This window comes from Methylobacterium sp. A52T, assembly GCF_053346095.1.
Window position 1 is genome coordinate 55,949 of sequence record NZ_JBKFBI010000001.1, and the last position, 56,816, is coordinate 112,764.

Here is a 56,816-nt window from a genome sequence, read left to right on the forward strand (position 1 = left end):
CCAACGTGCGCGGGCGGGACATCGGCTCGCTCGTGGCGGAGGCGCAGGCCAAGGTCGGGAGCCAGGTGCAGATGCCGCCGGGCTACTACGTGACCTGGGGCGGGCAGTTCGAGAACCTCGCCTCGGCCAAGCGGCGGCTGATGGTCGTGGTGCCGGTCTGCTTCTTCCTGATCTTCCTGCTGCTGTACTCGGCGCTGGGCTCGCCGCGGGACGCGCTCCTGGTGTTCAGCGCGGTGCCGCTCGCCCTCACCGGGGGCATCTTCGCCCTGTGGCTGCGCGGCATGCCGGTCTCGGTGCCGGCGGCCGTCGGGTTCATCGCGCTGTCCGGCGTGGCGGTGCTCAACGGCCTCGTGATGCTGACCTTCATCAAGCAGCTCGTGGCCGAGGGTCGACCGAAGCGGGAGGCGATCCTGGAGGGGGCCATGACCCGGCTGCGGCCGGTGGCCATGACGGCGCTCGTCGCCTCGTTGGGCTTCGTGCCCATGGCCATCGCCACCGAGACGGGTGCCGAGATCCAGCGCCCGCTCGCCACCGTGGTGATCGGCGGCCTTATCAGCGCGACCCTGCTCACCCTGATCGTGCTGCCGGCACTCTACGCCCGGTTCGGCAAGACGGTCGCGCCGAAGAACGTCGACCGGATCCCGGAGGCGGCGGAACAGACCCTCAGGGCGGCGGAGTAAGGCGGCGTGCGATGCATCCCGACATGGGCGGCGATCCCATTCGCCGCCCTCGCCCTCACCGGTGCCGCCACGGGGGCGGAGGGGGTCGGCGGCGAGGCCCCGTTCGGCCTCGCCTGGGGGCCCGTCGCGGAGGTTCCGCGGCCGCTCAAGGTCGACCGGGAGGCGAACCTGACCGCGCTGTACTACCCGCACGGCTGGCGGCCGGCCGTCGGCCCGGGAACGGCCGAGATCGTGCTGGTGGTCTGCCGTGACGAGGGGCTGCAGCAGGTGGTCTGGTTGGGCCTGCCGCTGTCCGGGGAGGAGTTCGTGCGGGTGCGCCGGGCCATCCACGAGGAGGGCGTGCGCCGCTACGGCGAGCCCGGACCGGGGCCGACGGCCGATTCCGAGCTCTGGCCCGGCGGCCGGGCCCTCCTGGCCAGCCGGCAAGCCCCGGACGGGCGGCGCGAGCTCGTCATGACGGCGTTCGGCCCCGGCTACGCGGCCTGCTCGGCCGCCCACCGCGCCGCCACCGGGCACCCGGCCGGCGCGCACGTGGCTGACCTCATCGGTTTCGACGGCCCCTGAACCCGCCCGCCGGCGACGGCAACGAAGATCTGGGAGCGACATGGGACACGGACATTCTCACGGAGGCGGCATCCCTGCGGGGTCGGCCGCGAGCCGGAACAAGGAACGGCTGGCTTGGGCCCTGGGGTTGACGCTCACGTACATGCTGGCCGAGGTGGTGGGCGGTCTGCTCACCGGCAGCCTCGCGCTGCTGGCCGACGCCGCCCACATGGTCACGGATGCCGGCGGCCTGGCCCTTTCGCTGCTGGCCATCCACTACGCGGGCAAGGCGCCGACGCCGGGCAAGAGCTTCGGCTACCTGCGCTTCGAGATCCTGGCGGCGCTCGCGAACGCCGTCGTCCTGCTCGGGGTGACGGCCTACATCCTCTACGAGGCCTACCGGCGCTTCGTGGAGCCGACCGAGATCCTGGGCTGGCCGATGATGCTGGTGGCCGTCGTCGGCCTGGGGGTGAACCTCGCCAGCATGAGGCTGCTGTCGGGCGGCTCCTCCGAGAGCCTGAACGTCAAGGGCGCCTACTTCGAGGTGTTCTCCGACATGCTCGGCTCGCTCGGCGTCATCGTCGCGGCCCTCGTGGTGATGGCGACGGGGTGGCGTTGGGTCGACCCCCTCGTGGGCGCCGGCATCGGCCTTTTCATCGTGCCCCGCACATGGCGCCTGCTGAGCGAAGCCCTGCACATCCTGCTGGAGGGCACGCCCCCGGGCGTCGATCTCGACGAGCTCAAGGCAGCGTTCGAGGCGATGCCGGGCGTGCGGCGCGCCTACGACCTGCACGCATGGACGCTGACCTCCGGGTTCGACGCGATGAGCGGCCACGTGGTCGTGGAGGACGTGACCGCCGGACCCGAAGTGGTCCGGGCGATCCAACGTCTGGTGAAAGAGCGGCACGGCATCGAGCACGTCACCGTCCAGGTCGAGGATGAGGCCCTCGCGGCCCAAGCCGCCCGCCTCCCGGTCTAGGAGGGGGCGGTGGTAGGGAAGAAGCTCGGCCGTGAGCAGCTCCACTGGGGGCCGCGTTCGCGCAACAAACGACGTGTCCGCCGCGATGTCCGAAAGGCCGCAAACCAGACAATGGTGTTTGTATTATTTGGTTTGTTTCTTGTCTTGTTGATGATGACTTACTTCAGATATCGATAGGATAGATTTTCTCATATACGCATCGAATTTACCCATTACGGAAGCGCCTTACCTCTTGTTGCACGAGATCAAATCTTTGACATACCATGATGCGGGGCTGAAATGAACGACAAACAGATGTTTCAGTTCGCGGTCACGACAACGGCAATGCTTGCGGTGCTGAGAACGTCGACGATTGCGATGATGACCCTCACGATGCAGAGGCTTACGCCTGACGAGCGCGAGGAAGTATTGGCCGAGATCGTGCGTACGGTCGGGGATTTGCCGCCGGACTACTCGCAGGTGAGCCCCATCGGGACGAAGTTCTATGAGGAGGTGGTGGCGGAGGCGCCGGACCTTGCGAAGGGATTTGCCCGGGATCTCCGCAGGGCGCTTGGTTGAGGTTTGAGGGGACGGCATGACCGGTCCCCCTTTTTTCCGACGCGACCAAGGCGGACCGTCTTCCAGAAAGCATCGCCGACACGCCGAGCGTGTCCGAGCGAGCGGGGTTCGGAAGCACGGTCAGGTCTTGGGCCGAAGGCTGTAAGGTGCGGCATTCCCGACGCCGCTCGGCGCTCGCTTCCGAATGGCGTCATCGTCGTGACCGGGACTTTCGACCGGCGTCGGCATGAGCTGCCCCGGCGGCGTGGATGCCCGCGCCGGACCCATCATGGTCCGGGCGGTTCGAGAAGTTGCGAAGCACCCCACGGCATCGGGCACGCCATCGTCCAGGCTCGAAGAGCCGCCTCGACCTACGAGGGCGGCGCGGTAAGCACAGCGCCGCCCCGGACCGGGCCTTACTGCTTCTCGAAGCGGGCCTGGACGTTGTGGCCGTGAATTTTCGTGGACAGCAGGACCTTAGCGCCCGCCGCGAGGGGGGCCTTGAGGTCGCCGACGAGCTTGTTCGGCGCGGCCGGCTTCAGGGCCAGCGTCTCCGTCTTGCCGCCGGCCTGGACGAAGGCCTTGGCCGACAGGCCGGCCGTTTCGGCAGGCTTGCCGTCCTCGCCGGTGACGAAGAACGTGACGCCCGTGTCGGTCGCGACGAACTCGACGGGATGGCCCTCGGCGACCGTCGTCTGCCCGCCGTTCGGACCGGCGGCGAGGCAGGGCGACGCGAGGACGAGGGCAACGGCCAGGAAGGCGGGACGAAGGGGGTGGCGCATGACGGTATCCTTTCTCGGGTGGGTGGGACTCAGAACGCCTCGACGGGCGCGCTTCCCGGCGCCTCGCGGACGCTATCGGGCCGGCGGCGGGCGTCATCCCGCAACCGCTCCAGGGGCTTGCGTCCGAAGGTCAGGAACAGGACCGGCGTCAGCACCGTGTCGAGGAGGGTGGCGCTGATCAGCCCGCCGAAGATCGTCACCGCCACAGGGTGGAGGATCTCCTTGCCCGGCGCGTCGGCTCCGACCAGCAGCGGCACCAGCGCGACGCCGGCCGACAGCGCGGTCATGAGCACCGGCGCCAGCCGCTCCAGGCTGCCGCGGATCACGAGCTCCCGGCCGAACGGCATGCCCTCGTGGATGGCGAGGTTCAGGTAGTGGCTGATCTTGAGGATGCCGTTGCGGGTGGCGATGCCGGTGAGCGTGATGAAGCCGATCATCGAGGCCACCGACAGGGGCTGCCCGGCGATCCAGAGCGCGGCGACCGAGCCGATCAAGGCGAGCGGGATGCTGCCGAGGATGATCAGGGTGAACACCACCGAGCGGTAGCGGCTGTAGAGCAGCGCGAAGACGAGGGCGAGGGAGAGGAGCGAGAGCAGGCCGATGGTCCGGCTCGCCTCGGCCTGGGCCTGGAACGAGCCCTCCAGGCTGGTGACGTAGCCGTTGGGCAGGTTCACCGCCGCGACCTTGTCCCGGATGGCCTGGACGATCTTGCCCATGTCTGAGCCGGGCTGGGTGTTGGCCTGCACGACGATGCGGCGGCGGGCGTTCTCGCGCAGGATCTGGTTCGGACCGTCGGTCTCGCGGATGTCGGCGATCTGCCGGGCCGGCACCCAGCCGGACGGCGTCTCGATCAGGAGGTCGCCGAGACGCTGGGTGGTGCGCATGGCGTCGGATAGGCGCATCACCACGTCGAAGCGGCGGTAGCCGTCAACGACCCGGGAGACGACCTGCCCGTTCGAAAGGCGGCTGAGCTGCTCCACCAACGCGGCGGGCTGGACCCCGTAGAGGGCGGCCCATGCGTAGTCGACGCGGATCTCCAGTTGCGGGATGAGCACCTGCTTCTCGACCTGGAGGTCGGCGATGCCGGGGATGTCGGCCATGCGCCCGCGCAGGTCCTCGGCGAGCGCCCGCAGGGTGTCGAGGTCCTCGCCGAAGATCTTCAGCGCGATCTCGGCGCGCACGCCCGAGAGCATGTGGTCGAGCCGGTGCGAGATCGGCTGGCCGACGTTGACGTTGACCGGCAGGACCGCGAGGCGCCCGCGGATGTCGGCGACGAGCTCGGGCTTGGGCCGGGCCCCGGGCTTGAGGTCGATCTCCAGGTCGGACGAGTGCACGCCCTCGGCGTGCTCGTCGAGCTCGGCCCGGCCGGTGCGGCGGCCGATGGATTTCACGTCCGGCATATCGAGGAGCAGGCGCTCGGCCACGAGGCCGATCCGGTTGCTCTCGGCGAGCGAGATGCCGGGGTTGAAGGCCATGTTGACCGTGAACGAGCCCTCGTTGAAGGGCGGCAGGAAGGCGCGCGGCAGGTAGGCCGCCGCGAGCCCGGCCACCGCCACCGCCAGTCCGGCGACCAGCATGACGGGCCGGGCATGCCCGAGCACGCCCCGCAGCAGGGCGGCGTTGCCGCGCTTGAGCAGCCTGAGGAAACGGCTGTCGTGCTCCTCCAGGCGCTTCAGGCCCGGCAGCAGGTAATAGGCGAGCACCGGTGTCAGGGTGATCGAGACGAGGAGGCTCGCCAGGATCGAGACGATGTAGGCCTGTCCCAGCGGCGCGAAGAGCCGACCCTCGATGCCGGACAGTGCGAAGAGCGGCACGAAGACCAGCACGATCACCATCGTGGCGTAGACGATGCCGGAACGCACCTCGTTGGAGGCGGCGACCACGACCTCGAAGATGGAGCGCGGGTTGCCCGCCCGCCGGTTCTCGCCGAGCCGTCGGAAGATGTTCTCGACGTCGACCACCGCGTCGTCGACGAGCTCGCCGATGGCGATGGCGAGCCCGCCGAGCGTCATCGTGTTGATGGACAGCCCGGCGAGATGGAAGACGACCGCGGTCGCGAGGATCGAGACCGGAATCGCCGTGAGCGAGATCGCGGTGGTGCGGACGTTCAGCAGGAAGGCGAACAGGACGACGGCGACGACGACGACCGCCTCCATCAGCACGGTCTCGACGTTGCGGATCGAGGTCTCGATGAAGTTCGCCTGCCGGAAGATCAGCTGGTCGGCCCGCACGCCCTTGAAGGCGCAGGCATCCCCGGCGGGCTCGGCCATCGACGGGCCCGCCCCGCCCTTGCCCGCCCCGCAGGCGTCCAGGCTCGCGGTGATGTCCTTGAGCGCCGCCTCGACCTCGCGGGTGAGCCGGACCGTGTCGACGCCCGGCTGCTTCTCCACCGACACGACGACGGCCGGCGCGCCCATGTAGCCGCTGTCGCCGCGCTTGACCCGGGCCGCGAAGGAAACCTCGGCCACCTGCCGCAGGTAGATCGGCCGGTTGTTGACGGTGGCCACGACCATGTTGCGCAGGTCGTCGAGGCTCATGGTCCGGCCGAGGTTCCGGATCAGGTACTCGCGGGCGTACTGGTCAGTGAAGCCGCCGCCGGTGTTGGTGCCGAACTGCGCGAGGGCCGTCTCCAATTGGGCGTGGGTGACGCCGAGCGCCCGCAACGCCGTCGGCTGGGGCGCCACGCGGAACTGGCGCACCTCGCCGCCCATCGGGATGACCTGGGCGACACCCGGGATCGCGAGGAGGCGCGGGCGGATGGTGAAGTCGGCCAACTCCCGTAGTTGCATCGGCGAGACCGTGCCGCCGCTGAGCGCCACCATCACGATCTGGCCCATGATCGATGAGACCGGGCCCATCATCGGGTTGACCGTGGGGGGCAGTTGCGGCCGGACCATCGCGAGCCGCTCCGACACCTGCTGCCGGTTGCGGTAGATGTCGGTGCCCCAGTCGAACTCGACGTAGATCACCGACAGGCCGACGCCCGAGACCGAGCGGACGCGGGTGACGCCCGGCAGGCCGTTCATCTGCGTTTCGACCGGGAAGGTGACGAGTTGCTCGACCTCCTGGGGGGCAAGGCCCTCCGCTTCGGTCATGATCGTGACGGTCGGCCGGTTCAGGTCGGGGAAGACGTCGACGGGCAGCTTGGTCGCCGTGAAGGCGCCGTAGACGACCAGCACGGCGGCCAGCGCCAGCACCAGCAGGCGGTTGCGCAGGGATTGCGTGACGAGGAGCGTGAACATGGGCGTGGCTCCTCAGCGGACCTGGTTGAGGAGCTCGGCGCCCTGGGTCACGATCCGCTTGCCCGGAACGACCCCCGACACCACCAGGACATGCCCCGCGTCGAGCGGCTCCACCCGGACCTCGCGCGGCTCGAAGCGCTCCGGCTCGGTGTGCTCGTAGACGATGCTCTGCCCGTTGCCGCCGCGGACCACGCTCATGCGCGGAAGGGCCAAGCCCTTCTGCTGCGCGTCGGTCGCGGCCAGAACGGTCACGAACTGCCCGGTTCGGAGCTCCGACGGCGCGCCCTCGACCGCGAAGTGCATCGGGACCGCTTGGCTGCGGTCGGCGAGCCCCGCGCCCATGTAGGCGAGCCGCAGCATCCGCCCGTCGGCCATGCGGGCCGTGGCGTCCTGCCCCCCGGCCATGGCGTCGAAGCTCAGGGCCTCGACCCAGAGCCGGTTCGGGTCGACGATCTGGAAGACCTGCACGCCGGGGCTCGCCATCTGCCCGGCAACCGCGTTCGCCTCCGCGATGACCCCGTCGACGGGGGCCTTCAGGGCCTCAGACTGCTGGCGGATGTTGTCGAGGGCCGCGCGGCGGTCGAGCAGACCCTTGAGTTCGGCCTGGGCGTCCTCAAGCTGGACCTGCGAGACGGAGCCGCCCGGAGCGAGCTTGCGGTAGCGCTCGACCCGGCGCTCGGTGATGGCGATCTGCTGGTCGAGCTCGCCCTGGCGCTGGCGCATGTCGGAGGCGTCCACCGCCTGCACCGGCGGGGTCACGTAGGCGAGCACCTCGCCCTTTCGCACCCGCGTGCCGAGGCGCGGAAAGATCCCCGATTCCGGCGGCGAGAGCCGGCCGCCGACCGAGGACTGGACCACTCCGCTGGCGCTCGGGTCGGGGACGATGCGGCCCGGAAGCTCGACGGTTCGGCGGAGGGTGTCGGCGGCGGTCACGAGGGTCCGGACCGCGAGGACGCGCTGGGTCGGCTTCGGCACGAAGATCGAGCCGTCCGGCTGGCGCCGGGCCAGGTCCTGCCCGCCCGCGGCCGGCGCCGCCATCCGGAAGGTCTGGGGCGTGTCGGCATCCTTTCCGCCATGGTCGTGGCCATCGGCCGCGAAGGCGCGCGGAGCGAAGGCAAGGGCGACGACGAGCACGACGAGGGCGGTGGCGGGCAGGTAGCGGCGTCCACGCATCAAAAGCGTGACCGCGATGCCCAGGAGGAAGCCGATGCCCCCGATGGCCAGCGGCAGCGGGTCGGCCTCCTTGAGGTGGCGCTGAAAGTCGTGGGCTGCCGCGAGGCCGGTCGCCCAGGCGGAGGCGCTTGCGGACGGCGGGGCCGGCGGTGCCTCCAGGACGGCCAGCGTGACGGGGAACATGTCGGTCGCGCCGTCCGCGGTCACGGTGAACAGCACCTCGTGCTCGCCGGGATGCAGGCTCCAGTGGGCGTCGACCGCGTAGCTGCCGTCAGGCATCGGTGAGACGGTGGCGGTACCGTCCGGGGTTTCGGCCTGCACGACGGCGCCCGTCACCGGTTCGTTGGTGCCGACGCGGTCGAGGAACACCGACAGGCGACCGTTGCGGGCGACGGCCACCAACTCCAGCGCGTCCGTGCTCGACGTGCCGCGCGGCGCGGTCGCCGTCGGCGGGGCCTGTGCCTCGTTGCCGTGGTCATGCCCCTCGTGGGCGACGGACATCGGCGGCGCGGCAGCCCACAGGGACAGCGCAAGAAAAGCCGCCCGCAGGGCGGGGGCGGAGGGAACACGCATGGGAAAACCGAGCCTTCGCGAAAGGGAGGCAGGCGGCAGCCCTCACGGGCGGCCGCTCGGAGCGCGCCGAAGCGCGGACCTCAGGCGAAGGTTCGAGGGGGCTCGGGCAGCGTCTCCGGGACCACGCTGTCGAAAGCGACCGTCCGGATGCCGGCCAGCGCCGGCCCGGGCTTCCAAGCGACGGTCGCAGCGAACGCATCCAAGCGCGCGAACGAAGCGTGGCAACAGCACAGGCCGCAATCGCCCGTCGCCTTGTCGCCGCCGCGGTCGGCGTGATCGGCCAAGTCGCCGGCTTGGTCCGCATTTGTCGGGCCGGGATGCCCGGCCGCGTAGACCATGGCGTGGCCGTCATGCGTCGCACCCGCGTGCGAGTGTCCCGCACCCGCCACCGACAGGGCGACGAGGATCACGGTCAGGAAGACCGTGAGGAGCGAGCGCCAGAGGGTGCGGGTGGCCGACATGCGGCGACACCCTTACCACGGCCGGGCACTTCCGGCCACGCAATTTCCGATGCCTCGGCGCGTGACGGGCGGCCGTTCGGAGTCATCACCGCGAGCGCCAGCCCGGTGCCGATGGCGAGTGCAGCCCAAAGCAGGAGGGACGACCCGTCCGGCAGCAGGCGTGTCACGAGCGAGGCTGCGAGCGCCAGGAACACGAAGCCGAAAGCCTGCTTCGCCCGCACCAGCCATGGGCCCGATCGCGGTAGGATGCCGGCGCCGAACGCACCGACGAGCACCAGCGGCGCGCCCATCCCAAGGCCGAGGGCGAAAAGGGCCAGCGCCCCGCGTAGGACATCCCCCGTCTGGGCGACGTAGAGCAGGGCGGCGGCCAGCGGCGGCGTCACGCAGGGCCCGACGACGAGGGCCGAGCTGAAGCCGAGGAACGCGGCCCCGGCGACCGACCCACCTTCCGCCGCCGGGGCGCCGAAGCGGTCCCGCCACCAGCGCGGCGCCTGCAGGTCGAACAGGCCGAACATCGACAGGGCCAGCGCGACGAAGGCGGCGGCCATCAGGCCGAGGGCGAGCGGGGTCTGAAGGGCGACCTGCAGGTTGCGGCCGAGCCACGCCGCCGCGACCCCGAGGCTGGCATAGGCCGCCGCCATGGCGAGGGCGTAGCTTCCGGACAGCGCGAGGCCCCGCCCCGGCGTGAGGCCCTGGCCCGAGCGGACGATCATGCCCGACAGGATCGGCACCATCGGCAGCACGCAGGGGGTGAACGCCAGGAGGAGGCCGAGCCCGAACATGCCCGCCAGGACACCGAGGAGGTTGCCGACGAGGAGGGCGGCCGGTCCGGCGGGGAAGACATCCTGGCGGGTGAGCGCGGAGGCCGTCCCGCCTGCGGGCGTGGCTGCGGGGGTGGCCTCGCCGCCTTGGGATGCGCCGGCGTTCGCCAGGGAGGCGAGGTCCAGCCGCTTCGTGGCCGGCGGGTAGCAGATGCCCCGCTCGGCGCAGCCCTGGTAGGTCACCCGGACCTCCCGCAGGCTGGCCAGCGCCGCACCGGGCACGATGGCCTCCACGGCGTCGTGGCAGACCCTCGGTCGGACCGAAGTTCGGGTCGTCCTTGGTCTGCGCAGGCGGCGTGCTGACGGGAAGCTCCGCGCCGGTACCGGCTTCGGCGCGGATCCTGTCACGGTAAAGGTAGGTACCCGGCGCGATGTTCCAGCGCAGGTGCAGTGACAGGTTCGCGTCGCGGGTCGCGACCAGGGTGAAAGGCGTCTGCCGCACGGGGGCGTCCTGGGACCATCCCGGCGACCACGGCGCTGCGCCCGCCCAGACCAGGATGGCGAGGATGAGGTGGGCGAACACGTTCGGCATGACGGGATCCGGATCGGCCCGCCGCGGGTCGGAAACGCAGCTTAAGCCAGGCTTAAGCCAGGCCCGGAGGATGGGGGACGGTCAGGGGGAGACACGCATGCGCATCCTCGTCGTCGAGGACGATCCCATCCTCTCGGACGGGCTCAGGGCGGGACTCGGCCTCGGCGGGGCGACGGTCGACTGCGTCGCGACCTGCGCCGACGCCGAGGCGGCGCTGGCCGCCAGCGCGTTCTCGGCCATCGTGCTCGACCTGATGCTCCCCGACGGCTCCGGCCTCGACGTGCTGCGCGGCCTGCGCCGCCGGAAGGACCAGACGCCCGTCGTCCTGCTCACGGCCCTCGACGCGGTGGCCGACCGGATCGCCGGGCTCGACGGCGGCGCCGACGACTATCTCGGCAAGCCCTTCGACCTCGACGAACTCTCGGCCCGCATCCGCGCCGTCGTCCGCCGGGCCTCGGGGCGGGCCGCCGCGTTCCTGGAGCACGGCGGCATCCGGCTCGACCCCGGGAGCCTCGCCGTCACGGTGGACGGCGTGCCGGTCGGCCTGTCCCGGCGCGAGGTCATGGTGCTGGCGGCGCTGATGGAACGCCCGGACGTGCTCCGTTCCAAGGCCGAGCTGGAAGAGCGGCTGTACGGCTGGCAGGAGGAAGTCGAGAGCAACGCCGTCGAGGTCCACGTGCACAACCTGCGCGCCAAGATCGGCAAGCACACCATCGAGACGGTGCGCGGCCTCGGCTACCGGATGAGGGCGCCGGCATGACATCCCTGCGCGTCAGGCTGTTCGCGATCCTGCTCCTCGCGACCGGGCTGATCTGGCTCAGCGCGGTCGCCTGGATCTATCTCGGGTCAAAGCGCGAGGTGGAACAGGTGCTCGACACCCGCCTGCAGGAAGCCGCGCGCATGGTCGGCTCCCTAGTGGGCGCGGTCGGCGGTTCGGCTCCTGACGGAACGCCATCCACCTTCCCGGCGCCGACGGCCTACGAGCGGCAGCTGTCCTGTCAGATCTGGTCTCTCGACGGGCGGATGGTCGCGCGGTCGAGCGGAGCCCCGGAGCGGCGCCTGACCGACGCGCCGGCCGGTTTCTCCGAGCGCGAGGTCGACGGCGAGACGTGGCGGGTCTTTACCGTCGAGGACGCCGGGAAGGGTGTGCGCGTCATGGTCGGCGACCGCCTGGGCCTGCGCGAGCGCCTCGTCACCGACCTCATCATGGGCCTCGTCACCCCCGCGCTTCTCGTCGTGCCGTTCCTCGGGATGCTGATCTGGGCGAGCCTCGGGCGGGGCCTGCTCCCCCTGCGCCGGATGGCCCGCGACCTCGCGAGCCGCGACGCCGACGACATGAGCGCCCTCGATGCCGGCAGAGCCCCCGCCGAGGTCCGGCCGCTGGCCGACGCCCTCAACGGCCTGTTCCTCAAGGTCGAGGCGGCGCGCCGGCACGAGCGGGAGGTGACGGCGTTCGCCGCGCACGAGCTGCGCACGCCATTGGCCGGGCTGAAGACCCAGGCCCAGGTCGCCATGGCCACCACCGACCCGGACGTGGCGAAGGCGGCGCTGCGCCAGATCCTGGCGGCCGTGGACCGCACCACCCGCCTCGTCCGGCAACTGCTCGACGCGGCCCGGCTCGACGCCGCCGGGGAGGCGCCGGCCCTGGCGGAGGTCGACGTGGGCGCGCTGGTGGCCGAGACCGTCAACGGGATGCGGGTGCCGCCGGGGGTTCGCACCCTGATCGACCCGGGGCTGCGCGGCTACACGCTGCGGGCCGATCCCGAGAGCTTGCGCCTGGCCGTGCGAAATCTGCAAGAGAACGCTGTGCAGCACATGCAGGCCGGCACGGTGGAATGGCTGGCCCGTCCCAGTGGGGAGGGCGTCCTCGTGCGCGACGAGGGGCCGGGGATTCCCGCCGAGGAACTGCCGCACGTCACGACGCGCTTCTTCCGCGGCCGCCACAAGAGCGCCACCGGGAGCGGGCTTGGGCTCGCCATCGCCGAGATGGCGTCCCGCCGGAGCGGTCTGAGCCTGCGGCTGCGCAACCGGCCGGATCGCCCGGGGCTTGAGGCGGAGATCCTTCGCGCCTGATGCGGTCAGCAGAGTTCCGGGCAGAAGATGTCCTTGAGCGTCGCCAGCACGCGGGCGGCGCGGGGATCCTCTAGCCTGTAGTGGAGCGTTTGGCTCTCGCGGCGATAGGCGACGAGCCCGTCCTCGCGGAGCTTGGCGAGGTGTTGCGACAGGGCCGACTGGCTGAGCTCGACCGCCTCGGCGAGGCTCGTCACGTCCATCTCGCCACGGGCCATCAACAGACACAGGATAAGCAGGCGCTTCTCGTTGGCGAGGAGACGGAGCAGGCGCGCAGCATCTCCGGCCTTGTCTTGAAGCCGCGTCAGTTCGTTCGGCGTGATGGCGTCCATCGGCCCCGCTTCAGAAACGGTCGTCCCAGCTTGTTTAGCTAACCCTAATATAGCTTCTGCGTTCCGTATCACCAGATCGGCACCTGCCGGTGAGATTACCCGTCCGACTAGGGTCTCGATATGAGATGAAAGTCCTCCCTCGGGCATAGCAAGGCCCTTCCTAGTATGCTGCCAAAGAGCGGCTTTTCGGGACTACGAATTGCGCTTTTAGGGCAGCCATCAGTGGGCGTGCTAACCATGGTGCGCGCATCGCATCCGTTGAAGCAAAGCTCCATACACACTGGCAGATTGCCCCATCCACAAGCATGTTTCCGTAAATGCGCTTTTGTCGCACCCGGCTGGATGGCACCTGAGAGCCGATCTCTTTGGATCGGACGACCTGAATGATGCCGAGGTCGCCTTTTTGAATTGAGGTGCCCTGGCGGGCTTCCCTGGTGCCATCTGGCTGCGAGCTTTCCGCTCGCGCCAGGATCGGGAAGCGCGTTCTTGAAACGCCATTAAGTCACTCTGGATATTAGCGAAAGCGCGGCGAACGATATGGGTTCGCCGCGTCTTCGGGTCAGAGGTGCCCCGGGGTAGCGGTCCACCGCGAGAGCCCCATGCGAGAGCAGGACCATGAATCGGCGCAGGCACGCGCCCTTTCTTTCGTTTTCAAAGTGCCAGACGACGTCATCGCCGCCGTCGGTCTGCCCAAGGCCCACACCAAGAAACACGGTCGCGCCACGGAGAGCATGCTCGCCGCGCTCGCCATCGCGGCGGACTGCGACAACCACTGGATCAGCTACTCGCGGTCCAAGGACTTCTACGCCGCCGCCGGCCGCTACGAGGGCACCGACTACACTTACGCCAGCGTGCTTGGCGCAGTGAAGACCCTCAACGAGATGGGCCTGATCGAGGAGCGGCGCTCCAAGCCCGGCGCGCACCTGTCCCACGGGCTCCAGTCCCGCATCTGTCCGTCTGACCGTCTTATCGAACTCATCGGGCACGCCCCGGTGGCGTACCTCGGCCGGCGCTCGCCCATCATCATGAAAGGCGAGGACGGCAAGCTGATCAACTTCCAGGACACGGCCGAGACTGAGGGCCTCGTTGCGGACGTCGCCGAGATCAACGCGTACCTCGCCGGCGTGCAGGTCGAGGTCTCGCCCGACGCCTCCGATTCCGACTGGCGGCACACCCGGCACCACATCCACGCCCGCAAGGTCCGCGATGGCAAGTCGACGTGGACCTGCGTCCGGCCGACGCCGGTGCCCGAGGTCTACCGGGTCTACGGAAGAGAATCCTGGGATATGCACGGCCGCTGGTACGGCTGGTGGCAAAACCTTCCTGCGGATCGGCGAGCAGAACTCCTCATCAACGGCGAGCTGAGCATCGAGCCCGATTTCGCGGCCCTCCATCCCACGCTGCTCTACGCCATGCGCGGCCACGTGCTCCAGCACGACCCCTACACCCTACGCGGCTACGACCGCTCCGTCGGCAAGGCCGTACTGAACAGGGCCATCAACGCCAAGACCATCCACAAGGCCATCGGCTCGCTCATGGAGAAGGGAAACGTCCTGCAGGCCGACGGCTCGCCGGAGTGGGTCTACGGGTACGAGGAGACCGTGCGCATCGTCGAGCAGGTCCTGGATGCGAATCCCATCATCCGCGACGACATAGGCTCGGACGCCGGGGTGCGGCTAATGAACATCGACTCCGGGATGATGCACCGGGTCATGAAGGCCTGTTCCAAGGCTGGCATCGCCGCCCTGCCTATCCACGACTCGGTGAGGGTCCCGGCATCCAAGGAAGCGGAGGTCACCGCCATCATGTCGGAGGTTCTGTTCATGACGGTGTCGGAGCTCTCGAAGAGGTCTTCAGATGAGGTGTCGATCAAAAACGTCCGATATAGGGGGGGCTTGGGTCGGTTGGTGGTCTCCGTGGGGACCTTGGTGACCTCGAAGGCGGAGCCGGTGGCGCTATCCTCCGGAGCCGGGGTCTCCTCTTCCGAACCGGGTGACCTTCCCGCTGAGCCCGTGGTGTACTCTCCTGAACCGGTGGTCTCCTCTGAAACCTTGGTCCCCTTCCGTCCTGTGTTGAGGCCTCTCCCTCACCGCCCGGGCTCTCCCCGTCCCCGCGTCGTCACGCCTCCTCCGGAGCCTGAGGCCCTTCCTCCTGGCCTTGAAACACCCCCTCCGGTGCCTGATGTTGCCGTCCCCGTGTTTCCCGTTCCTGCCTTCCTCCTGGCCCTCAGGACCCCGCCTGTGCCCGAGCCCGTCCCCTCTCCTGAAGAGCCGCCGCCCGTCCTCGCTGCCCCTCGCCCACGCCCGTCACTAGCGGCTCTTGTCCCCTCCCTGCCGCCCGCCGACGTCCCCTTCGATGTCGTCCCTCAGAAGCACGCCGTCGCCCCTCCAAGACCGCCCCATGTATTCCTGGCCTCGCCACGTGATGGATGCCCAGAGGACGCCTCCGAGGTGCCCGCTGCGCCTGTCGAGCGGGTGGGACTGCTCGGGAGGCTGGCTGCTCAAGCCAGGGCCATGCGAGACCCAGCCAGCGCCGCAGCTTCGGATGCGCGCATGGCGGAGCTCAAGGCGCTCGCCTCACGTCAGCGTGCTCATGCCCATGCACGATAGGTGTTGTCTATTGCCGGGAGGCCTGGCAATATACGAGTAGGCTCTCGCGGGCCCGGATGCACCTCATCCTGAAAGCCCTCCGCCCCCCAGGTCGGGGGGCTTTCTTCGTTCAGGCGCCATGTCCCTGGGGGGTTGTCCGTTGCAGGGACCGGCGGCCCGCTACAGGGCATGCGACCCGCCCTCGCCTTAGCCTCCCTCGATGCCCGGCTGGACGCCATCACCTCGTGGCGCCCGACCATCATCGTCTCCATCGCAGCCCATTGCGCGCCCATGGCCGGGACCATGGCTGCCCATGACCTTCCATGATCGCGAGGCCATGAGGACCATGGGGACCGCCATGGGGAAGGACATGGTCCGCATGGGCCTTCCACGCTCCGCCATGGGCCATGGGCGTCCCATCTCCTTACCGATGCCAGCCCATGTCCGCCCCATGGTGGGGGCCATGCTGGCCCATGCCATGGGCCATGGGGATTCCATGGGACCTCATGGGGCAGGCCATGGGGAAGGCATGGGCAGCCATGGGGCGCGCATCCTCATTCACTGCCATGCGGGCCTGGGGCGTAGCCCTGCCATGGCCATCGTCGCCCTCATGGCGTGGGGCATGGACGCCATGGCCGCCGTCGAGGCCGTGGCCATGGCCGTCCCCGAGGCGTCACCGAACAGGCTGGTGCTCCGCCATGCCGAGGCGCTGTTCGGTGAGGCCATCGTGCTCCATGCGCATTGGGCATGGCTCTACAGGCGCGGGCCCGCCGGGTCACAGGGTGAGGCGGTCGGGCTGCGGGAGGTCCCCACCCCCCCGTCGCGGGTCCTCCCCCGGGGATGCAAGCCCATCAGGCAGCACGGGGCGCGGGCCCGTTTTCCTCGGAGCCTGAAAATGGGGTCCCCACCCCCTCGCGGGCGGCCGCTGGCAGGCGAAACGTGGCCTCGACGTACCCGATTTCACCGGCGGACCCACACCGCTCAGCGAGCCTCTCTGGGCTTGGGTTCGCCCCGTTTCCGGACAGCGAGCGCGACGCGGGGACCGGTGTTTTCCCCTTCAACGCCATCGGCTTGCCTGAATCGGACGCGGTGATTCATGAACCCGGCGTATGAGCTCAGTTTTGTGCCGGGGACCCGGCCTCCGGAAATCCCGCGGGGGGTGGGGACCCGGGTACCCGGGGGGTGCGGTCGTGAAGTTCGAGATCGGCATCTCGCAGCGGGCCTACGCCAACCGCCGCGGCGTGACCCCGAAGGCGGTACGGAAGGCCATCGCCTCCCCGGTGCGGCGTACGCCGCCCTCCACGTGGACGTCGACGTAGGACGCCGTCCGGTCCTTGATGTAGATGAGCACGCTCGGGTCGCCGCCGTCCGTCCGGACCTTGGCCTTGTAGAAATTTACGCCCGCCAGCGTGAACGGGTTGGGCCGGTCGAAAACCGTGAGCATCCCCTTCCGGACGGCGTCCACCGAGGCCTCGCCGGCCGCGTTCAGGGCGTCCACCACGGTGGGCTGGAATGCCCTCAGCATGTGGTCGTCGACCTGGCGCTCGAATCTCGGAAGGTCGATTTCGAGGTTGATCTTCAGCATCGGGACAGCGTGCGGATGGCGTCCGCAACGGCCAACCCCCGCCCGGATGGTGTCCGCCTGGACACCATCCGGATTGTCGATTGCCAAGCCGTGGAGGAGCATAGCTCGACAGGAGATCTCCGCATGTTCGAGCTCGAAGCCTTCCCCGTTCCGAACGACGACTTCTTCCCGGCCGCCATCGCCATGGCGCCCAGCGAGGTAGAGGATGCGGTCGTACCGGAGACGCCATCCGCCAAGGCCGCGGCTGCCAAACGCGCCGAAGCCGAGCGCAAGCGCGAGGAGCGGGCCCGGCGCCGGGCGGATGGCGTCCCGGACCCGCGGGCGGTAGACGCCGCGGTCATCGGGGCCATCGTCGCGGCCGCCGCCCGGCGCGGTCACGGGCGCACCATCTCCCAGACGAAGTCCCTCGCCGGGCTGGCCATCAGCCTGCAGGACATCATCGGGGGCGCCATGCAGGAGCTCGTCGAGAACCGCGGCATCGGCCAGCCGCAGGCCAAGCGGGCGCTCCTTATCCGCCTCGGACTGGCTCGGTAGCCGGACGGCGTACTTCAGACTTTTCGTTACAGAGACAGGAAGTAACGGGTCGCTAACCCTTCGACAGGTCAGCGGCCCGTTTTCGCGTCCGGGCCAGGGACAACGGTTGACTCCTACTCGACAGCGAGTCTCGGGGCCCCGATCGTAAGGTCAGCACCGAGACTCGGAGAGCCCCATGCGCGCCCACGACATCACCTCCGACCTCGACCGGGTGGGCATGGGCCTCGTCGGCGTCCTCGCCACGAGCCTCGCGGATGCCCGGCAGCGGAAGGCCGACCTCGACTACGAGCAGGGCCTCCGGAACGCCTCGGCCGCCGGCCGCGCGATGGCTGCCGTCAGCCGTCAGCGCGCTCACCATCAGGCCGCCGTGGACGAGGCGGCCGCCCTCCGCGAACAGGTCGCCGCACTGCAGCAGGCGCTCGCCGCCTCGCGCGCCGAGGCCGCCACCGCCCGGGCCGAGACCGCGAGCATGCACCGGCGCGCCCTCCGCGCTGAGGGTCTCGTCCTGCGGGCTGCCCGGACGGCCTGACGTCAGCATCTGTGCGCACACTGTCATGCTACCGTGTGCGCACAGAGCAAGTATCAAGCGCCTACGACCAGTGAGCAGACAAAAAGAAAGGCCCGCCCTTGCATCGGGGCGGGCCTTTCTCTGTTCGGGGGGCTTCGTTAGATGCCGCACTTCAGTTTAAAGGCGGGGTCGTCGATCATGTCGGCGAAGGCGGCGTCCATCGTCTCCACCCACTCCCAGATCTCCTCGCGCTGACGAGGGGTGATCCTCGCCGCGTTCCCCAGGGCGTGCTTGTACTCGGCCATCGTCGGGCAGAGCGGGAGGCCTTCATGCGGCCGGATGCCCGCCATGTGAGCGCCGACCTGCAGGGGGCTGGCACGCCAGATGTGCATGAGCTCGCTGGAGTTCAGGCTGAGCAGCCAGGCGGCGGCGGCCTCGTCCAGGCCTTCCGTCGAGGGCTCGCCGTCGAGCGTCCCCATAGCGTGGGCGTATTGGTGAGCGATGCGGCCGCGGGCCAGGACGGGATCGAGCTCAACGACCTGAGCGGTCGCGGTCGGCTTCGGGGTGGCCTCTGTCTTGGGGGCCGGCGCCGGGGCGGGCGTGACGGTGTCACGGGCCGGCTGTGACGGCGTCACGGGCGCGGCGGCCTTCGCGGCGACGGCATCCATGGCATCCTCCACCTCGACACCGGCGGGCGTCGGGATTCCGGAGAAGGCCTTCGCGACCCAGCGCGTGCCGTCCCAGATTTTCTGGGCCATGGCGGCCATGACGAGCAGGATCAAGTTGGCGAGTTGGCTGAGCTTGCGCATGACGTGGGGATTCCTGACTGAGCTACGGTGATGATTGTCGGCGGGGGGACGAAAGCGAGAAGGGGAGCGGGCTAGGCCTCGGGGGGGCCGAACACGGCCTCGCGGAGGGCTGAGGGGATCTGCTTCCGGTGCGCCCAGACAGCCCTCAAGGCGTGGCTCGCCTCGGGCTGACCGAGCTCGGGGAGGCTCGCTAGGACGTGCCCGGCGTGCGAGTGCGCGGCCGACCAACCCCTGTCGTTCCGGACGGTCGCCCAGTCGCTGTCCATGTCGCTGAGGACGCGGCAGGCCTCGTGCGCCGCGGCGCGGACATCCGGTAGGCCGGCCCGCTCCCACCACTCCATCACCTTTTCCTCGCCGAGGCGGGCCGTGATGGTCTCGACGAGGTACTCGACCTCGCTGACGAACTCGCGGGCGAGGCGGGCGTCCCGGTCCGATGGGCGGTCGCCGAGGAGGGACTGAGCGAGCTCCCTCTTCCGCTTGTTCCAGGCCCAGGCCCGGTCGCGCAGGCAGGCCCGCAGCGCCTCGATGGCCGCAGCCCGGTCGGTGCCGGTAGCGGCCCACTCGGCTTCCGCAGCGGCGAGCTTCTCGCGCTGGCGGGCGCGGTCGGCCGAATCGGCGCGGGCCTCTGCGGCGGCGCAGGCCTCCTCAACGGTGTAGGGGACCGGCGCCGGAACAGGCTCCCAGCAGACCGGGGTCGAGCCGTCCCAGGAAAACCCGACCGCGCGCATACCCTCGCGGTCAGCGGCGTAGGCCCGGCTGTAGCGCGTCAGGTCGCCCTCAGCCTTCCACAGGGTGCGCGGGCCATTGCGGGTCTGCCGCTGCCCGGCGCTGCGCCAAGCAAGGCCCAGCGCGCCGACGGGGAGAGCGACGTCGAGGGGGAGCGGTCGGTGGGCAGCCGAGGCGGCCGCGACGGCGACGAGGCCGACCGAGACGAGGAAGAAGAAGAGGGTGAACACGGCTAGGTGCCTCCTGGCATGAAGCTGATTAGCTGATTCAAGCACTCGGACGAGCGAGCCGCAAGAGATCACGAAGCATCCAGCGTCGATTTAATAAGTGGTATCATTTATCTACCTGCTGGTAGACTCGATACTTCGACTTTAGATAATTTCCTGAGCCTTGCAATAAAGCGTAAATGCGGTATCATTCATGCAGTTTTACTGTATTGGAGCGGGCGGGATGGCCAGGAGATCGCAACTGGAAAGCGCGGAGGTCCTCGACCGTCTCTGCGCGGCATGCACCGGTGCCGGTGGCGTGGCCGCCTGGGCCCGGCGGCACGGGCTCTCGCACCAGTACGTCGGTGACGTGCTCCACGGACGCCGGGGTATCGGGGATGGCGTCCTTCGCCCACTCGGCCTCCAGCGCGCTGAGCCGATCTTCGTGCCGCGCGAGCCGGAGACCATCACCCTGTACGACAGGGACGAACTCGCGCTCCTAGACGCGGAGGTCCTGCCGTGACCGACCATTCGCGATTCGTCGACGAGCTCGCCTAGCTCGACGCCCGGGAGACCCGGGCCCGCTACGCCGCCGTACTGGCAGCCGCCAAGGCGCGCGCCGGGACGGGCCGATGGGCGGACGAGCGCCTGCAGCGGCGCGTCGCCAGCGAGGAGGCTCTCGTCCTGTCGCAGGTGCGCGTCTCTATCCGCTCCATCGAACAGGCGATGGCATGGGTCGACCCGAACGAAGGGGAGAAGCGTCCATGAGCAACGAGGCATACCCTGACCTCACCGGCCTCGACGGAACCGACGTGATGGTCGAGGCGCCGGCGGTGCTCGCGGCCGAGCCGTGGTTCGCGAGCGAAATCGCCGGCTTGCAGTTCTACGACTACGGAAAGCTCGACGAGCTCACGGGCGAGCGCGTCCTGCCGCTGCCGGGCGACCGCCTCCACCTAGTCCGCGAGCCCGCGAACCCGCACGACGAGAACGCTGTACAGGTCTGGTGGCGCAACTCGCGGATGCTCGGGCACCTGCCGCGCTACACCGCCCTGCGCATCGCGCCGCTGCTGGATGCCGGCGTGGCCGCCCGGGCTTACGTGCATCATCCCGGTGACGGCGAGGCATGGAGCCTGCGGGCCCTCGTCGTCGGGCCGGCGGCCGCGGAGATCCACGGGCGCTTCATCCAGCACCTCGCCGACGCGGCAATGTGCCGGTCGGATGCGGAGGTCGAGCGCGACCGGCTCCTCTATGCCCGCGCCGAGCGGAACAGGCTGACGCTCAGGCAGCACCGCCGGCGCCGGCTGCGGGACGCCGTCGAGGTGCTCCGTCATGTGCCGTGCGAGCCGGTGTTGCCGGAGCCGAACGCCAGCGGCCGAACCGATGTCGACGACCTAGCGGACGTCCTCCGTTGCTCACGTTCGACCGTCGTGCGAATCGCGGCGGGCGTCGGCATCACCCTCGGGCGCTGGGACTTCACCGTCGAGGTAACGCCGGCCTTCCGGAAGGCGCTCTTGGAGTGGGACCGGAAGCCGAAGCGCGGGGCGAAGCTGCCCAAGCTCAAGGGCAAGCTCGGCTTCAGGGAGTTTTACGCCGAGCCCGATACCGGAGGGTCCTATGCCCGCAGTTGGTAAGCCCCACCGGCAGCGCCCACCCGCGACGCACGTCATCGTGCACCGGCAAACCGGCGCCGTCGTGAGCCAGCACCCGTCGCTTGCCGACGCCCGGGATGCCTGGCGCCGGCGAGCCTTCCCCAAGCTGGGCATGATCAAGAGCACCCTCGGGACGTGGGCCGCCGCCCAACTCATCCAGACCGTAACCGCCGCGGCGAATGCTGCCAGCCGCCGGGCCATCGAAGCGGAGACGAGGAACCGCGCATGACCGGCGATAGCATGTGGTCGAAGTGGGTGAGCGGGGAGGTCCCCATCGACCGCCCATACATTCCCGCTACCGCGCGACAGGCCGGTAGCGACGAATCTGCTCGCGAGGTCCCATTCACGCCCTGCCTACCGCCGGTCGCCTGCGGGGCGTGCCGGGCTCGCCACGCGGCTCCTCCGGCGCTCCCGGAATCCCCGCCCGCGCCGGCCGAGGACGCCCCGGTCGCGGAGGTCCTGGCCGATCAGGCCGCAGCGCCCGCTAAGGCCGTGGAGGAGGCCGACCCCGTACTGATGCGGGCGGCGCGGGATGCGGCGCGCGTCCGCGCGGCGATGAGGCGATTCGCGCCGCCGAGCAGGATCTCGCCCGGCCGCGGACGCTGACGCGGTGGGGCTACGGCGTCGAGCCGACGGCCCCGGACGAGCGTGCGCACATCGCCCTGCTGCGGACGGCCCAATGCGCCGGAGGCGCTGCGAGGCTTCGCCCCTACCTGACGGACGCCCATCGCGCCGGCGCGACCCGCGCCCGGCATGACGAGCTCGTCGCCGCCGAAGCCGAGTGGAAGGCCCGGGCATAGAGGGAGCGAAACCCGTCGCGGGGGTGATCGCACTCGGCTGTGGACGATTAACTACCCTGTTAACCTTGGACCATCTCTCGACTCCAGCGGCATCAGCAAGGTTGGCAGGGTCTCCTCGACGGCCGCATGGGCGGCTCGACGTTGAGGACCAAGATGACGAAGCGAAACGCGAAGCAAAAGCGGCAACAGGAGCGCGAGCTCACGGCCGAACAGGTCCAAGACCTCATCGACATGGCACAAAAGACAAGTACAAGCTTGCTCGCCGCGGACGAGATCAACCAAGCGTACATGCTGTTGGCCGTCTTCAACGCGGCTGACCGCGTCTATGGCCTCTGGCCGGACTCATCCCAGCCCAGCGGGTACGCGTACAGCATCATGAAGGGGGAGCCCGGCAGTGCCGCCATGCGGCGGGTCGCAGGCGGTCCGGACATGCTCGTGGGCGGCGTTTTCCAGCAGGACGAGATGCACGTCGACCTGACCCGCCAGCTGTACAAGATGCTCGACGGCTGTGGCGTCAACGAACAAGCATACAGGCTGGCATGGAGCATGTGGCTCGGGACCGTCCCCGCGAACATCGAGGCAACGAAGGCTCGCGTGCGGGGCTACCTCTCCGAGTGAGATCATGTTGTAGCGACGTGATGCGAAGGGCCCCGGCATCGCCGCCGGGGGCCTTCGCATTTAGGTGACGTGCTCACAGATGACGGTGTTGATGGTGGCCCCGAGGGGACAGTCCGCCGGCAGTGCCTTGCGGTAGGGCCCCCAGGTCCCACAGCCGAGGCAGCGGTACCCGTCGAGTGTCGCCGGGGTGGGCCACCACCGGAGGTTCTCAGGGGAGGATTCGCGCAGCCGGTTGTGGCGCTCGATGTGCGCCTCGGCGGCGGCCCGCGTCACAGCCACGGACACGCGCCCGCAGCGGAGGCACGTCACCGCGTCGTCCGGGATCTCGGTTTCAAGCGACATCGTCGGCCTCCTGTTCCTGCCCGAGCCGGATCTCCTCCGGGATGGCCGGTGTCGCAGCAAGGCGCACGCGGATCTGCTCCAGGGTGACCGGGGCGTACGACCACCTGTCGACGCCGACGTCGCAGGACTGCGAGGTGTCCGGAAGCGAGCCGTGGGTGTGGCCGAAAAGATGGATGCTCCCCCGCCAGACGCCCGGCCATGCCCTCATCGGGTAGTGCGAGAGAACCACGCGCTGGTCCTCGATGCGGCGGCTCAGCAGGTCGTGCTGCTCGTGCCACGGGAGGTTGAAAACGCGCCGTCGGTCGTGGTTGCCCCGGACGAGACACTTGCGTCCCCGGAGCCGGCGGAACAGGGCGGCGCACCGCTCCGGGCTCGCCCCGAGGACGAAGTCGCCGAGGTGCCAGACCTCGTCCTTCGGGCCGACGACGCCGTTCCAGGCCGCGATGAGAGACTCGTCGTGCTCCTCGATGGAGGCGAACGGGCGCCTCGACATCTGCAGAACGGACGCGTGGCCGAAGTGAGAATCGGCAGTGAAGTAGGTCGTCATAGGGCAGCCTCCGCGAAGGGGGCTGCGCACGCGCGTCACGCCCCGGGTGGTCGTCTCGTCTGGCGGGGGGCGCGTATTCGTTTCACGGCGGCCTCGATGGCTGGTGAGGGGGCGATGATCGGTGCGCGGACTCAGCCGGTCAACGGCGGCAGCGGGGTTATCCCTGGGCGTCGTGGTCGTGACGACCCTTTAGATAACGAGCCAAATTCGGGCCTTTCTCGAACGTGATCAGCACCTTGGACCCTTAAGGTAACGGGCGGTCCGGCGGCCCACCGGTCCGCAGGTCCTCGTAGGCTGCCCGGCACCAGGGCACGTATAGGGAAGGCCCTCTCTTGCCCCACGGTTTCGGACGCGGGCAGGTCCTGGTGATCCACCCTAGGACCGTATCGAGGTCGGCTCCCGGCCCGAGGCGGGCGGACAGCCGCTCCGTGTCCTAGTCACCACGGCGCCGGGGGCACCAGCAGCACGTCACCCGCACCCGACTTTAGGAAAAATCGCCAAGCCCACGAGGTTCGCGCATCCCGTCCTTCGACCCCGTTGAAGCCGCTGTCTCGTTCCCTATCTGTTCTCAAAGACGGAGGGGGCAATGCTTAGCTTTCAGGACATCGTGGATGCTGGACCCGAGGATCGCGACGCCTTGATGCGCGCCATGGCCGAGGACCTGATGGAGGCCTCCGGCCATCAGCGAGGTGGCCGGGGATTCGTCTCGGCCGAGCGCCCGCGAGATCTTGCCCGGGCTCTCGGAGCTCGGGGTTCCGGGAGGACCGGGACGGCCGGCTCCCGTGCGTCGAAGGTGGCCTTCTCGCGGGCGTAAGTCTGAAGGACGGCGGAGACCCATGCCTCCATGCCGAGCGCCTTCAACTCGATGCGCTGGGAGTGGATGTAATGCTTGAGAGTGATGGCGGCCGGGAGCTCGCGTTCCGCATCCTGGTCTCCGTTCGCCTTGGCCTTCGAATGCGCGAGGATAGCCGATCCTGAGCCGCCGAGCCGCTCCATGTCCAGGAAGGCCGGTAGCGTGCGGCGGACATCGTGCGCAGTCCAATGACGGATGCCGTGGCGCTCCATCAGGTCGCCCTCGGGTCTGACGGTCAGTCCGCCCTTTCGCGCCCCCTTTTCCTTGCCCTTAAGCCTGTCGAAAAGGCCGGTCATCGCCGAGGCCGTAACCGAACGCCGCGGGTTTCGCCCTGGGAACAGGAACGTGCTGGCACGGTCGATGTCGAATCGAGCCAGGGCCGCGAGCGCAGCTGGCGGGACCGGGATACCGTGGGGCTTGGGACGCGCCTTCTTCCGTCCACCGCCGCCCGGCCCCTTCATCTCGGCGGCGGTCCACGTCCAAACTTTCCAGCCGGGGCGCTCATCCCAATCCCGCGTTGTCGTCCGTCGCGTGCCGACGAGGGCGGACAGGCGCTGGCCGGTCAGCACGAGCGCCCACAGGGCTGCGAGCGCCGCATCGGATGTTTCCTTGGCGGTGCCGCCGAGGGCGCGGTAGTGCTCGGCGATGACGAGCGTGCGCGCGAGCTCGTCCAGCGTCGGGGTGTGGTCGCGCGTCCCGGACTGGTACTCAACCTGCACGCCCTCCCGCCACCAGGGGAACGCCGCGCTGTCGAGCCCGGATAGGACCGGCTCCTGGGCCTTGGCCCAGTCCATAGACGCCTTGATCGCCTCTACGGTATCTGCGGCCGCGCTCGCGGGGCGGCTCTTGAGAATGCGGTTTCGCAACGCGAGCAGGTCGGCCTGCGTGACGTCGCGGACCAGCTTGCGGCCGAGGTGGTCGTCAACCGACCGGCGCAGGTGCCGCTCGTACTGGGCAGGCCAGCGCCCTGGCTTCAGCGTCGGAAGCTTCTTCGCCAGGTAGATGTCCACCAAGTCGTGCCATTCCCAGGGACCGTCCCGGCGCCGTTCGTCCTGTGTGGGCTCGTGGAGGGTCTTCGGGAAAGCGACGGCCTTGGCCTTGCGGATGTCGAGCCCGCTCTTGGTCGCGTCCTCCCAAACCCGCAGGTCATCCCGGCTGGGGTTCTTCCCGGCCTTGAGGTCGGCCTTGCTCCGCTTGGCAGCCTCGCGCGCGGCGGCGACTGACATACTCATGTCGCCGAGCCGGATCGTGCGCGCCTCCGTCTTAAGGTGCCACGCGCCGCCCTGGCGCCCGACGCGCAGGATGAGCCCCGGGAACGTCGTGTCCGCCCATTCGTGACCGCGCCCCTCGAACGCCCCGCTCGCCACCAATGCGTTCGCCCGGTCGATCTGCGCCTTGCCGATGCGCACCCGCTCCCGCGTCCACCGGTTCGCCACCGCCATCAGACCATCCCCCCTGATACCAGCCCGATACCAGCCGTATCCGGGCCTCCCGGCGCAAGGGGGTGCATCGTTGGCAAGGGCGATTTCCCCTGCGATAACAATATCGTTGGGTCTACAGTTAACCGTCAGTTGGGATGGTCCAAAGTAATCGAGTCAGCTTCCCAAGCTGAATGTCGTCGGTTCGATCCCGATCGCCCGCTCCAACTTACCTTTCGGGCACCTCGCGCGCTCTTCCACCTTGGACGGCTGCCGTGCCCCAGGCCTCTCGAAGGCCGACCGCGCTCGCTCGATCGACCCTGCACGAACGCTGAACTAGGACCGCCTCGTGGGGCAGATCACCGGGCAGGCGATCCGCGACGTGACCGCAGCGGCTCCATCCCGACCTGTCTCATCGCGGCTTCGGCCTTGTCGGACTGTAGGAACCCGATCAGCCGTTCCGCCAGATCCGGGTTCTTGGCCGCCGCCACCGTCGCTGCGTTGAACGTCTGGACGAGTTGGACCGCGTCGGGAAGAACCCCGACCGGCTCGACGCCCGGAATGTTGACGAGCTCGCTGATCGGCCCCAACGCGAGATCGGCCTCGCCGGCTGCCAGCGCGGCGGCCGAGTCGGTTCCTCGTGGGTAGACTTTCAAACGAACCTTGTCGGCGACGCCGAGCGCGGGAAGGACCTCCCTCTGGATGAAGAGGCCGCTGGTGCTGCCCGGCATCACGACGAGGCGGGCATCCAGCAAGGTCCGGGTGAGGGCCGCGACTGAACTGACGTCGGATTTCGGCGCGCCCGTCCGAACGGCAGCCGCGAGGGGCGCGGTCGCAAGCTCGGCAATCGAGCCCTCGGCGATCAGCCCCGCGTCGACGAGTTCATGCAGTCCTTCGTTGGACAGGATGACGACGTCGACCTCGGCACCGTGGTCAAGCTGGTAGCGGATCGTCTTCGGGCCACGTCCTTGCGACGCGCCCGACCGGGTCTCGATCCTGATGCCTGTTTCCTGCTCGAAGCTCGGGATCGCCATGCGATAGGCGAGCTCGAAGCCTCCGGAGATCAGAACGGTGACCGTCGGTCCGCTATCGCGTGTCGATGTCATGGCTCGGGCGTCGTGATGCACGAGGCGGAACGGCCGCCATCTGCATTCTCCGTAGCGGTCAACGGATCTGCTCGCCATCCCGATCGGGACCGATGCGCAGCCGGCGCGGGGCCGGTCTCGATGACGGGGACGCTTGGTCTGCGCGTCCCGGTTCGGCTCGCGAGCCGCGCGGCGCTCCGGCGGAAAGGCGACCCGGACCGACCTTCGCGATGCTGCAACCTCCGAAGGTCGAGTGGACCGATCACGAGGCTGCGCGCCGCCGCGCGCTCCGTCCGGACGATCCTCACGCCCATGGCGTCCGCGAAGGCGCGCGGATCAACGCCCTTGAGGCTTGTGCCTCACCGGCGGCGCCCGCGGCTGATCTGAAACCGCGCCTTGACATAAAACCGATTGGTTTTTCATAATACCGTATGGTTGCTTTACCCGACGCGACGCTGAACGCCCTGTTCCACGCTCTCGCCGATCCGACGCGTCGGACGATCGTGCGGATGCTGGCCGACAGGCCGCTCAAGCTCGCCGAGATCGCCCCGGCCTTTCCGATGTCGAGCGTCGCCGTCTCGAAGCATGTGAGGACCCTGGAGGCCGCCGGGCTCGTGACGCGGCAGGTGCGCGGGCGCTCGCATTTCTGCCGCCTCGAGCCGATGGCCTTGATGGAGGCTCACCGGTGGCTCCAGGCCTACGAAGTCTTCTGGACCGAGCGCCTCGATGCCCTGGAGGACCTGCTCGCGGAGATGAAGCGGGAGGCGAAACCGCCCTGAGCCCGCACTCCGCCCGCTGACGACTCGAAGACATGGGGAGGACCATCATGGCTCAGGACATCGCCGTCCCTCGTCCCTCCGCGCGCACCGGACAGGCGCCCCGCGCGATCGCGTCGGGGCGCGTCCCGGAGGAGCGGACCCGCATCCGGCGGGTGATCCTGGCCTCGTCCCTCGGTGCGGTGTTCGAGGCCTACGACCTCGTCCTGTTCGGGCCGATGGCCGCCATCATCGCCCGGCAGTTCTTCTCGGGCCTCGACGAGGCCTACGCCTATATCTTCACCCTGCTCTCCGCGGCCGTGACCTTCCTCGCCCGGCCCTTCGGCGGATTGATCTTCGGCCCCTTGGGGGACCGCGTCGGGCGAAAATACGCCTTCCTCCTGACCATCGTGATCATGGGCGGCGCGACGGTGGCCATCGGCCTGCTGCCGACCTACGCGGCCATCGGCGTCGCCTCGCCGGCGCTGCTCGTGAGCCTGCGCATCGTGCAGGGCCTCGCCTTCGGGGGCGAGTTCGGCGGTGCCGTGACCTACATCGCCGAGCACGCCTCCGCGGACCGGCGCGGCTTGGCGACGAGCGCGGTGGGCATCACCATGGCCTGCGGCCTCGTTCTGGCGATCGTCGTCGTGATCGCCTGCGAGTCCGTGCTGGGCAAGGCCGCCTTCGAGGCGTGGGGCTGGCGGATCCCCTTCCTGCTCTCGGCCGTGCTGATGCTGGTTTCGGTCTACATGCGGCTGAAACTGCAGGAATCCCCGGTTTTCCTGCGGATGCGCCGGGGCGGGGGCGGCTCGCGCCGGCCTGTCCGCGAGGCCCTCGGGCGATGGGCGAACCTGCGGATCGTGCTCCTCGTCCTGTTCGGTCTCGTCGCCGGGCAATCGGTGGCCAGCGCGACGGGATCCTACCCGATCTACCTGCTGATGCTGAACCTGAAGATCGATCCGTTCCTCCTGCACTACACGATCCTCGGCTCAAGCCTTGCCCTCGTCGCCTGCATGGTCGCGGCGGGCTGGCTCTCGGACCGGATCGGCCGCAAGCCCGTCATGCTCGCAGGCTTCCTCGGCACGGCGCTGCTGGCCTGGCCGGTCTACGCCGGCGTGACGCGCTTCGCCCATCCCGACCTCGCGTCGGCGGTCGCGGCCAAGCCCGTCGTGGTCGCCGCCGATCCGGCCGGGTGCAGCCGCCAGTTCGACCCGTTCGGCATCGCCCGGTTCGAGAGCCCCTGCGACCTCGCCCGGCGGGCGGTGGCCAAGCTCGGCATCCCCTATGCGACGCGCGATCTGCCGGTCGGCAGCCCGGTGCGGATCGAGATCGGCGCGGCGAGTCTTGCCTCCTTCGATGGGACCGGGCTCGACAAGGCGGCGCTCGGGGCACGGACAACTGATCTCGGCAAGGCCCTGTCGAGCGCCGTCGCGGCCGCGGGCTACCCGGCCAGGGCCGAGCCTGCCAAGACGAACCTGCCGGCACTGATCGCCCTCCTCAGCCTCCTCAACGTGTTCGTGGCCCTGGCCTCGGCCCCGCTCGCCGCCTGGATGATCGAGCTGTTTCCGACGCGCATCCGAACCACGGCGCTGTCCGTGCCCTATGCCGTCGGCGGCTGGTTCGGAGGCTTCCTGCCGGCCATCGCCTTCTCGGCCTTCACGGCGACGGGGAACATCTATGCCGGCCTCTGGTACGCGCTGACCGTCCTCGCCGTCGCCTTCCTCGTCGCGGCGCTGTGCCTGCACGAGACGCGGGGCCGTGCCCTCGACGCAATCGCCTGACGGATCGCCCACGCCATGTCCGACACCGCGCCCGACACCGCGCCCGACGCCGCGTCCGGCCCGCCGCGGATCGCCATCGCCCTGGTCCGGCAGCTCGATGCCGCCGCGTCCCTGGTGTTCGAGGCCTGCACCGACCCGCGTCGCCTCGCCCGCTGGCTCACGCCGGGGGCCGGCGAGGTCCGCGACGCGAGCTGCGACCTGCGGGTCGGCGGCCGCTTCAGCCTCGAAGGCTGTAATCCGGACGGGCGCGCCTACGCGGTGTCCGGCGAGTACCTGGAGATCATGCCGCCGCGGCGCCTCGCGATGACGTGGCACTACGCCGGCGACGGACCGCTCGCCGGTCCGCCGTCGCGCGTCGAGATCGACCTGCGCCCCCTCGGGGTCGACGTGACCGAGCTGACGCTCTCTCATACGCGGCTCGACCGCCAGGACACCGCCGACCGGTACAGGGCGGCCTGGGCGATCTGCCTGGAGCGCCTGCGCTGGAGCACCGCGCCGAAATCCGACGCGGCCGTGTTCGCGCCGCCTCTGGGCGCGATCAGCAACCTCTACGGTCCCCGTCACCGCGTCTTCCAAGAGGCGTTCGAGACGGGCGACCTCGCGAACCGGCTGCGCAGCCTGTCGGTGACGAGCGAACTCACCGCGACCCAGCAGGCCTTCGTCGCGCGACAGGATCTGGTCTTCATCACCTCCGTCGACCATCGGGGATTTCCGACCTGCTCGTACAAGGGCGGTGCGCGGGGCTTCGTGCGCGTGGCGGGCCCGCGCGTCATCGAGGTGCCGAGCTACGACGGCAACGGCATGTACCTCACGGCCGGGAATCTCGCGGCCAACCCGAAGCTCGGCCTGCTGTTCATCGACTTCGAGACGCCGCACCGCCTGCGCCTCCACGGCACGGCGCGGATCGCCCGCGACGCGAGGGACTTGGAGCGTCATCCTGGCGCCGAGCTGGTGCTCAAGATCGACATCGCCGAAGTGTTCGTGAACTGCCCGCGCTACATCCACCGGTACCGTCGGGAGGCCGCGTCAGGCTTCGTGCCGGGGCAGGCGCGAGCGGGCGAGGTTCCGGCCTGGAAGAGGATCGATCTGTTCGCGGATGTCCTGCCCGACCGCGATCGGCGAGCGATCGACCCGCGCGATACCGGGACTATGACCCTGGCCGATTACCGGCTGCTGCTGGAGCGCGGGGAAACCTGACCCTGTACGGCCGCGGCCCGCTGTCAGGCCCTACACGTCTCGGCGCTCTGCGACGGGTCGCCAGCCCATCCTCTCGATCGGCCCCGTCCGGAGCCGGCCGGTCAGCCCTGACCCATCGTTCACCCCATCGACTCGCAGGATGCGCGATCCGCTGGATCGGCCTCCGCTATGGCGTGAGGCGCACACGGCCTTACCAGGTCCTCGGCTCGTGGCCTCTTCACCGGCGGCACTCCGAAAGAGTCACCGGCCGGTCAAACCCCGACCCGGAACCCAACTGCACGGCAGTGGCAAGGGGCGAAAGATCCGAGCCTCACCACGCCTCCTCGAGGACAAAGCGTCCGTGATCCTGCTCGCGCCGGGATGACTCCTGGTCGTTCCGACCATCATCGATGCTGACGACCACGGTCCCCCGGCGATCTCTGCCAAGCCAGAGCTTCCCCGAGGGGCCTCGGAAGCCCGCATAACCGTTCGCACACGATACGGTCCCTGCCCTCTCCGTACACAGCTGAGCCACGGCGGTCGGTCCCGCCGAGAACAGCGCGGGGGCGAAGGCGACGGCGGACCCCGCTGAGAGCAACACGGAGGCGAGGCCAATGGCGGATGTGACGCGCATAGCCGCAGGTTATGCATCCTGTGGTTGAGTCTCAAGTCAACTACGCAACCTGACCCCGGAGCTTCACAGGGCATCGGACGGCTTGGTAAATATCGGTCGGATGTCGAGTGGACCGAGGGACCGGCACAAGGCGGCCTCGATTCTGGAGCCGCTCCGGATTTCTCGAGACAGTTTGGTTCAGGTCGCGAGCCGCGACACGGCTCCGTGCGGCCTGGACGTCGGCCCGACCGAGCTGGGCAGATGGCGACCGCGGCCATCTCCGAGATCCCGGAAGATCGGGGTGCCTGCGGAACGGAGACATCCGCTCCGACGCCCCTCCACTCGGAAACGGAACGGCAGAGATTCACCCGTCGGAGACGCTCGCGCAGGCGGTCTGCGGCGACCGATGCTGGCGGAAGCCGGGTGATCTGCTCGGAAGGCCGGTTGCCGGAAGAGAGGACGGACGCCTCGCGCCCCGACCCGGCCATTCCGGCCTGTTCAGCGGCACCCCCGAACCGGACATTCGGATGCAAGCGGCCGTGTCGCCGTCTCATATGCCCGGTGAGGTGCACGACGAGAAATGCGGGTTTAATCGCGGTGGAGATGGGTCTTCGCCGGGGACCCTTGATCAAGCAAGCAATTCGCCTCGAATGCCAAATATTACAATTTTTGACTCGCCGCTGAATGTGTATCTGTCATAGCAGGCCACTGTGGAAGATCCGACTTCTATCCTTCTGCACTATGATCCGTGATTGCATCGATCAAGACAGAACGCTGTCGATGAACCACCCGGAGAAAGACGGCATCGTCCTCCAAGGCTCGCGCCAACACGATCGCGCCCTGTATCCCCGAAACCACCTCCTCAGCGACTTGCGAGGCTCGCGGTTCGTGAACGCCGCCGGCTCCCAGGCACTGGGCCAGAGCGGCGATCCAGCGCGCGAAGTAGCGCCTTATCCGCTCCGCGAAAACGGCTCCGGAGGCATTCAGGCCGATGCAGCCGACGAGACAGACTCTCCTGCCGGATCGGAAGTATTCCGTCACATCCTCGATCATGGACGTGACGGCCGCTGCCGGATCGCGCGCATGTTCCAACGTCGAGAAGATGACCTTCTCGAACCAAGCGTCAATGTCGGCGAGAACCGCCTCCATCATCTCTTCCTTCCCGCCGGGAAAGAAGTTGTAGAGGCTGCCCTTCCCGAGGCCGGTCGCCTTCGACAGCACCGACAGGCTCGCGCCCTCGAACCCGTGCTCGCGGAACGCTTCCGCGAGTGCCGGCACGGCGCCGGCGCGTTCGGTGAGGACGCGCTTCGCGCTCAAAGGCCCAGGTCGCTGAGCGAGGGGTGATCGTCGGGTCTGCGCCCGAGCGGCCAACGGAACTTCCGTTCCGCCTCGGTGATCTGCATCTCGTTGATGCTGGCATGACGGTGCGCCATCAATCCGTCTTCGGCGAACTCCCAGTTCTCATTGCCGTAGGCGCGGAACCAGTGCCCGCCGTCGTCGCGATACTCGTAGGCATAGCGCACCGCGATACGGTTGCCCGTGAAGGCCCACAACTGCTTGATCAGCCTGTATTCGTGCTCCTTGTTCCACTTCCGAGTGAGGAAGGCTTGGGCCTCCTCGCGATTGGTCGCGAACTCGACGCGGTTCCGCCAGCGCGTGTCGAGCGTATAGGCCTGCGCGACCTTGGCCGCATCGCGCGTGTTCCAGCCATCTTCGGCAAGACGCACCTTCTGGATCGCGGATTCCTCGGTGAACGGGGGAAGCGGGGGACGAGACATCGGGATCACCTCTCAGGACCATGTTGTACCGTTCGGTACAACATGGGCGCCGAGAGATCAAGCGCCCCGAAAGCCCTCCGGCTCTCGGTCGAGAGATCGGCACGCGGCGATGGGCATCTTTCCGGAGTGCCGTTCCCGAAACAGACCCGCGGAAATCCACTCGACCCCTTCGGTCACCTGCGGCTGCGCGTCTCTCGCGTCAGCGGAGGGTGTCCAGCCGCGCCTCTGGCACGGATGAGCACCCTCAGGGCACCGGGACGCCGCGCCGGACGGGACCGATCTCCGGCTGGCCGGCCGCCACGGAACCGAAGGCCCGCGCGATCAGGACGTAGAAGAGCGGCGTGACGAAGACGGCGAGCACCGTCGCGGTGACCATGCCGCCGAGAACGCCCGTGCCGATGGCCCGCTGGCTGTTCATGCTGGCCCCCGTCGCGACGGCGAGCGGCACGACGCCGAGGATGAAGGCGAACGAGGTCATGACGATGGGCCGGAAGCGCAGCTCGCACGCCTCCAGCGCCGCTTCCCGGACGGGCACGCCCCTGGCCACGAAGTCCTTGGCCACCTCTATAATCAGGATGGCATTCTTCGCGGTCAGGCCGATCACCGTGATCAGGCCGACCTTGAAGTAGACGTCGTTCGGCATGTCCCGCATCAGCATCGCGAAGACCGCGCCGACCACGCCGGTCGGCACCACGAGCAGCACGGCGAGGGGGATCGACCAGCTCTCGTAGAGCGCGGCGAGGCAGAGGAAGACGCAGAACAGCGCCAGCGCCAGCAGATAGACCGCCTGGGAGCCCGACAGCTTCTGCTGCAGCGATTGCCCGGTCCAGGCGAAGTCGAAGCCCGGCGGCAGCTGCCCCGCCAGCCGCTCCATCTCGGCCATGGCGTCGCCGCTGGCGTAGCCGGAGGCGGCGCTGCCGGAGATCTTGATGCTCGGGTAGCCGTTGAAGCCCACGACCTGCGACGGGCCCATCGTCCATTGCACCCGGGCGAAGGACTGGAACGGCACCATCTGCCCTTTGGCGTTGCGGACGTTCAGGTCGAGCAGATCCTCCGCCTTCATGCGCCGGACCGCCTCGGCCTGGACGATCACCCGCTGCATCCGCGCCTGGTTCGGGAAGTCGTTGACGTAGGCCGAGCCCAGGCTCGTGGAGAGGGCGTCGTTGATGTCGGCGAAGGTGACACCCAGCGCGCTGGCCTTCTGCCGGTCGAGGACGAGCTCGATCTGCGGCGCGGTCGGCAGGCCCTCGACGTAGACGCCCTGCAGGATCGGGCTCTGGGACGCCGCCTTGACGAGCTGGTCGCGCGCGGCCGCCAGCGCCGCGTGGCCCTGCTGCGCCTTGTCCTGGAGGCGGAAGGCGAAGCCGCTCGAGTTGCCGAGCGAGTCGATGGCCGGCGGCGAGAGCGACATGGCGATGGCGTCGGGCAGGCCGCCGAGGGCGGCGTTGGCGCGGGCCGTGATGGCGTCGGCGCTGTCCTGCGGTCCGCGCTCGCCCCAGGGCTTCAGCCCGACGAAGTTGATGGCCGCGTTCTGCCCCTGGCCCGAGAAGCCGAACCCGAGGAGCAGCGTCTGGCTGTCGATGCCGGGCTCCTTGGCGAAGTGCTCCTCGATGCGCTTGGCCACGTCGAGCGTGCGGCCGGTGGCGGATTCCGGCGGGGTCTGCGCGTCGACGATGACGTAGCCCTGGTCCTCGATGGGCAGGAAGCTCGACGGCATGCGCCAGTAGCCCCAGCCGAGCGCGGCCACGAGGAGGCCGTACACCAGGAGCGCCCGAACGGGCCGGCGCAGCAGGCCCGCCACGCCGGACCGGTAGGCCGCCGTGCCGGCGTGGAAGCGGCGGTTGAACCAGCCGAAGAAGCCGCCCTTGGCGTGATGGTGGCCCTTCTCGACCGGCTTCAGCAGCGTGGCGCAGAGTGCGGGCGTCAGCGAGAGCGCCAGGAAGGCCGAGAAGGCGATGGAGGTCGCCATGCTCACGGCGAACTGCCGGTAGATGACCCCGACCGAGCCGGGGAAGAAGGCGAGCGGCACGAACACCGCGACCAGCACCGAGGTGATGCCGACGATGGCGCCGGTGATCTGGCCCATCGCCTTGGCGGTGGCCTCCCTCGGCGGCAGCCCCTCCTCGCCCATGATGCGCTCGACGTTCTCGACCACCACGATGGCGTCGTCGACGAGGATGCCGATGGCCAGCACCATGCCGAACATGGTCAGCACGTTGATCGAGAAGCCGGCGAGCAGCAGCGCGCCGCAGGTGCCGAGCAGCGCCACCGGCACCACGATGGTCGGGATGAGGGTGTAGCGGACGTTCTGCAGGAACAGGAACATCACCGCGAAGACGAGGGCCATCGCCTCGGCGAGCGTCATCAGCACCTTCCGGATCGACACCTCGACGAAGGGCGTGGTGTCGTAGGGCACCGTCACCCGGATGTTGGCGGGCAGCGTGCGCTGGAGCTGGGCGAGCTTCGCCTTGACGCCGCCGGCGGCCGCGAGCGCGTTCGCGCCCGGGGCGAGCTGGATGCCGATGCCGGCGGCCGGGCGCCCGTCGAGGCGGGTCTGCATCGTGTAGGACTGGCCGCCGAGCTCGACCTCGGCCACGTCGCGCAGGCGCACGAGCGACCCGTCGGGGTTGGCGCGCAGCACGATCTCCGCGAACTCGGCGGGCGTGGTCAGCTGCCCCTTCACCAGCACGTTCGCCGCGATGCGCTGGCCCTCGGCCGCGGGCTGCGCGCCGACGGCCCCTGAAGCGACCTGCGCGTTCTGCGCACCCACCGCGGCCGTGACGTCGCCCGGCGTCATCCCGAACCCGACGAGCTTGACCGGGTCGATCCAGATGCGCAGCGCCTTCTCGGACGAGAACAGGGTGGCCCGGCCGACGCCCGGCACCCGCCGCAGCTCGCCGAGGAGGCGGCGGGCGGCGATGTCGCCGAGGTCGGTCTCGCTCAAGGAGCCGTCCTTCGAGGAGACGGTGACGAACTGCAGGAAGCTGGTGCTGGCCTCCTCGACGATGACGCCCTGCTGCGTCACCGCCCGGGGCAGGCGCGCCTCGATCCGCTTGATCCGGTTCTGCACCGCCACCGTCGCCTTCGACGGGTCCGAGCCCGGCGCGAAGGACGCCATGATCTGCGCCATGCCGGACGTGTCGCTGGTGCTCTCGAAGTACATCAGCCCGGGGATGCCGTTCAGCTCCTCCTCGATGATGCGCGTGACCCCGTCGTAGAGCCGCTCGGGCGGAGAACCGGGATAGGTCGCGCTCACCTGGATCGTGACGGGCGCCACGTCCGGGTATTGCGAGACCGGCAGGAACGCGAGGGAGATCGCCCCCACGAGCACGATGAAGATGGAGATCGCCCAGGCGAAGATCGGGCGCGCGATGAAGAAGCGGGTCATGGTGCGGTCCCGGCGCGGTCAGGGCTTCGCGGAGGCGGAGGACGTCCGGGGGCCCTGCCAGGGCGTCGGGTTCACCGCCATGCCGGGCTGTATCCGCTGGAAACCCTCGACCACGACGGTCTCGCCGGCCTTGAGCCCGTCCTCGACGATCCAGCCCGCATCCGTCAGCGCCCCCGCCCGCACGGGGCGCAGCGCGACGATCCTGTCCTCCCCGACCACGAAGACCTGCGCGACGCCGGCGCTCGACCGCTGGATGGCCTGGGCCGGGACGACGACCGCGCCCGGCACCAGCCCCTGCGCAAGGCGGATACGGACATAGGTGCCCGGCAGCAGGACGACCTTCGGGTTCGGGAACGTGGCCCTGAGCGACACCTGCCCGGTGCCGGGGTCGACGCTCACATCCGTGAACAGCAGCCGCCCGGCATCGGCGTGGAGCGCGCCGTCGGGCAGGACGAGGCGGACCGCCGTCTCCTCCTTGCCCGTGGCCCGCTCGGCCAGCCGGCCCGGATCGGCGGCGGGGGCGTTGAAATCCGCGAAGATCGGATCGACCTGCTGGATCAGCGCGAGCTTGGTCGCCTCGCCCTGGCCCACGAGGGCGCCCTCCGTGACGAGGGCCCGGCCGATGCGGCCGGCGATGGGCGCGCGCACGGTCGCGTAGTCGAGGTCGATTCGGGCGCGGGCGAGCTGCGCCTTCGCGCTCGCGACGTCGGCTTCGGCTTGGCGCAGGGCGGCGATCGTGAGGTCGTGCTGGGCGGTGCTGGCCGCCTGACGCTCCAGAAGGGTCTCGGTGCGCTCGGATTGCTTCAGCGCCTGCACCCGCGTGGCCTCGGCCCGGTCGAGGGCCGCGGACTTGGCATCGACCTCGGCCCGGTAGACGGCGGGGTCGATGCGGAAGAGGACATCGCCCTTCCGGACGAGGCTGCCTTCCTCGAAAGCGCGCTCATGGATGATGCCGGCGACCTGGGCCCGGACCTCGGCGACCCGCGTGGAGGTGAGGCGACCCGGCAGGTCGAGGGTGCGGGGCACCGCCCCGGGCTCGGCCCGAGCGGTCGAGACGTCGGGCGGCGAACCCGCCGATCCGGGACCGCCCGGTGCCTGACCGTCCGCCCCGGGTTTGCAGCCCTGCAGGGCGAGCGCCGCGACGAGGCCGAGGGCGGCGAGGGTCGGCGACCGCCGGGCCGGTGCGTGTGAGGGCATGGAAATCCGTCCTACAATCGTGGCCGTCAGGCCGCCTGGCGCACGAGGCGCGCGTAGGCGCCTCCGCGGGCGAGCAGGGCTTCGTGCGTGCCGCATTCGACCACGCGCCCCCGATCGAGCACGACGATCTGGTCGGCCCGGCGGACGGTCGAGAGGCGGTGGGCGACGGTGATGGTCGTGCGGGGCTTGCCTGGACGGGCAAGGGCCTCGACCATCGCTCGCTCCGTCGCCGTGTCGAGGGCGCTCGTCGCCTCGTCGAGCAGCAGCACGCGCGGGTCGCGCAGGATGGTCCGTGCCAGCGAGAGGCGCTGCCGCTCGCCGCCCGAGAAGCGGTGCCCGCGCTCGCCCACCAGCGTGTCGTACCCGTCCGGCAGGGCTGCGACCATGTCGTGCAACTGGGCCGTCCGGGCCGCCGCGACCATCTCCGCGACCGTCGCATCCGGCCGGGCGAAGAGCAGGTTCTCGGCCACGCTGGCATGGAGGAGGAACGGGTCCTGCGTCACGACCCCGAGCACCTCGGAGAGGGAGGCGAGACTCAGGTCGCGCACGTCGACGCCGTCGTAGAGCACGGCGCCGCCATCGACGTCGTAGAGCCGGGCCAGGAGATGGCCGAGGGTGGACTTGCCCGAGCCGGTCGCGCCGACGATGGCGGTGTGCGACCCGGCCGGGATATTGAGCGTGACGCCGGCGATCGTCGCGGGGCCGGCTCGGTCGTAGGAGAACGTCACGCCGTCGAGGCGCACGTGGCCGGCGACCTCGGCGGGGTCGAGGGTGACGGGGTCGGGCCGCTCGGTGATGCCGACCGGCTTGTCGAGGTACTCGAAGATGCGCGCGAACAGGGCCCGCGTCTTCCGGGCCTCGACGCCCGTGCGCAGGACCTCCTCGAGCGGGAACAGCATCTGCTCCTGCAGCGCGATCATCGCGACGAGGGTGCCGATGGTCATGGTCGTCCCGGCGCCCGCCATCCAGCCGCCGAGGAACAGGGTCAGGGCCGGCAGGGCTTGCAGCACGAGGTCGATGACCGACCACTGCCACTGCCCGGCCGTGTGGGACCGGACCTCCAGGTTGGCCACCGCGCGCGAGGCCCGCGCGAAACGCTCCGCGAGATGCGGGACGCGGCCCATCGTGCGGGCGAGGACGATGCCGGAGACCGAGAGAGATTCCTGCACCGCGGACGTCATCTCGGCGATGCGTTCCTGCTGCGCGTAGGTTGTCTCCTCGCGCAACCGGCCGACGCGGACACTGATCCAGGTCGCCGGCGGCAGGACCAGGAACGAGAACAGGGCGAGCCGCCAGTCCAGCAGCAGCATGGCCGCGGCGGTCATCACCACCGCGCTGGCGTTGCGCGTGGCCTCACCCGCCGTGTGGGTGACCAGCGCCTGGAGGGCGCCGATGTCGCTCGCGATGCGGGACTGGATGTCGCCGGAGCGGGTCGCCGTGAAGAACCCGAGCGGAAGCGACTGCAGATGCGCGTACACGCGGACCCGGAGGTCGTCCATGAGGGCCTGCCCGACCTTCGCGGTGACGAGGGCCTGCAGCACGCCGATGCCCGCCCCGAGCGCGGCGAGGCCGACCATGCCGGCGGCGAGCCGGCCGAGCAGTCCGAGGTCGGCGCGCGGCAGCGCGACGTCGACGATCTCGCGGAGCAGGAACGGGGCGGCGAGCCCCGCGGCGGAGGCGAGAGCGATCAGCCCGATGACGAGCGCGATCGGGCTCGCGTAGGGGCGGAACAGGGTGAGGATCCGGGCGACGGAGACGTGCCGCGCGGCCAGGTCGCCGTATTCCGCGGCATCGCCCGGCCCGTCCGCGCCGCGGGCGGGGGCGAACCCATCCATCGAAGTCGATCCCATGGCTCAGTCCCGGTCGCCGCCCGGGTGGGCGGACGGTTCAGCCAATGTCATCGCGACGAGGCGGTCGCGGAGCGCGTCGAGGGCGGGGACCGGGTCGCTCGGCTTCTCGCGCACGAGGTAGGCGAGCCACGCGCCGTCGGCGGCGAGCCGGACGAACTCGAGGTCGGCGCCCCAGTCGGTGTCCCGGTGGCGGTGCAGGCGCTCCGCGAACCAGGCCGACACCATGCGGCGCAGGGGCGGCTCGGCGAGGATCGAGATGTGGAGCGCGGCCCACTGGCTGCCCTCGGTCATCATCGGGTCGTGCAGCGTGATGTCGACGTAGGCCCGGGTGTACCGGCCGTACGGCCGGGGATCCTTCGCCATCGCCGCGTCGATCTCCGCATCGAGCTGCGCGATCAGGTCGGCGACGACGCCCTCGACCAGGGCCTGCTTGCTCGGGAAGTGGTGGAACAGGGCCCCTTTGGTCACCCCGGCGGCGTGGCAGACCGCCTGCACGGTGACGGCAGACAGGCCCTGCTCCAGGGCGAGCTTGGCGGCGCAATCGAGCAGCGCGCGCCGGACGAGCTCGGGCCGCTTCTTGCGATGATAGGCGGTCGCCATGGCCCCTTTCCGCGAGTGACGGGAATCGTCCTCGCCGCGAAGATACCTACCGCGCGGTATCTTTCAAGTGGCGAGACCGGATGACGTGCCCGAGACACCGCCGAGCAGGTGCGCAGTGCCCCGGCCGCTACAGCCGACCGGAGGGCGTCCGCCTGTTCCGGTGCCGCGCACGAGAGCCGGCCGGCGCAGATCCGAGCCGGCAGCCACCGCTAAGGCGACCTGGGTCGGACGGCCGGATAAGGCCGAACGCACCGGACAATCGCCCCGTGCAGGGACTACGGCGCGCGGAAGCTCGCCCGCGCGACGAGTCCCGATCCGCCTGCCCGGGAACCGAGCGTGACCGCCCCGCCGATCCGGTCCGCGAGGGCTCGAACGATCGCGAGCCCGAGGCCGCTGCCGTCAGGACCGTCCCGCGTCGCGACACGGTAGAATCGCTCGAAGACCTTCTCGCGCACCTCCGGCGGTATGCCCGGACCCTCGTCCTCGACGTCCAGGCAGGCGCCGGTCTCCGTGCGCCGGACACGGACGACGGTGGTGCCTTCGGGACGGTTGTAGCGGATCGCGTTGTCCACGAGATTGGTGAGGATCTCGCCGACGATGAACGCATCGCCCACGACCGGCACCGCGCCGTCGGGGCGATCGAGCACGATCTCGCTCCCGCGCGCGAGGGCGTGGGGCACCTGCTCCGTGACCACGCGGGCCGCGACGTCGTTCAGGTCGGTGATCGCCGCGGCGGCGTCCGTGCCGGCCGCGGCCGCATCGGCGCGGGCGAGCGCGATCAGTTGCGCGAGGAGGCGTTCCAGGCGCCGCGCGGCTCCGTCGATCTCGTCGATCGCCGCGGCGTGGGCCGATTCCCCGGGCGTGAGCCTGCGGAGCAGTTCGACGTGCATCCTGAGCACGGCGAGCGGCGTCCGCAGCTGGTGCGAGGCGTCCGACGTGAAGGTGCGCTCCCCCGCGATCGACTGCTCCAGGCGCTCGAGCAGGGTGTTGAGGGCGAGCACCGGGGCCAGCGCCTCGCGGGGCACCCCGGCCATATCGAGCGGCTGCAGGTTGATCGCGCCCGGGACCGCCCGCCGGTCGATCGCGTCGCTCAGCCGGGTCAGCGGCCTCAGGCTGCTGTCGATGCTGTACCACGACAGGGCCCCGATCAGGCCCATAAGCCCCAGCTCGGCGAGCGCGAGCCCGGCGAGCAGGCGGCGCTCCAGGCCCTGGCGGGCCTCGCGCGTCTCGGCGACCTGCACGAGGACCGGGTCCGGCTTCCCGTAGACCCGCCGGGCCTGGGCGGCGATCCGCACGGCCGCCCCGCGGACGATGCCGTCGCGATGGGTCGTCACCCCGAGCGGGAGCGTGTCGACGTTGAGACCCGGGAGGTCGCGATAGCCGGTCACCAGCGCCCCGCCGTAGGTGACGCTGTAGTAGATCCGGTCCTGCGCCTGGCTCTCCAGCATCCCGAGGGCGACGCGGGGCAGGTCGACCGACACCTCGCCGTCCTCCACGGTCAGCCGCTCGGCGATCGCCAGGACGGACCCGTCGAGCAGGCGGTCGTGCGTCGTCTCGACGACGTTCCGGATCACGAGCGCGCCGGCGAAGCCGAGCAGCAGCGCGAGCGCCAGGGCCGGGAGCAGCATGCGGACCAGCAGGCGCCGCCGGATCGAGGGCGCGCGCGGCCGGGTCACACCGGCATCAGCAGGTAGCCGAGGCCGCGGATCGTGCGGATCTCGGGACCGTCCGGCTGCAGCTTCTTCCGCAGGCGGGCGACGTAGAGTTCGAGGGCGTTCGGCGCGACCGCCTCGTCGAAGCCAAAGATCTCCGCGCTGAGCCGTTCCTTCGGGACCGGCTTCCCGGCGCGCGTCATCAGGATGGTCAGGACGGCGAGCTCCCGGCGGCGCAGCGCGACGGGCGCCCCGCCGAGGGTCACGGTGCCGGCGGCCCGGTCGAGCTCCAGCGTTCCGCAGCGCAGGACCGGGTTCGGCACCGCCTGCCCGCGGCGGACGAGCGCCCGCACCCGCGCCTCGAACTCGGCGAGGTCGAACGGCTTGAGCAGGTAATCGTCCGCCCCGAGATCGAGCCCGCGGACGCGGTCGCTGATGGCGTCGCGCGCGGTCAGGATCATGACCGGAACGGTCGAGCCGGCCGCCCGGACGGCCTTGAGGACCTCGAAGCCCGGCAGGCCCGGCAGGCCGAGGTCCAGGACGATGAGGCTGTAGGGTTCGCTCAGCGCGAGCTGCACCGCGTCCGCTCCGTCCGCCTCGTGGTCGACGGCGTATCCGCCGTGCCGGAGGGCGGCGACGAGGCCGCGCGCCAGGGCGGCATCGTCCTCGACGACCAGAACGCGCATGCTCCTCCCGTCATCGATCGTGTTGGCCGAAGCGGCGCTCCGAGATTAGCATTCCCGCCCGGTCTCTGCACGGCGAAGCTGCGGGGACTCCCGCGGCTCTCGAAGGGCAGAATCTGGTGCGCGCTCCCGCTGTCGTCGGCCTCGTCCTGCTGCTGATGGCCGGTCCGGGCCCGGCCTCGGCACAGGTCGAACCGCCACCGGCGGCCGAGGGGACCGGGCCCGCCGCGGCCCGCGGCGAGACCGTCGTGGTCGTGCGGGCGACGACCGACGAGGCCGAGGTCGCCGACCTCCTCGCGGGCTTCCGCGAGGCCCATCCCGGCGTGGCGGTCTCCTACACCAAGATGAACTCCGCGACCCTGTACGACGGCTTCGTGGAGGAGGCCGCGGCCGGCGCGGTCAAGGCGGACATCGTGTGGAGTTCCGCCATGGATCGCCAGATCAAGCTGGTGAACGACGGCTACGCCGCCCACTACGCGTCCCCCGAGGCGGCCTTCCTGCCGGCCTGGGCCGTGTGGCGCAACGAGGCCTTCGGCGTCACGGCCGAGCCGATCGCCATCGCCTACAACAGGACGCTCCTCCCGCCGGAGCAGGTTCCCCAGACCCGCGCCGACCTGATCCGAGCCCTGACCGACCACCCCGAGACGTGGCAGGGAAAGGTCGCCGCCTACGATCCGGAGCGGAGCGGCGTCGGCTCGCTCATCCTCGCGCAGGACGCGGACGTGACGCCCCGGACGTGGGACCTCGTCTCCGCCCTCGGGCAGGCCGGCGTGAAGCTCTACACCCGGACGGAGACCATGCTCGACCGCATCGCCGCGGGCGAGGCCGTCCTCGCCTACGGCGTGTTCGGCGCCTACGCCCTCGAGCGGGCCCGGCACGACCCGGCGATCGGCCTCGTGCTGCCCACGGACTACACGCTCCTCGTCTCGCGGATCGCCTTCATCGCGAAGGACGCGCCGCATCCCGCCGCCGCCCGCATGTTCCTAGACTACATGCTCTCCCGCGAGGGGCAGGCGCGACTCGCCGCCCGGTCGCTGACGCCGGCCCGGACGGATGCCCGCCGGGCCGACGACCCGGTCGCGTCCGCGCCGGCCCTGCGGCCGGTCCCGGTCGGGCCGGAGCTGCTGGCCAACCTCGACCAGATCCGGCACGCCCGCATGTTGCGGCGCTGGCGGCGCGCCATGGAAGGCCGCTGAGACCGGGTCCCGCGACAGCTTCGTGACAGGTTGACCGGCGTATAGCGGCCTCAAGCGCTGCGAAGTCGGCGCGAATACATGGGAGGATTGGTTTGCGGCTGCAGCCCGATCGCCACGAGCGATCGTCAGCCGTTCAGAACCGACGCTTCCCTCGTGCGGTTGCGACCGCTCCGGCGCCTGAGGGAGACAGCAATGATACAGGCCCATCCGTCGAGTTCCAAAGTCGCCACGGTCCTGCGCGTGACCAGCGGCAACTTCCTGGAAATGTTCGACTTCTTCCTGTTCGGCTTCTACGCCACCTACATCTCCAAGACCTTCTTCCCGGTCGGCAACGAGTTCGCCTCGCTGATGCTGACCTTCGTGACGTTCGGCGCCGGCTTCCTGATGCGGCCCCTCGGCGCGATCTTCCTCGGCGCCTACGTGGACAGCATCGGCCGCCGGAAGGGGCTGATCGTCACGCTCGGCATCATGGCGGCCGGCACGATCCTGATCGCCTTCGTCCCCGGCTACGGCACGATCGGCCTGTTCGCGCCCTTCCTGGTCCTCGTCGGGCGCCTGCTGCAGGGCTTCTCGGCCGGCGTCGAGCTCGGCGGCGTCTCCGTCTACCTGTCGGAGATGGCCACCCCCGGCAACAAGGGCTTCTACGTGTCCTGGCAGTCCGGCAGCCAGCAGGTCGCGGTCATGTTCGCCGCCGTGATCGGCTACATCCTCAACCACGCCCTCTCGCTCGCCGACATGAACGACTGGGGCTGGCGGATCCCGTTCTTCATCGGCTGCGCGATCGTGCCGTTCCTGTTCTACATCCGGCGGTCGCTGGAGGAGACGGAGGAGTTCCTGAAGCGCAAGCACCGCCCCTCCATGAAGGAGGTGTTCGGCTCGCTCGCCAGCAACTGGCAGATCGTGCTGCTCGGCATGCTGCTCGTCGGCATGACCACGATCTCGTTCTACACGATCACCGTCTACACCCCGACCTTCGGCAAGGCCGTGCTCAAGCTGTCCGACACCGACAGCCTTCTGGTGACCTTCTGCACCGCCCTGTCGAACCTGTTCTGGCTGCCGGTCATGGGGGCCCTGTCCGACCGGATCGGGCGCAAGCCGCTCCTGCTGGTGTTCTCGGCGCTGACCCTGCTCACCGCCTACCCGGTGCTGGGCTGGCTCGTGGCCAACCCGAGCTTCGGGAACATGCTGATCGCCCTGCTGTGGCTGTCCTTCCTGTACGGCAGCTACAACGGCGCGATGGTGGTGGCGCTGACCGAGGTGATCCCGGCGAGCGTGCGCACGGCCGGCTTCTCCCTCGCCTACTCGCTGGCGACGGCGCTCCTCGGCGGCTTCACGCCCCTCGTCTCCACGTGGCTGATCGAGGCCACGGGCAACCGCGCGGCCCCCGGGCTGTGGATGGCCTTCGGCGGGGCGTGCGGCCTCGTCGCCACGCTCCTGATCTACCGCCGCGCGACCCAGCCGGTCGCTCTGGGAGCCCCCGCGTGACCGGCTCGCCGGGAGCACCACGCCTCGGAAACGCCGCGCGCGTCGCGTCGTAGGGGGCACTAAAGAGGGGCGGCGATCCGATCGCCGCCCCGAAGCGGCCGGGATCGGATCGCCGTCCGCCCCGCGCCCCTCCCCTGACTGACCGCCGCCCCGGTCGCCGCGTCGACCGCCCGACGCGGGTCCCGTCGCGCGACCTCAGAGATCCAACGTCTTGCGGGCGAAGCTCTCGATGTAGTCGACGAGCCTGTCCGACGCGGCGCCGGCAGCCTCGACGTCGCGTCGCGCGACCGCCTCGCAGACATCCGCGTGCAGGTTGGCGGTCAGCGGCAGATCGGCCGCCTGCTTGTAGTGCTGGTACCAGAACCGCCGCGACAGGCCCGCCATGCTCTCCAGGGAGCGCACGGCGAACTCGTTGCGCGAGGCCGTCGCGATCAATTCGTTGAATTGCCGGTCGAGGCGCATGAACGCCAGATCGTCCGACGCCGCGGCCGCGTCGCGCATGTCCTGCGCGAGCCCCGCGAAGACCTCGCGCTCCTCGCGGGTGGATCGCTCCGCCGCGAGGCGGGCGATCAGGCGCTCCAGGACGCGCCGCGTCTCCAGGAGCCGCAGCTGCGAGCGCACGTTGATGTCCGACACCAGGATGCCGCGCCGCGGCATGACCACGACGAGCCCGTCGCGCGCGAGGCGCTGGAGGGCTTCCCGGATCGGGGTCCGTCCGATCCCGAGCCGTTGGACCAGGTTCTGCTCGCCGAGCACGAGGCCGGGCGGGAGCACCAGGGTCGTGATCATCTCTTCCAGCTGCTGGTAGGCCCGGTCGGTCAGCGTCAGGTCGGGCAGATCGTCGTCGCCGCCCGCGGCGTGGGAGGCCCCCTGCGAGGCCTCCTGGGACACGTCCTGCGACGCCTCCTTCACGGCCTTCCGCGCCCGCTTGCGGCCCGGCTCGGCGGCGCGGACGGACGTCGTCTTCCCGGTCACGAAGTTCATGGACGACACCCCCGCCACGGCCGGCTCCGGACACCACGCCGCCATCAGCGTGCATGGGGCGGGGGCACCCGACGTGCAAGGGCATACGTCTGATATATCTTGCGCATCTTAGTAATATCCTGCATGACGACTTGCCGCATATAACCAAGAGGGAGGTTGAGCCATGGCAGGGCCTGTTGCGATTTCCGCCGGCGACGTGCTGCCGGATCGGGCGAGCGCGGACGCCACCGCCCGTGCCGCGGTCGGATCGGGCGCGCTGATCGCGGCGCGCCTCGAGCGGCTGCCGATGACCGCCTTCCAGCGCAACATCTTCCTCATCATCGCCACGGCGTGGTTCTTCGATTCGATCGATCTCGGCTCGCTCACCTTCCTCCTCGGGTCGATCAAGACCGAGTTCGGCCTGACGACCGCCCAGGCGGGACTGCTCTCGAGCATGAGCTTCATCGGCATGTTCGCGGGCGCGGCGCTGTCGGGCATGCTCGCCGACCGTTTCGGGCGGAAGGTGGTCTTCCAGATCAGCATGGTGTTCTGGGGGCTCGGCAGCCTCTGGTGCGCCTACGCCCCGGACGCGACGATGCTGGGCCATGCCCGCCTGCTGCTCGGCTTCGGCATGGGCATGGAGTTCCCGGTGGCGCTCGCCATCGTCTCGGAGTTCCTGCCGACCGCCAAGCGCGGCCGCTACCTCGCCATCATGGAAGGGTTCTGGCCGCTCGGCTTCATCGCGGCCGGCTGCCTCAGCTACGTGCTGCTCAGCTCCTTCGACTGGCGCGCGGTCTTCCTCGCGCAGGCCGTGCCGGCGCTGTTCCTGTTCGTGATCCGCTTCTTCGTGCCGGAATCGCCCCGCTGGCTCGCCGACCGGGGCCGGCACGCGGAGGCGCACCGGGTGATGGCGCAGATCGAGCGGCAGGTCGCCCTGCGCCTCGACGGGCGCCCGCTTCCCGAGCCGACCGTCCTGCCCGAGCCGGCGCGGGCCGAGCGGCGCTTCTCGTTCCTCGAACTCTGGAGCCCCGGCTACGCCAGCCGCACGGTGATGATCTGGCTGACGTGGTTCTTCGCCCTGCTGGGCTTCTACGGCCTCACCACCTGGCTCGGCGCGCTGCTGCAGGAGGCGGGCTACAGCGTCGCCAAGTCGGTCACCTACACGATCCTGATCTCGCTCGCGGGCGTGCCGGGCTTCATCGCCTCGGCGATCCTCGTCGAGCGCTGGGGCCGCAAGCCCACCGCGGTCCTGATGCTCCTGGGCAGCGCCGTCGCCGCCTACCTGTACGGTCACTCGCCGTCGTTCGGCTGGCTCATCGCCTTCGGGCTGATGATGCAGTTCTTCCTGTTCGGCATGTGGTCGGTGCTCTACGCCTACACGCCCGAACTCTACCCGACGCGGGCCCGCGCCACCGGGGCCGGCTGCGCCTCGGCCATCGGCCGCGTCGGCTCGCTCATCGGGCCCTTCGCCATCGGCCTGATCCTGCCGGTGCTCGGTCACGGCGGCGTCTTCGCCCTGGGCGCCGGCTCGTTCGTCATCGCCGCCGCGAGCGTCGGGTTCCTCGGCATCGAGACCAAGGGCAAGTCCCTGGAAGCCATCTCGCACTGACCGGACCGGCCCCGACCGGGCGGCGGCGCCGTCGCCCGGTCAGGTTGACAACTGATATATCAACGGTATCTCTAGACGGACAGATCCCGGTTGGGACGCGTCGTCACCCCCTTCCCAGCGAGGAGACGCACCATGGAACTCGCCAACACCCGCATGAGCGAGCGGCAGCGGAACTACCGCGCCAATTACCGCCAGCGCGTGGCCGGCTGGTACAACGGCTTCCTGCACATCGCGATCATCTACACGATCGGCCTCACGGCCCTGTACATCTACGTCTCGAACATCCACGCGCCGAGCTGGATCGAACTCGCGACGGTCCCGGTCGTGTTCCTGTTCTGCAATTTCTTCGAGTGGTGGCTCCACCGCTACGTGATGCACCGGCCGCAGAGCAATCCGATCGGGCGGGCCGTCTACAATCGGCACACCCTGCAGCATCACCAGTTCTTCACCGACCACGAGATGCGCTTCGCCGACCACCGGGACTACCGGGTGACGTTCTTCCCGCCCTATGCGCTGGCGACGTTCACGCTGATGTCGATCCCCGGCGCCGTCGTGCTCGGCAACATCTTCACGCCCAATGTCGGGTGGCTGTTCATCACCACGACGACCAGCATCTACATGATCTACGAGTTCATGCACTTCTGCTGCCATGTCGAGGAGAACTGGTTCGTCCGCAACATGCCGTTCATCAACACGAACCGGCGGCACCACACGGCCCATCACGACCAGTCGATCATGATGGAGCGGAACATGAACCTGACCTTCCCGATCATGGACTGGCTGTTCGGTACCTCGGACCTGAACCGCGGCCTCATCGGAACGCTCTTCAACGGCTACGACACGCGCCACGTGAAGACCGACATGCGCAAGACCGCGCGCACGCCCGGTGCCCCCGAGCCCCGCGCCATGCAGGCGGCCGAGTAAACCGCCGAGTAACCCGCCAAGTAACCGCGAAGTAACCCGGCTCTTATCCCGCCGCGCCGACTGACGAGCAGCCCGGAACTCTGCCATGGACATGATCGAACCGAACGTAGCCGCGCTCGCGTGGTTCGCCCTCTTCGCCGGGATCGCCTGCACCGGCTTCTACGTGCTGGCCGGGATGTTCCCACTGGAGACCCGGCCCGACCTGAGGGCGCGCCCCCTCGGCCTCGCGCTGATCGCCGCCAACGTCCTCCTGCTCGCGGCGCTGACCGGCGGGATGCTCGCCTACGGGGTCGCCGAGCTCCGCTGGTCGAGCCTCGTGATCGTGGGCGGCTTCGCCGTGCTGTTCGCGCCCGGCCTGTTCAACGTCTGGCCCCAGCGCTGGCGCGACGGCGTCGCGGGCCTGGCGATCGTGCTCGCCGCCCTCTGCGGCGCCCTCGGCCTGCTGCAGCAGGTCGGCGCCGTCTTCGTCCTCTGACCCGCACGCGCGATCCGGGAGGGATCCGATGCCGTTTCCGATCAAGTGCGGCCTGTCGGTCGCCGTCGCGCTCGCGGCGCTCGCCGGCTGGTTCTACATGGGCCATCTCGGCCAGACCGGGCCGCGCTGGGCCGTGGCCTTCCTCGGCCCGTTCATGGTGGTCAGCCTCTGGATCTTCCCCGAGGTGATGCGCAACCGCTCCGACGGCCGCACCCCGCGCCACCGGATCCGGGAGGCGCGGTGATGGACAAGGTCTATGCCGGGGATCGGACGATCGACGGGATCGTCGTCACGGTGAACGGGGCGCCGCTGCCGGATCGGGCCGAGGCCAAGTGCTACTCCCGGAACGGCTTCGAGTGGAGCTACGAAGGTCCCGAGCCCTCGCAGCTCGCCTACGCGATCCTGGTGGATCATCTCGGCGACGCGGCGGAGGCGGAGCGCCTGCAACAGCGCTTCATGCGCGGCGTCGTGGCCAACTTCCAGAACGAGTGGGAGATGACGACGGCCGACGTCGCCCGCGTCCTGGAGCGCCTGGATTCGGGCGGCGCGGCGCGGTCCGGCTGAGACCCGCGTCCGCCCTCCGCCGCGGCGCGCCGGGAAAGCGGCGGCGTTCCGTAGCGGCCCTGCCTGTGCCATGCTCCCGCGTCCGGAATCCCGGAGTCAGAGCGCAACCGGGCTGCCCAGCCCCGGGCTGGGGGCCTGTCGGAGCGAGGCCAGCATGTCCGACGACCGCTACCACCGGAAGGTGCTCGGCGACCGCCCGCTCCGTCCCGAGACGCTGATGCTCGGCTACGGCTACGACCCGGCCCTGTCTGAGGGCGCGGTGAAGCCGCCGGTCTTCCTGACATCGACCTTCGTGTTCACCTCGGCCGAGCACGGCAAAGCCTTCTTCGACTACGTCTCCGGACGGCGCGAACCGCCGGTCGGCGAGGCGGCGGGGCTGGTCTACTCGCGCTTCAATCACCCGAACAGCGAGATCGTCGAGGACCGGCTGGCCGTCTTCGAGGAGGCCGAGGCCGCGCTGGTCTTCTCCTCCGGCATGTCGGCGATCGCCACCACGATCCTGGCCTTCGCGCGGCCCGGCGACGCGATCCTGCACTCGCAACCCCTGTACGGCGGCACCGAGACCCTGATCGCCAAGACCCTGGCCGGGTTCGGCATCGCGCCGTTCGGGTTCTCCGACGGCACCGATCCGGCGAGCGTGCGCGCCGCGGCCGACCGCGCGGCGGGCGCGGGACGCGTCAGCGTCGTCATGGTCGAGACCCCCTCGAACCCGCTCAACACCCTCGTCGATCTCGGCCTCGTCCGGGCGGTCGCCGAGGAGATCGGCGCCCGGCAGGGCGGCGAGGCGCCGGTCGTCGTCTGCGACAACACCCTGCTCGGGCCCCTCTTCCAGCACCCGCTGCGCGAAGGCGCCGACATCTCGGTCTACTCCCTGACGAAGTATGTCGGCGGCCACTCGGACCTGATCGCCGGCGCCGCCCTCGGCTCGGCGGCGCGGATGAAGCCGGTGCGGCTGCTGCGCTCGGCGATCGGGACCGGCCTCGACCCGCATTCCTGCTGGATGCTCGGGCGCTCGCTCGAGACCCTGTCGCTGCGGATGAGCGCGGCCAACCGCAACGGCGAGATCGTCGGCCGGATGCTGGCGGCGCACCCGAAGGTGGCGCGCCTCCACCATCTCGCGCATCTCGAGCCCGGATCGCGGCAGGCGCAGGTCTACGCCAAGCAGTGCGCGGCCCCGGGCTCGACGTTCTCGTTCGACATCGTCGGCGGCGAGGCCGAGGCGTTCCGGGTTCTCAACGGCCTCCAGCTGTTCAAGCTCGCCGTCAGCCTGGGCGGAACGGAATCGCTCGCCAGCCACCCGGCCTCCACGACCCACTCGGGCGTGCCGAAGGCGGTGCGCGACCGACTCGGGATCACGGACGCGACCATCCGGGTGTCGATCGGGATCGAGCACCCGGACGATCTGGTCGCCGACCTCGCGGCGGCTCTGTCCGTCCTGAGTTAGCGACGCGCTCAACGGCGGCCGGGCGCGGTGCGCACCCCGGCGAGGCCGCTCGGTCGCATCGCCCGGCAACCGGAGACCGCGCGTTAACGACGCCCCGCAATACGAACGGTCGTTGCACGACATTGCGGGGACGGGACAGAATTGCGGCCGCGCGGAACTGGTCAGCGCAGGCCTTCCTTCCTAGTGTCTGGCCGCGAAACGCGACGGGACGATCGACGGACCCATGAATTCGGCAACCGGCACCCAGTTCGACACGCGGAGCGGCTCTCCGGGCACGCGCGTGGCCGCCGTAACCTTCGACCCGCGGGTCAAAGGTCTCACCTGGCTGGCGCTGAAGGGCTTCCTGCTCTCGATCGTGACCTTCGGCATCTACAGATTCTGGTACGTCACCAATCTGCGCCGCTTCTTCTGGGAGCGCACCGCGCTCGACGGCTCGCCCGCCGAGTATACCGGCACGGGCAAGGAACTGTTCCTCGGCTTCCTCGTCGCGCTCGCGATCCTCGTGCCGATCTACGTCGCGCTGTTCGCGCTCTCGCTCGTCGCGCCCGCGCTCGCCCCGTTCTCGGTGGTGATCTCCTTCGTGTTCCTGTTCCTGCTGGGGCAATTCGCGATCTACCGCGGGCGCCGATACCGCGCGATGCGGACGCTCTGGCGCGGCATCCGCCTCGGGCAGGACGGATCGGGCCTCGCCTACGCGGCCCGCGCGGGCGGCTGGTGGCTGCTCACGCTCGTCACCTTCGGCCTGGCCTTCCCGTTCATGCGGGCGAGCCTGGAACGCTACCGCATCGACCACACCCTGGTCGGGACCAGCCGGATGCATTCGACGGCGCGGGGACGCAGCGTGCTCGGTCCCTGGCTCCTGCTGTACGGGGTCGGGCTGGGGCCGCTGATCGGGCTCGGCATCGCCCTCCTGGTCGCGGCGGATTTCTCGCTGCCCACGGACCTCCTGGTACCGAAGCCCGGCGGCAAGGCCGGCCAGACGATCCTCAACCCCGCCTACGCGGCCTCGAAGATCGGCATCCTCCTCCAGGCGATGGGCTTCGTGGCCGCGATCTGCGTGCCCGCGGCGCTGCTCCTGCTCCCGTACTACCGCGCACGCGAGACGCGGGCGTTCATGGGAGCCGCCAGCCTCGGTCACGCCCGCCTCGCCTCGAGCCTGAAGGCGCGGCAGTTCTACTGGCCGTACATCGTCTACATGCTGTCGCTCCTTGGCTTCCTGGTCGTGCTGGGCCTCGTCGCGGCTCTGCTGATCTTCGCCGCACGGGCGGCGGGCGACCTCAGCATGCTCCACTGGCTCGTCGTCCTCATCTACCTGGTCGGCGCGCCGCTCTTCGCGGTGCTCTACGTGCGCGTGGTGCAGGCCCGCCTGTGGGCGGCGGTCGCGACGAGCACGACCGTGACGGATCCCGAGGCCCTGGATGCCGTCCTCGCCTCGTCGCGCGGTGCCGGCAGCGGTCTGCAGGAGGGCCTCGCCGACGCGCTCGACGTCGGAGGCGCGCTCCAGATCGGCTTCTGACGCTTGGCCCGCGCTTCCCAGGCGATCGACGCGACGCCGATCGAGGTCGAGGGCCGCTACTTCGACGGCGTCAGCGCGCGGGCACATCCCGTCGCGCTGCGCCTCGACGACCGCTTCCGCGTCTCCGGGCCCGGAATCGCCCAGGACTGGAACCTGCTCGACCTGCGCGCCGCCGTCTCCGTGCCGCCAATGATGCGGATCGGTCCGGCCGGCGAGCCGGTCCGCGTGGAGTTCTCGGACGCGACGCTCGCCGCCGCGCTCGCGGCGCGCTGCCCGGACCTCCATCGCCGGGAGCGCTCGGGCGGCACGGTGCGGCTCGTGCTCTGGTCTCTCGCGGCCGGTCTCTCGGTCCTGCTCGTGGCGGTCTTCGGCGTCCCGCAGATCGCCGGGCTGCTGGCCCCGCTGGTGCCGGACGCGGCCGAGGCGCGGCTCGGGGCGGTGGCGGAACCGCAGGTCCTGCGCTTCCTCGGCGACCCGCCGGCCTGCGCGGAACCGGCCGGCCGCGCGGCCCTCGACACGCTCGTGGGCCGCCTCGTCGCGGCCGGTCGGGCGGAGGGCTCGCTGCCACCCGAGGTGGCCGTGAGCGTGCGCCGGCACGGCACGGCCAACGCCTTCGCCCTGCCGGGCGCCCGCGTGATCGTGCTCTCGAGCCTCATCGCGCGGGCGCGGTCGGCCGACGAGGTCGCGGCGGTCCTGGCGCACGAGCTCGGCCACGTCCGCCGACGCGATCCGACCCGCTCCCTCATCCGGGCGTCGGGCACCTCGTTCCTCCTGAGCCTCGTCCTGGGAGACCTGACCGGCTCGACCATCATCATCGCGCTGGGCGACGCGGTGCTCTCGGCCGGCTACAGCCGCGACGCCGAGCGGGCGGCGGACGCCTACGCGGTCGACCTCATGACCCGCGCGGGCGGCAACGGCGCGGCGCTCGCCGACATCCTCGAGCGCATCGCCAAGGACAAGCACGACGGGAAGAGCGACGTGCTGGACCTGCTGCGCAGCCATCCCTTCACGCGCGAGCGCGCCGCCGCGATCCGCGCCCAGGCGGGCCCTGCGGCGGCCGAACGCCAGATCCTGTCCGGCGCCGCCTGGACGGCACTCAGGGGCATCTGCGGGCCCGAGACGAAGACGACCGAGCCGTAGATCCGGCCCACCGGACGGTCGCTGTCCGCGGGCATCCGCGGCGGACGGCCCGGCTCCGGGCTCCGAGCTGGTCGGTGTCGCCACGGCCGGCGGCCTGACTGAGATTCTGAGCAACTAATTGCTGTCGGATCGCCCGCCCCTCGGCTTCTGTGACGCAGGCACAGAGGAGGAGCGGATGGCACACCACGCGACCGGGGTTCCGAACCCGCCCCCGTTCGATCCCGAGGCGATCCCGGAGGCCGCCACCCTCGCGCGCGGCGGGACCGGCCTCCGGTTGCAATGGCGCGACGGGCTGACCGCGACGCTGTCGGCGGAGCGGCTGCGGCTGCGCTGCCGCTGCGCGTGGTGCACCCGTGACCGGGTCGAGCGACGCTTTCCTCAGGCCGCCGCCGACATCGCGGTCGCGCGGGTCGAACCGATGGGCGGCTACGCCGTCCACATCGCGTTCTCCGACGGCCACGCCCGCGGGATCTTCCCCTGGTCCTACCTGCGCGCCCTCGTGGCCGAGGCCGTCGACGGCCCGCCCGACGCCGCGCAGGCCGCCTGACCGCGCGATCCGATCCTCCGGCGATCCCACACGCCCCGCCCCTGACCTGACGCGAGATCCTGACATGAACGCGTTCGAATCCGCGACGAAGACCGAGATTATCGAGACCGACATCCTGGTGATCGGCGGCGGCACCGGCGGTCCGATGGCCGCGATCAAGGCCAAGGAGGCCGATCCGAAGCTCCGGGTCGTCCTGATGGAGAAGGCCAACGTCAAGCGCTCGGGCGCGATCAGCATGGGCATGGACGGGCTGAACAACGCCGTCGTGCCGGGCTACGCCACCCCCGAGCAGTACGTGAAGGAGATCACCGTCGCCAACGACGGCATCGTCAATCAGAAGGCGGTGATGGCCTACGCGCAGGGGTCGTTCCCGATGATCCAGTACCTCGACAAGCTCGGGGTCAAATTCGAGAAGGACGGCTCCGGCGAGTACAACATGCGCAAGGTCCACCACATGGGGACCTACGTGCTGCCGATGCCGGAAGGGCACAACGTCAAGAAGGTCCTCTACCGGCAGCTCCGCCGCCTCCAGGTCGGCGTGACGAACCGGTACATGGCGACGCGCCTGCTCAAGGGCGCGGACGGGCGCATCGCCGGAGCGATCGGCGTCAACACCCGTACTTCCGAGTTCCTGGTGGTGAAGGCCAAGGCGGTGATCCTCGCCTGCGGGGCCGCCGGCCGCCTCGGCCTGCCGGCCTCCGGGTACCTGTTCGGGACCTACGAGAACGCGGCGAATTGCGGCGACGGCTACGCGATGGCCTACCACGCGGGCGCGCAGCTCGCGAACCTCGAGTGCTACCAGATCAACCCGCTGATCAAGGACTATAACGGCCCGTCCTGCGCCTACGTCACCGGCCCGTTCGGCGGATACACGGCCAACAATCGCGGCGAGCGGTTCATCGAGTGCGATTACTGGTCCGGACAGATGATGCTCGAGTTCTGGCGCGAGCTGCAGGGCGGAAACGGCCCGGTCTTTCTCAAGATGGACCATCTGCGCGAGGAGACGATCTCCGAGATCGAGACGATCCTGCACTCGAACGAGCGCCCCTCCCGCGGACGCTTCCACGAGCGGCGCGGCACTAATTACCGCCAGCGTCCCGTGGAGATGCACATCTCCGAGATCGGCTTCTGCTCGGGGCACTCCGCCTCGGGCGTGTTCGTCGACGAGTTCGCGCGCACGACAATCCCCGGCCTCTACGCGGTCGGCGACATGGCGAGCGTGCCGCACAACTATATGCTGGGCGCCTTCGTGAACGGCGGCATCGCCGGGGCCGACGCCGCAGCCTACTGCACGGCCAATGCCCTCGCCGACCATGACCCGGCGGACATCGCGGTCGAGCGCGAACGGGTCCTGGCGCCGACCCGGCGCGTCGACGGGCTCACCCCGCACGAGATGGAGTTCAAGACCCGCCGCTTGGTGAACGACTATCTCGAGCCGCCGAAGGTGACGGCCAAGATGGAGCTCGGCCAGCGCCGCTTCGCCGAGATCCGCGAGGACCTCGACCTGCTCTGCGCCCGCGACCCGCACGAGCTGCACCGGGCGCTCGAGATGCAGACGATCCTCGACTGCGCCGACATGGCGGCGGCCGCCTCGCTCTACCGCACCGAGAGCCGCTGGGGCTTCTACCACCTGCGCGTCGATTATCCGGAGACGAACGACGCCGAGTGGGCCTGCCACACGGTCCTGTTCAAGGACGGCCAGGGCCGTATGGCCCACGCGAAGCGCGCCGTCGACCCGTTCATCGTGCCGGTCGCCGCCGAGGAGATGGGCGCCTACCACCAGCTTCGCATCAAGACGCCGGCCGCCGCCGAGTAACCCCGCCCCGTACCGGAGATCGATCCATGCCGATCATCAATCAGGCCAGCAGCGCCGCGGTCGTCATCGACGACGCCAAGTGCATCGCCGAGAAGGGCTGCCGCGTCTGCGTCGACGTCTGCCCGCTCGACATCCTCGCGATCGATGAGACCCGGCAGAAGGCCTACATGAAGTACGACGAGTGCTGGTACTGCATGCCCTGCGAGGTCGACTGCCCCACGAACGCGGTCAAGGTCAATATTCCCTACCTGCTGCGCTGAGGCCGACCATGAGCCCCGTGTTCGATTCCTTCGACGACGATCTCGACGACGCGGCCGAGCGCTGCGCGAGTGCCGACGCCGGCGTCCGGCGCGTCGCGATGATGGAGCTCGCCGAGGCCGTCGGCCCCGCGGCGAAGGTCCTGCTCCTCAAGGGCCTCGCCGATCCGGACGCGGCCGTCCGCGCCGCGGCGGCCAAGGCGCTGGACGAGCATGACGGCGCGGACGTCGTCGAGGGCCTCGTGCGGTCCCTGGAGGACGCCGACGAGGCCGTGCGCCGCACCGCCGCCGACACCCTGGCCGAGAAGAAGGAGCCGGCCTGCGGGCCGCTCCTGATCGAGCGCGCCGCGCACGCCGACCCGTTCGTGCAGGCCTCCGCCCTGCGGGCCCTGCGCGAGCTCGTCCTGCCGGACG

Annotated in this window: 50 protein-coding genes and 1 pseudogene (2 of these 51 running past the window's edge); 29 read left to right on the forward strand and 22 right to left on the reverse strand. The window is 69.9% G+C overall.

The genetic code is table 11. The features are described from left to right. From ACLBYE_RS00280 to ACLBYE_RS00295, 4 genes are all read left to right on the forward strand, one after another. Window positions 1-680, forward strand: the end of a protein-coding gene (locus tag ACLBYE_RS00280) for an efflux RND transporter permease subunit (RefSeq protein ID WP_447692557.1). 2,569 nt of this gene lie to the left of the window's left edge; only the last 680 of its 3,249 coding nucleotides appear in the window; its start codon lies beyond the left edge, outside the window; its stop codon occupies window positions 678-680. 33 nt (window positions 681-713) lie between these two features. Further along, entirely contained in the window at window positions 714-1,244 is a 531-nt protein-coding gene (locus ACLBYE_RS00285; RefSeq protein ID WP_447692635.1) for a threonyl-trna synthetase, read from the forward strand. Between the two features lie 40 nt (window positions 1,245-1,284). Continuing rightward, window positions 1,285-2,202 (forward strand): cation diffusion facilitator family transporter, encoded by a 918-nt coding sequence (locus tag ACLBYE_RS00290; protein ID WP_447692558.1) that lies wholly within the window; start codon window positions 1,285-1,287, stop codon window positions 2,200-2,202. A 279-nt stretch (window positions 2,203-2,481) separates the two neighbouring features. Continuing rightward, on the forward strand, window positions 2,482-2,760 hold the full coding sequence (locus tag ACLBYE_RS00295) for a hypothetical protein (RefSeq protein WP_447692559.1): 279 nt from the start codon (window positions 2,482-2,484) through the stop codon (window positions 2,758-2,760). Between the two features lie 395 nt (window positions 2,761-3,155). Here ACLBYE_RS00295 and ACLBYE_RS00300 read toward each other — a convergent pair whose 3' ends face one another. The 5 genes and pseudogenes from ACLBYE_RS00300 to dsbD all read right to left on the reverse strand — a co-directional run. Beyond that, entirely contained in the window at window positions 3,156-3,521 is a 366-nt protein-coding gene (locus ACLBYE_RS00300; RefSeq protein WP_447692560.1) for a hypothetical protein, read from the reverse strand. A gap of 29 nt (window positions 3,522-3,550) precedes the next feature. After that, a complete protein-coding gene (locus tag ACLBYE_RS00305) occupies window positions 3,551-6,763 on the reverse strand; it encodes an efflux RND transporter permease subunit (protein ID WP_447692561.1) in 3,213 nt (1,070 codons plus the stop codon). A 12-nt stretch (window positions 6,764-6,775) separates the two neighbouring features. Continuing rightward, window positions 6,776-8,509, reverse strand: coding sequence for an efflux RND transporter periplasmic adaptor subunit (locus ACLBYE_RS00310; RefSeq protein WP_447692562.1), 1,734 nt, complete (start codon window positions 8,507-8,509; stop codon window positions 6,776-6,778). Window positions 8,510-8,589: 80 nt separating this feature from the next. After that, window positions 8,590-8,970, reverse strand: coding sequence for a hypothetical protein (locus ACLBYE_RS00315; RefSeq protein WP_447692563.1), 381 nt, complete (start codon window positions 8,968-8,970; stop codon window positions 8,590-8,592). A gap of 59 nt (window positions 8,971-9,029) precedes the next feature. Beyond that, a pseudogene (dsbD, locus tag ACLBYE_RS00320) lies at window positions 9,030-10,323 on the reverse strand (protein-disulfide reductase DsbD); the annotation flags it as partial. A gap of 97 nt (window positions 10,324-10,420) precedes the next feature. On the opposite strand from dsbD, the gene ACLBYE_RS00325 reads away from it, so the two are divergent. Further along, the gene (locus tag ACLBYE_RS00325) at window positions 10,421-11,083 is read left to right on the forward strand and encodes a response regulator (protein WP_447692564.1); all 663 of its coding nucleotides are present in this window, start codon (window positions 10,421-10,423) and stop codon (window positions 11,081-11,083) included. Beyond that, window positions 11,080-12,396, forward strand: coding sequence for an ATP-binding protein (locus tag ACLBYE_RS00330; RefSeq protein ID WP_447692565.1), 1,317 nt, complete (start codon window positions 11,080-11,082; stop codon window positions 12,394-12,396). The genes ACLBYE_RS00325 and ACLBYE_RS00330 overlap by 4 nt, the downstream gene beginning before the upstream one ends. A 5-nt stretch (window positions 12,397-12,401) precedes the next feature. Here the strand turns inward: ACLBYE_RS00330 and ACLBYE_RS00335 are convergent, their stop codons facing one another. Continuing rightward, complete coding sequence (locus tag ACLBYE_RS00335; protein WP_447692566.1) at window positions 12,402-12,725, reverse strand: ArsR/SmtB family transcription factor; 324 nt, start codon at window positions 12,723-12,725, stop codon at window positions 12,402-12,404. Window positions 12,726-13,324: 599 nt separating this feature from the next. On the opposite strand from ACLBYE_RS00335, the gene ACLBYE_RS00340 reads away from it, so the two are divergent. Then, window positions 13,325-15,334 carry a hypothetical protein gene (locus ACLBYE_RS00340; RefSeq protein WP_447692567.1) on the forward strand — a complete coding sequence of 670 codons (2,010 nt, stop codon included), beginning with the start codon at window positions 13,325-13,327 and terminating at the stop codon, window positions 15,332-15,334. A 1,201-nt stretch (window positions 15,335-16,535) separates the two neighbouring features. On the opposite strand, the gene ACLBYE_RS00345 is transcribed toward ACLBYE_RS00340, so the two are convergent. Further along, window positions 16,536-16,838: a hypothetical protein gene (locus ACLBYE_RS00345; RefSeq protein WP_447692568.1), complete on the reverse strand. Its 303-nt coding sequence runs from the start codon at window positions 16,836-16,838 to the stop codon at window positions 16,536-16,538. Between ACLBYE_RS00345 and ACLBYE_RS00350 the strand changes: the two genes are divergently transcribed. Then, on the forward strand, window positions 16,839-17,432 hold the full coding sequence (locus tag ACLBYE_RS00350) for a hypothetical protein (protein WP_447692569.1): 594 nt from the start codon (window positions 16,839-16,841) through the stop codon (window positions 17,430-17,432). 175 nt (window positions 17,433-17,607) lie between these two features. Beyond that, window positions 17,608-17,961 (forward strand): hypothetical protein, encoded by a 354-nt coding sequence (locus tag ACLBYE_RS00355; protein ID WP_447692570.1) that lies wholly within the window; start codon window positions 17,608-17,610, stop codon window positions 17,959-17,961. A gap of 137 nt (window positions 17,962-18,098) precedes the next feature. Here ACLBYE_RS00355 and ACLBYE_RS00360 read toward each other — a convergent pair whose 3' ends face one another. Both ACLBYE_RS00360 and ACLBYE_RS00365 read right to left on the reverse strand, forming a co-directional pair. Further along, complete coding sequence (locus tag ACLBYE_RS00360; protein ID WP_447692571.1) at window positions 18,099-18,749, reverse strand: hypothetical protein; 651 nt, start codon at window positions 18,747-18,749, stop codon at window positions 18,099-18,101. Between the two features lie 71 nt (window positions 18,750-18,820). Next, window positions 18,821-19,705: a hypothetical protein gene (locus ACLBYE_RS00365; RefSeq protein ID WP_447692572.1), complete on the reverse strand. Its 885-nt coding sequence runs from the start codon at window positions 19,703-19,705 to the stop codon at window positions 18,821-18,823. 295 nt (window positions 19,706-20,000) lie between these two features. Here ACLBYE_RS00365 and ACLBYE_RS00370 point away from each other — a divergent pair, with 295 nt between their 5' ends. The 3 genes from ACLBYE_RS00370 to ACLBYE_RS00380 all read left to right on the forward strand — a co-directional run bounded on the left by ACLBYE_RS00370 (window position 20,001) and on the right by ACLBYE_RS00380 (window position 22,748). Next, a complete protein-coding gene (locus ACLBYE_RS00370; protein ID WP_447692573.1) occupies window positions 20,001-20,204 on the forward strand; it encodes a hypothetical protein in 204 nt (67 codons plus the stop codon). A 241-nt stretch (window positions 20,205-20,445) separates the two neighbouring features. Further along, the gene (locus tag ACLBYE_RS00375; RefSeq protein WP_447692574.1) at window positions 20,446-21,312 is read left to right on the forward strand and encodes an HIRAN domain-containing protein; all 867 of its coding nucleotides are present in this window, start codon (window positions 20,446-20,448) and stop codon (window positions 21,310-21,312) included. 971 nt (window positions 21,313-22,283) lie between these two features. After that, the gene (locus ACLBYE_RS00380) at window positions 22,284-22,748 is read left to right on the forward strand and encodes a hypothetical protein (protein WP_447692575.1); all 465 of its coding nucleotides are present in this window, start codon (window positions 22,284-22,286) and stop codon (window positions 22,746-22,748) included. Window positions 22,749-22,808: 60 nt separating this feature from the next. Here the strand turns inward: ACLBYE_RS00380 and ACLBYE_RS00385 are convergent, their stop codons facing one another. The 4 genes from ACLBYE_RS00385 to ACLBYE_RS00400 form a co-directional block, all read right to left on the reverse strand. Beyond that, on the reverse strand, window positions 22,809-23,090 hold the full coding sequence (locus ACLBYE_RS00385; RefSeq protein ID WP_447692576.1) for a hypothetical protein: 282 nt from the start codon (window positions 23,088-23,090) through the stop codon (window positions 22,809-22,811). Continuing rightward, window positions 23,080-23,637 carry a metallophosphoesterase gene (locus tag ACLBYE_RS00390; RefSeq protein WP_447692577.1) on the reverse strand — a complete coding sequence of 186 codons (558 nt, stop codon included), beginning with the start codon at window positions 23,635-23,637 and terminating at the stop codon, window positions 23,080-23,082. Before ACLBYE_RS00390 ends, ACLBYE_RS00385 begins: the two co-directional genes overlap by 11 nt. A 681-nt stretch (window positions 23,638-24,318) precedes the next feature. Further along, window positions 24,319-25,932 carry an integrase arm-type DNA-binding domain-containing protein gene (locus ACLBYE_RS00395; RefSeq protein ID WP_447692578.1) on the reverse strand — a complete coding sequence of 538 codons (1,614 nt, stop codon included), beginning with the start codon at window positions 25,930-25,932 and terminating at the stop codon, window positions 24,319-24,321. 335 nt (window positions 25,933-26,267) lie between these two features. Beyond that, window positions 26,268-27,014, reverse strand: coding sequence for a substrate-binding domain-containing protein (locus ACLBYE_RS00400; protein WP_447692579.1), 747 nt, complete (start codon window positions 27,012-27,014; stop codon window positions 26,268-26,270). Window positions 27,015-27,424: 410 nt separating this feature from the next. Between ACLBYE_RS00400 and ACLBYE_RS00405 the strand changes: the two genes are divergently transcribed. From ACLBYE_RS00405 to ACLBYE_RS00415, 3 genes are read left to right on the forward strand one after another with little or no spacing between them, the layout of a single operon-like run. Further along, window positions 27,425-27,772 carry an ArsR/SmtB family transcription factor gene (locus ACLBYE_RS00405; protein WP_447692580.1) on the forward strand — a complete coding sequence of 116 codons (348 nt, stop codon included), beginning with the start codon at window positions 27,425-27,427 and terminating at the stop codon, window positions 27,770-27,772. A gap of 47 nt (window positions 27,773-27,819) precedes the next feature. Beyond that, entirely contained in the window at window positions 27,820-29,529 is a 1,710-nt protein-coding gene (locus ACLBYE_RS00410; protein WP_447692581.1) for an MFS transporter, read from the forward strand. Between the two features lie 15 nt (window positions 29,530-29,544). Then, on the forward strand, window positions 29,545-30,726 hold the full coding sequence (locus tag ACLBYE_RS00415; protein WP_447692582.1) for an SRPBCC domain-containing protein: 1,182 nt from the start codon (window positions 29,545-29,547) through the stop codon (window positions 30,724-30,726). 1,318 nt (window positions 30,727-32,044) lie between these two features. Here ACLBYE_RS00415 and ACLBYE_RS00420 read toward each other — a convergent pair. From ACLBYE_RS00420 to ACLBYE_RS00455, 8 genes are all read right to left on the reverse strand, one after another. Beyond that, window positions 32,045-32,635 (reverse strand): TetR/AcrR family transcriptional regulator, encoded by a 591-nt coding sequence (locus tag ACLBYE_RS00420; protein ID WP_447692583.1) that lies wholly within the window; start codon window positions 32,633-32,635, stop codon window positions 32,045-32,047. Further along, window positions 32,632-33,096, reverse strand: a complete 465-nt coding sequence (locus ACLBYE_RS00425; RefSeq protein WP_447692584.1) for a nuclear transport factor 2 family protein — start codon at window positions 33,094-33,096, stop codon at window positions 32,632-32,634. Before ACLBYE_RS00425 ends, ACLBYE_RS00420 begins: the two co-directional genes overlap by 4 nt. A 244-nt stretch (window positions 33,097-33,340) precedes the next feature. Then, window positions 33,341-36,484 (reverse strand): multidrug efflux RND transporter permease subunit, encoded by a 3,144-nt coding sequence (locus ACLBYE_RS00430; RefSeq protein ID WP_447692585.1) that lies wholly within the window; start codon window positions 36,482-36,484, stop codon window positions 33,341-33,343. Window positions 36,485-36,502: 18 nt separating this feature from the next. Next, a complete protein-coding gene (locus tag ACLBYE_RS00435) occupies window positions 36,503-37,681 on the reverse strand; it encodes an efflux RND transporter periplasmic adaptor subunit (protein WP_447692586.1) in 1,179 nt (392 codons plus the stop codon). A gap of 26 nt (window positions 37,682-37,707) precedes the next feature. Further along, the gene (locus tag ACLBYE_RS00440) at window positions 37,708-39,516 is read right to left on the reverse strand and encodes an ABC transporter ATP-binding protein (protein WP_447692587.1); all 1,809 of its coding nucleotides are present in this window, start codon (window positions 39,514-39,516) and stop codon (window positions 37,708-37,710) included. Between the two features lie 18 nt (window positions 39,517-39,534). Beyond that, window positions 39,535-40,131: a TetR/AcrR family transcriptional regulator gene (locus ACLBYE_RS00445; protein WP_447692588.1), complete on the reverse strand. Its 597-nt coding sequence runs from the start codon at window positions 40,129-40,131 to the stop codon at window positions 39,535-39,537. A 275-nt stretch (window positions 40,132-40,406) separates the two neighbouring features. Then, a complete protein-coding gene (locus ACLBYE_RS00450; RefSeq protein ID WP_447692589.1) occupies window positions 40,407-41,807 on the reverse strand; it encodes a sensor histidine kinase N-terminal domain-containing protein in 1,401 nt (466 codons plus the stop codon). Continuing rightward, window positions 41,804-42,469, reverse strand: a complete 666-nt coding sequence (locus ACLBYE_RS00455; protein ID WP_447692590.1) for a response regulator — start codon at window positions 42,467-42,469, stop codon at window positions 41,804-41,806. Before ACLBYE_RS00455 ends, ACLBYE_RS00450 begins: the two co-directional genes overlap by 4 nt. A 116-nt stretch (window positions 42,470-42,585) precedes the next feature. Here ACLBYE_RS00455 and ACLBYE_RS00460 point away from each other — a divergent pair, with 116 nt between their 5' ends. Together ACLBYE_RS00460 and tcuC are read left to right on the forward strand one after the other, a co-directional pair. Continuing rightward, a complete protein-coding gene (locus ACLBYE_RS00460; RefSeq protein WP_447692591.1) occupies window positions 42,586-43,662 on the forward strand; it encodes an ABC transporter substrate-binding protein in 1,077 nt (358 codons plus the stop codon). A gap of 192 nt (window positions 43,663-43,854) precedes the next feature. Then, window positions 43,855-45,147 (forward strand): MFS transporter, encoded by a 1,293-nt coding sequence (gene tcuC / locus ACLBYE_RS00465; RefSeq protein WP_020095784.1) that lies wholly within the window; start codon window positions 43,855-43,857, stop codon window positions 45,145-45,147. A 195-nt stretch (window positions 45,148-45,342) separates the two neighbouring features. Here the strand turns inward: tcuC and ACLBYE_RS00470 are convergent, their stop codons facing one another. Further along, window positions 45,343-46,149: a GntR family transcriptional regulator gene (locus ACLBYE_RS00470; RefSeq protein ID WP_447692592.1), complete on the reverse strand. Its 807-nt coding sequence runs from the start codon at window positions 46,147-46,149 to the stop codon at window positions 45,343-45,345. Between the two features lie 145 nt (window positions 46,150-46,294). On the opposite strand from ACLBYE_RS00470, the gene ACLBYE_RS00475 reads away from it, so the two are divergent. From ACLBYE_RS00475 to ACLBYE_RS00530, 12 genes are all read left to right on the forward strand, one after another. Next, on the forward strand, window positions 46,295-47,719 hold the full coding sequence (locus tag ACLBYE_RS00475; RefSeq protein WP_447692593.1) for an MFS transporter: 1,425 nt from the start codon (window positions 46,295-46,297) through the stop codon (window positions 47,717-47,719). A gap of 132 nt (window positions 47,720-47,851) precedes the next feature. Further along, window positions 47,852-48,643, forward strand: coding sequence for a sterol desaturase family protein (locus ACLBYE_RS00480; RefSeq protein ID WP_354456675.1), 792 nt, complete (start codon window positions 47,852-47,854; stop codon window positions 48,641-48,643). 85 nt (window positions 48,644-48,728) lie between these two features. Continuing rightward, window positions 48,729-49,118: a hypothetical protein gene (locus ACLBYE_RS00485; RefSeq protein ID WP_447692594.1), complete on the forward strand. Its 390-nt coding sequence runs from the start codon at window positions 48,729-48,731 to the stop codon at window positions 49,116-49,118. Window positions 49,119-49,146: 28 nt separating this feature from the next. Next, window positions 49,147-49,362 carry a hypothetical protein gene (locus ACLBYE_RS00490; protein ID WP_447692595.1) on the forward strand — a complete coding sequence of 72 codons (216 nt, stop codon included), beginning with the start codon at window positions 49,147-49,149 and terminating at the stop codon, window positions 49,360-49,362. Further along, the gene (locus tag ACLBYE_RS00495; RefSeq protein ID WP_447692596.1) at window positions 49,362-49,682 is read left to right on the forward strand and encodes a DUF6166 domain-containing protein; all 321 of its coding nucleotides are present in this window, start codon (window positions 49,362-49,364) and stop codon (window positions 49,680-49,682) included. The genes ACLBYE_RS00490 and ACLBYE_RS00495 overlap by 1 nt, the downstream gene beginning before the upstream one ends. A gap of 154 nt (window positions 49,683-49,836) precedes the next feature. Next, window positions 49,837-51,126 (forward strand): cystathionine gamma-synthase family protein, encoded by a 1,290-nt coding sequence (locus tag ACLBYE_RS00500; RefSeq protein WP_447692597.1) that lies wholly within the window; start codon window positions 49,837-49,839, stop codon window positions 51,124-51,126. A gap of 223 nt (window positions 51,127-51,349) precedes the next feature. Then, a complete protein-coding gene (locus tag ACLBYE_RS00505; protein WP_447692598.1) occupies window positions 51,350-52,642 on the forward strand; it encodes a YjgN family protein in 1,293 nt (430 codons plus the stop codon). 3 nt (window positions 52,643-52,645) lie between these two features. Continuing rightward, on the forward strand, window positions 52,646-53,782 hold the full coding sequence (locus ACLBYE_RS00510) for a M48 family metallopeptidase (RefSeq protein WP_447692599.1): 1,137 nt from the start codon (window positions 52,646-52,648) through the stop codon (window positions 53,780-53,782). A gap of 175 nt (window positions 53,783-53,957) precedes the next feature. Next, a complete protein-coding gene (locus ACLBYE_RS00515) occupies window positions 53,958-54,329 on the forward strand; it encodes a DUF971 domain-containing protein (RefSeq protein WP_447683857.1) in 372 nt (123 codons plus the stop codon). A gap of 64 nt (window positions 54,330-54,393) precedes the next feature. Then, complete coding sequence (locus tag ACLBYE_RS00520) at window positions 54,394-56,145, forward strand: fumarate reductase/succinate dehydrogenase flavoprotein subunit (RefSeq protein WP_447692600.1); 1,752 nt, start codon at window positions 54,394-54,396, stop codon at window positions 56,143-56,145. A 26-nt stretch (window positions 56,146-56,171) separates the two neighbouring features. Further along, window positions 56,172-56,405, forward strand: coding sequence for a 4Fe-4S dicluster domain-containing protein (locus tag ACLBYE_RS00525; RefSeq protein ID WP_020095796.1), 234 nt, complete (start codon window positions 56,172-56,174; stop codon window positions 56,403-56,405). An 8-nt stretch (window positions 56,406-56,413) separates the two neighbouring features. Next, window positions 56,414-56,816 carry the 5' end (the start) of a HEAT repeat domain-containing protein gene (locus tag ACLBYE_RS00530; protein WP_447692601.1) on the forward strand. It continues 563 nt past the right edge of the window, so 403 of the gene's 966 nt are visible here — the first part of the coding sequence; it begins with the start codon at window positions 56,414-56,416; its stop codon lies beyond the right edge, outside the window.

Coding starts and splice junctions, on each gene's coding strand:
- ACLBYE_RS00345 (WP_447692568.1), bottom strand. CDS start 16,838: ATGCTGAGGGCATTCCAGCCCACCGTGGTGGACGCCCTGAACGCGGCC.
- ACLBYE_RS00500 (WP_447692597.1), top strand. CDS start 49,837: ATGTCCGACGACCGCTACCACCGGAAGGTGCTCGGCGACCGCCCGCTC.
- ACLBYE_RS00435 (WP_447692586.1), bottom strand. CDS start 37,681: ATGCCCTCACACGCACCGGCCCGGCGGTCGCCGACCCTCGCCGCCCTC.
- ACLBYE_RS00305 (WP_447692561.1), bottom strand. CDS start 6,763: ATGTTCACGCTCCTCGTCACGCAATCCCTGCGCAACCGCCTGCTGGTG.
- ACLBYE_RS00490 (WP_447692595.1), top strand. CDS start 49,147: ATGCCGTTTCCGATCAAGTGCGGCCTGTCGGTCGCCGTCGCGCTCGCG.
- ACLBYE_RS00395 (WP_447692578.1), bottom strand. CDS start 25,932: ATGGCGGTGGCGAACCGGTGGACGCGGGAGCGGGTGCGCATCGGCAAG.
- ACLBYE_RS00290 (WP_447692558.1), top strand. CDS start 1,285: ATGGGACACGGACATTCTCACGGAGGCGGCATCCCTGCGGGGTCGGCC.
- ACLBYE_RS00410 (WP_447692581.1), top strand. CDS start 27,820: ATGGCTCAGGACATCGCCGTCCCTCGTCCCTCCGCGCGCACCGGACAG.
- ACLBYE_RS00415 (WP_447692582.1), top strand. CDS start 29,545: ATGTCCGACACCGCGCCCGACACCGCGCCCGACGCCGCGTCCGGCCCG.
- ACLBYE_RS00480 (WP_354456675.1), top strand. CDS start 47,852: ATGGAACTCGCCAACACCCGCATGAGCGAGCGGCAGCGGAACTACCGC.
- ACLBYE_RS00405 (WP_447692580.1), top strand. CDS start 27,425: ATGGTTGCTTTACCCGACGCGACGCTGAACGCCCTGTTCCACGCTCTC.
- ACLBYE_RS00315 (WP_447692563.1), bottom strand. CDS start 8,970: ATGTCGGCCACCCGCACCCTCTGGCGCTCGCTCCTCACGGTCTTCCTG.
- ACLBYE_RS00360 (WP_447692571.1), bottom strand. CDS start 18,749: ATGCGCAAGCTCAGCCAACTCGCCAACTTGATCCTGCTCGTCATGGCC.
- ACLBYE_RS00400 (WP_447692579.1), bottom strand. CDS start 27,014: ATGACATCGACACGCGATAGCGGACCGACGGTCACCGTTCTGATCTCC.
- ACLBYE_RS00440 (WP_447692587.1), bottom strand. CDS start 39,516: ATGGATGGGTTCGCCCCCGCCCGCGGCGCGGACGGGCCGGGCGATGCC.
- ACLBYE_RS00525 (WP_020095796.1), top strand. CDS start 56,172: ATGCCGATCATCAATCAGGCCAGCAGCGCCGCGGTCGTCATCGACGAC.
- ACLBYE_RS00495 (WP_447692596.1), top strand. CDS start 49,362: ATGGACAAGGTCTATGCCGGGGATCGGACGATCGACGGGATCGTCGTC.
- ACLBYE_RS00375 (WP_447692574.1), top strand. CDS start 20,446: ATGAGCAACGAGGCATACCCTGACCTCACCGGCCTCGACGGAACCGAC.
- ACLBYE_RS00380 (WP_447692575.1), top strand. CDS start 22,284: ATGACGAAGCGAAACGCGAAGCAAAAGCGGCAACAGGAGCGCGAGCTC.
- ACLBYE_RS00325 (WP_447692564.1), top strand. CDS start 10,421: ATGCGCATCCTCGTCGTCGAGGACGATCCCATCCTCTCGGACGGGCTC.
- ACLBYE_RS00520 (WP_447692600.1), top strand. CDS start 54,394: ATGAACGCGTTCGAATCCGCGACGAAGACCGAGATTATCGAGACCGAC.
- ACLBYE_RS00445 (WP_447692588.1), bottom strand. CDS start 40,131: ATGGCGACCGCCTATCATCGCAAGAAGCGGCCCGAGCTCGTCCGGCGC.
- ACLBYE_RS00475 (WP_447692593.1), top strand. CDS start 46,295: ATGGCAGGGCCTGTTGCGATTTCCGCCGGCGACGTGCTGCCGGATCGG.
- ACLBYE_RS00390 (WP_447692577.1), bottom strand. CDS start 23,637: ATGACGACCTACTTCACTGCCGATTCTCACTTCGGCCACGCGTCCGTT.
- ACLBYE_RS00310 (WP_447692562.1), bottom strand. CDS start 8,509: ATGCGTGTTCCCTCCGCCCCCGCCCTGCGGGCGGCTTTTCTTGCGCTG.
- ACLBYE_RS00515 (WP_447683857.1), top strand. CDS start 53,958: ATGGCACACCACGCGACCGGGGTTCCGAACCCGCCCCCGTTCGATCCC.
- ACLBYE_RS00295 (WP_447692559.1), top strand. CDS start 2,482: ATGAACGACAAACAGATGTTTCAGTTCGCGGTCACGACAACGGCAATG.
- ACLBYE_RS00430 (WP_447692585.1), bottom strand. CDS start 36,484: ATGACCCGCTTCTTCATCGCGCGCCCGATCTTCGCCTGGGCGATCTCC.
- ACLBYE_RS00335 (WP_447692566.1), bottom strand. CDS start 12,725: ATGGACGCCATCACGCCGAACGAACTGACGCGGCTTCAAGACAAGGCC.
- ACLBYE_RS00330 (WP_447692565.1), top strand. CDS start 11,080: ATGACATCCCTGCGCGTCAGGCTGTTCGCGATCCTGCTCCTCGCGACC.
- tcuC (WP_020095784.1), top strand. CDS start 43,855: ATGATACAGGCCCATCCGTCGAGTTCCAAAGTCGCCACGGTCCTGCGC.
- ACLBYE_RS00340 (WP_447692567.1), top strand. CDS start 13,325: ATGCGAGAGCAGGACCATGAATCGGCGCAGGCACGCGCCCTTTCTTTC.
- ACLBYE_RS00300 (WP_447692560.1), bottom strand. CDS start 3,521: ATGCGCCACCCCCTTCGTCCCGCCTTCCTGGCCGTTGCCCTCGTCCTC.
- ACLBYE_RS00505 (WP_447692598.1), top strand. CDS start 51,350: ATGAATTCGGCAACCGGCACCCAGTTCGACACGCGGAGCGGCTCTCCG.
- ACLBYE_RS00425 (WP_447692584.1), bottom strand. CDS start 33,096: ATGTCTCGTCCCCCGCTTCCCCCGTTCACCGAGGAATCCGCGATCCAG.
- ACLBYE_RS00455 (WP_447692590.1), bottom strand. CDS start 42,469: ATGCGCGTTCTGGTCGTCGAGGACGATGCCGCCCTGGCGCGCGGCCTC.
- ACLBYE_RS00355 (WP_447692570.1), top strand. CDS start 17,608: ATGCGCGCCCACGACATCACCTCCGACCTCGACCGGGTGGGCATGGGC.
- ACLBYE_RS00385 (WP_447692576.1), bottom strand. CDS start 23,090: ATGTCGCTTGAAACCGAGATCCCGGACGACGCGGTGACGTGCCTCCGC.
- ACLBYE_RS00485 (WP_447692594.1), top strand. CDS start 48,729: ATGGACATGATCGAACCGAACGTAGCCGCGCTCGCGTGGTTCGCCCTC.